Source organism: Streptomyces sp. NPDC006134 (genome assembly GCF_040628835.1).
Lineage (GTDB): Bacteria > Actinomycetota > Actinomycetes > Streptomycetales > Streptomycetaceae > Streptomyces.
The window spans coordinates 170,677-220,703 of the sequence record NZ_JBEXTV010000003.1 but is presented as its reverse complement, the minus strand read 5'-3'; the positions used below and the strand labels follow the sequence as shown (position 1 = coordinate 220,703).

Annotated in this window: 41 protein-coding genes and 1 pseudogene (1 of these 42 running past the window's edge); 23 read left to right on the top strand and 19 right to left on the bottom strand. The window is 72.3% G+C overall.

Annotated elements, in window-relative coordinates; genetic code table 11:
- Positions 1-57: 57 nt before the first annotated feature.
- The 3 genes from ABZ340_RS03575 to ABZ340_RS03565 form a co-directional block, all read right to left on the bottom strand.
- Complete coding sequence (locus tag ABZ340_RS03575; protein WP_358780072.1) at positions 58-1,302, bottom strand: DUF5667 domain-containing protein; 1,245 nt, start codon at positions 1,300-1,302, stop codon at positions 58-60.
- A 251-nt stretch (positions 1,303-1,553) separates the two neighbouring features.
- The gene (locus ABZ340_RS03570) at positions 1,554-2,333 is read right to left on the bottom strand and encodes an ECF subfamily RNA polymerase sigma factor, BldN family (protein ID WP_358780071.1); all 780 of its coding nucleotides are present in this window, start codon (positions 2,331-2,333) and stop codon (positions 1,554-1,556) included.
- Between the two features lie 332 nt (positions 2,334-2,665).
- Positions 2,666-3,592, bottom strand: coding sequence for an HAD-IB family hydrolase (locus ABZ340_RS03565; protein WP_358780070.1), 927 nt, complete (start codon positions 3,590-3,592; stop codon positions 2,666-2,668).
- A 174-nt stretch (positions 3,593-3,766) separates the two neighbouring features.
- On the opposite strand from ABZ340_RS03565, the gene ABZ340_RS03560 reads away from it, so the two are divergent.
- The 8 genes from ABZ340_RS03560 to ABZ340_RS03525 all read left to right on the top strand — a co-directional run bounded on the left by ABZ340_RS03560 (position 3,767) and on the right by ABZ340_RS03525 (position 15,690).
- The gene (locus ABZ340_RS03560) at positions 3,767-4,072 is read left to right on the top strand and encodes a glutaredoxin family protein (RefSeq protein WP_358780069.1); all 306 of its coding nucleotides are present in this window, start codon (positions 3,767-3,769) and stop codon (positions 4,070-4,072) included.
- 274 nt (positions 4,073-4,346) lie between these two features.
- On the top strand, positions 4,347-5,108 hold the full coding sequence (locus ABZ340_RS03555; RefSeq protein ID WP_358780068.1) for a redox-sensing transcriptional repressor Rex: 762 nt from the start codon (positions 4,347-4,349) through the stop codon (positions 5,106-5,108).
- On the top strand, positions 5,105-6,823 hold the full coding sequence (locus ABZ340_RS03550; protein ID WP_358780067.1) for a glutamyl-tRNA reductase: 1,719 nt from the start codon (positions 5,105-5,107) through the stop codon (positions 6,821-6,823). The genes ABZ340_RS03555 and ABZ340_RS03550 overlap by 4 nt, the downstream gene beginning before the upstream one ends.
- Positions 6,820-7,815: a hydroxymethylbilane synthase gene (gene hemC, locus ABZ340_RS03545; RefSeq protein ID WP_358780066.1), complete on the top strand. Its 996-nt coding sequence runs from the start codon at positions 6,820-6,822 to the stop codon at positions 7,813-7,815. The genes ABZ340_RS03550 and hemC overlap by 4 nt, the downstream gene beginning before the upstream one ends.
- Positions 7,812-9,536: a uroporphyrinogen-III synthase gene (locus tag ABZ340_RS03540; protein WP_358780065.1), complete on the top strand. Its 1,725-nt coding sequence runs from the start codon at positions 7,812-7,814 to the stop codon at positions 9,534-9,536. The genes hemC and ABZ340_RS03540 overlap by 4 nt, the downstream gene beginning before the upstream one ends.
- 168 nt (positions 9,537-9,704) lie before the next feature.
- Positions 9,705-13,295, top strand: a complete 3,591-nt coding sequence (locus ABZ340_RS03535; RefSeq protein ID WP_358780064.1) for a DEAD/DEAH box helicase family protein — start codon at positions 9,705-9,707, stop codon at positions 13,293-13,295.
- A complete protein-coding gene (locus tag ABZ340_RS03530; protein WP_358780063.1) occupies positions 13,292-14,149 on the top strand; it encodes a restriction endonuclease subunit S in 858 nt (285 codons plus the stop codon). The genes ABZ340_RS03535 and ABZ340_RS03530 overlap by 4 nt, the downstream gene beginning before the upstream one ends.
- The gene (locus tag ABZ340_RS03525) at positions 14,146-15,690 is read left to right on the top strand and encodes a class I SAM-dependent DNA methyltransferase (protein ID WP_358780062.1); all 1,545 of its coding nucleotides are present in this window, start codon (positions 14,146-14,148) and stop codon (positions 15,688-15,690) included. The genes ABZ340_RS03530 and ABZ340_RS03525 overlap by 4 nt, the downstream gene beginning before the upstream one ends.
- A gap of 58 nt (positions 15,691-15,748) precedes the next feature.
- On the opposite strand, the gene ABZ340_RS03520 is transcribed toward ABZ340_RS03525, so the two are convergent.
- Both ABZ340_RS03520 and ABZ340_RS03515 read right to left on the bottom strand, forming a co-directional pair.
- Positions 15,749-15,952: a DUF397 domain-containing protein gene (locus ABZ340_RS03520; protein WP_358780061.1), complete on the bottom strand. Its 204-nt coding sequence runs from the start codon at positions 15,950-15,952 to the stop codon at positions 15,749-15,751.
- Positions 15,949-16,782 (bottom strand): annotated as a pseudogene (locus tag ABZ340_RS03515) (helix-turn-helix transcriptional regulator). Before ABZ340_RS03515 ends, ABZ340_RS03520 begins: the two are co-directional and overlap by 4 nt.
- 144 nt (positions 16,783-16,926) lie before the next feature.
- Between ABZ340_RS03515 and ABZ340_RS03510 the strand changes: the two are divergent.
- Together ABZ340_RS03510 and ABZ340_RS03505 are read left to right on the top strand one after the other, a co-directional pair.
- Positions 16,927-17,373 carry an ATP-binding protein gene (locus tag ABZ340_RS03510; RefSeq protein WP_358780060.1) on the top strand — a complete coding sequence of 149 codons (447 nt, stop codon included), beginning with the start codon at positions 16,927-16,929 and terminating at the stop codon, positions 17,371-17,373.
- Positions 17,374-17,665: 292 nt separating this feature from the next.
- The gene (locus ABZ340_RS03505; protein ID WP_358780059.1) at positions 17,666-18,652 is read left to right on the top strand and encodes a helix-turn-helix domain-containing protein; all 987 of its coding nucleotides are present in this window, start codon (positions 17,666-17,668) and stop codon (positions 18,650-18,652) included.
- Positions 18,653-18,677: 25 nt separating this feature from the next.
- On the opposite strand, the gene ABZ340_RS03500 is transcribed toward ABZ340_RS03505, so the two are convergent.
- Complete coding sequence (locus tag ABZ340_RS03500) at positions 18,678-20,075, bottom strand: FAD-binding oxidoreductase (protein WP_358780058.1); 1,398 nt, start codon at positions 20,073-20,075, stop codon at positions 18,678-18,680.
- A gap of 218 nt (positions 20,076-20,293) precedes the next feature.
- Here ABZ340_RS03500 and hemB point away from each other — a divergent pair, with 218 nt between their 5' ends.
- Positions 20,294-21,289: a porphobilinogen synthase gene (gene hemB / locus ABZ340_RS03495; protein ID WP_358780057.1), complete on the top strand. Its 996-nt coding sequence runs from the start codon at positions 20,294-20,296 to the stop codon at positions 21,287-21,289.
- Between the two features lie 36 nt (positions 21,290-21,325).
- Here hemB and ABZ340_RS03490 read toward each other — a convergent pair whose 3' ends face one another.
- Positions 21,326-22,174 carry a DUF4232 domain-containing protein gene (locus ABZ340_RS03490; protein ID WP_358780056.1) on the bottom strand — a complete coding sequence of 283 codons (849 nt, stop codon included), beginning with the start codon at positions 22,172-22,174 and terminating at the stop codon, positions 21,326-21,328.
- 187 nt (positions 22,175-22,361) lie between these two features.
- On the opposite strand from ABZ340_RS03490, the gene ABZ340_RS03485 reads away from it, so the two are divergent.
- The 4 genes from ABZ340_RS03485 (at position 22,362) to ABZ340_RS03470 (ending at position 27,596) form a co-directional block, all read left to right on the top strand.
- Positions 22,362-24,128, top strand: a complete 1,767-nt coding sequence (locus ABZ340_RS03485) for a helix-turn-helix domain-containing protein (RefSeq protein WP_358780055.1) — start codon at positions 22,362-22,364, stop codon at positions 24,126-24,128.
- A 171-nt stretch (positions 24,129-24,299) separates the two neighbouring features.
- Positions 24,300-25,571, top strand: coding sequence for a PLP-dependent aminotransferase family protein (locus ABZ340_RS03480; protein ID WP_358780054.1), 1,272 nt, complete (start codon positions 24,300-24,302; stop codon positions 25,569-25,571).
- An 85-nt stretch (positions 25,572-25,656) separates the two neighbouring features.
- Entirely contained in the window at positions 25,657-26,496 is an 840-nt protein-coding gene (locus ABZ340_RS03475; RefSeq protein ID WP_358780053.1) for an arylamine N-acetyltransferase, read from the top strand.
- Positions 26,497-26,648: 152 nt separating this feature from the next.
- Positions 26,649-27,596, top strand: coding sequence for a hypothetical protein (locus ABZ340_RS03470; RefSeq protein ID WP_358780052.1), 948 nt, complete (start codon positions 26,649-26,651; stop codon positions 27,594-27,596).
- 112 nt (positions 27,597-27,708) lie between these two features.
- Here ABZ340_RS03470 and argS read toward each other — a convergent pair whose 3' ends face one another.
- Positions 27,709-29,472, bottom strand: a complete 1,764-nt coding sequence (gene argS / locus ABZ340_RS03465; RefSeq protein ID WP_358780051.1) for an arginine--tRNA ligase — start codon at positions 29,470-29,472, stop codon at positions 27,709-27,711.
- A 185-nt stretch (positions 29,473-29,657) separates the two neighbouring features.
- Here argS and lysS point away from each other — a divergent pair, with 185 nt between their 5' ends.
- Positions 29,658-31,397 carry a lysine--tRNA ligase gene (gene lysS / locus ABZ340_RS03460; RefSeq protein WP_358780050.1) on the top strand — a complete coding sequence of 580 codons (1,740 nt, stop codon included), beginning with the start codon at positions 29,658-29,660 and terminating at the stop codon, positions 31,395-31,397.
- A gap of 67 nt (positions 31,398-31,464) precedes the next feature.
- Here lysS and ABZ340_RS03455 read toward each other — a convergent pair whose 3' ends face one another.
- The 3 genes from ABZ340_RS03455 to ABZ340_RS03445 all read right to left on the bottom strand — a co-directional run bounded on the left by ABZ340_RS03455 (position 31,465) and on the right by ABZ340_RS03445 (position 34,951).
- Complete coding sequence (locus tag ABZ340_RS03455; RefSeq protein WP_358780049.1) at positions 31,465-32,877, bottom strand: DUF2637 domain-containing protein; 1,413 nt, start codon at positions 32,875-32,877, stop codon at positions 31,465-31,467.
- 157 nt (positions 32,878-33,034) lie between these two features.
- Complete coding sequence (locus tag ABZ340_RS03450) at positions 33,035-33,937, bottom strand: DUF3558 family protein (RefSeq protein ID WP_358780048.1); 903 nt, start codon at positions 33,935-33,937, stop codon at positions 33,035-33,037.
- 117 nt (positions 33,938-34,054) lie between these two features.
- On the bottom strand, positions 34,055-34,951 hold the full coding sequence (locus tag ABZ340_RS03445) for a DUF3558 domain-containing protein (protein ID WP_358780047.1): 897 nt from the start codon (positions 34,949-34,951) through the stop codon (positions 34,055-34,057).
- Positions 34,952-35,169: 218 nt separating this feature from the next.
- On the opposite strand from ABZ340_RS03445, the gene ABZ340_RS03440 reads away from it, so the two are divergent.
- A complete protein-coding gene (locus ABZ340_RS03440) occupies positions 35,170-36,363 on the top strand; it encodes an RtcB family protein (RefSeq protein ID WP_358780046.1) in 1,194 nt (397 codons plus the stop codon).
- On the opposite strand, the gene ABZ340_RS03435 is transcribed toward ABZ340_RS03440, so the two are convergent.
- Both ABZ340_RS03435 and ABZ340_RS03430 read right to left on the bottom strand, forming a co-directional pair.
- Positions 36,360-37,625, bottom strand: a complete 1,266-nt coding sequence (locus ABZ340_RS03435; protein ID WP_358780045.1) for a GNAT family N-acetyltransferase — start codon at positions 37,623-37,625, stop codon at positions 36,360-36,362. The genes ABZ340_RS03440 and ABZ340_RS03435 overlap by 4 nt on opposite strands.
- A 38-nt stretch (positions 37,626-37,663) precedes the next feature.
- A complete protein-coding gene (locus tag ABZ340_RS03430) occupies positions 37,664-38,440 on the bottom strand; it encodes an SDR family NAD(P)-dependent oxidoreductase (RefSeq protein WP_358780044.1) in 777 nt (258 codons plus the stop codon).
- A gap of 140 nt (positions 38,441-38,580) precedes the next feature.
- On the opposite strand from ABZ340_RS03430, the gene ABZ340_RS03425 reads away from it, so the two are divergent.
- A complete protein-coding gene (locus tag ABZ340_RS03425; RefSeq protein WP_358780043.1) occupies positions 38,581-39,009 on the top strand; it encodes a nuclear transport factor 2 family protein in 429 nt (142 codons plus the stop codon).
- A gap of 17 nt (positions 39,010-39,026) precedes the next feature.
- Here the strand turns inward: ABZ340_RS03425 and ABZ340_RS03420 are convergent, their stop codons facing one another.
- Positions 39,027-39,362, bottom strand: a complete 336-nt coding sequence (locus ABZ340_RS03420) for a YnfA family protein (RefSeq protein ID WP_358780042.1) — start codon at positions 39,360-39,362, stop codon at positions 39,027-39,029.
- Between the two features lie 231 nt (positions 39,363-39,593).
- On the opposite strand from ABZ340_RS03420, the gene ABZ340_RS03415 reads away from it, so the two are divergent.
- From ABZ340_RS03415 to ABZ340_RS03395, 5 genes are all read left to right on the top strand, one after another.
- Positions 39,594-40,088, top strand: coding sequence for a MarR family winged helix-turn-helix transcriptional regulator (locus ABZ340_RS03415; protein WP_358780041.1), 495 nt, complete (start codon positions 39,594-39,596; stop codon positions 40,086-40,088).
- A 112-nt stretch (positions 40,089-40,200) separates the two neighbouring features.
- Positions 40,201-41,307, top strand: coding sequence for an LLM class flavin-dependent oxidoreductase (locus ABZ340_RS03410; RefSeq protein WP_358780040.1), 1,107 nt, complete (start codon positions 40,201-40,203; stop codon positions 41,305-41,307).
- Positions 41,307-41,936 (top strand): CE1759 family FMN reductase, encoded by a 630-nt coding sequence (locus ABZ340_RS03405; RefSeq protein WP_358780039.1) that lies wholly within the window; start codon positions 41,307-41,309, stop codon positions 41,934-41,936. The genes ABZ340_RS03410 and ABZ340_RS03405 overlap by 1 nt, the downstream gene beginning before the upstream one ends.
- A 93-nt stretch (positions 41,937-42,029) precedes the next feature.
- Positions 42,030-42,860, top strand: coding sequence for a response regulator transcription factor (locus ABZ340_RS03400; protein ID WP_358780038.1), 831 nt, complete (start codon positions 42,030-42,032; stop codon positions 42,858-42,860).
- On the top strand, positions 42,861-44,297 hold the full coding sequence (locus tag ABZ340_RS03395) for a HAMP domain-containing sensor histidine kinase (protein WP_358780037.1): 1,437 nt from the start codon (positions 42,861-42,863) through the stop codon (positions 44,295-44,297). It abuts the gene before it with no gap.
- A 74-nt stretch (positions 44,298-44,371) separates the two neighbouring features.
- Here ABZ340_RS03395 and ABZ340_RS03390 read toward each other — a convergent pair whose 3' ends face one another.
- The 5 genes from ABZ340_RS03390 to ABZ340_RS03370 all read right to left on the bottom strand — a co-directional run.
- On the bottom strand, positions 44,372-46,024 hold the full coding sequence (locus tag ABZ340_RS03390) for a bifunctional aspartate transaminase/aspartate 4-decarboxylase (RefSeq protein ID WP_358780036.1): 1,653 nt from the start codon (positions 46,022-46,024) through the stop codon (positions 44,372-44,374).
- 26 nt (positions 46,025-46,050) lie between these two features.
- The gene (gene aspT / locus ABZ340_RS03385) at positions 46,051-47,730 is read right to left on the bottom strand and encodes an aspartate-alanine antiporter (protein ID WP_358780035.1); all 1,680 of its coding nucleotides are present in this window, start codon (positions 47,728-47,730) and stop codon (positions 46,051-46,053) included.
- 339 nt (positions 47,731-48,069) lie between these two features.
- Positions 48,070-48,588, bottom strand: coding sequence for a DUF4396 domain-containing protein (locus ABZ340_RS03380; protein WP_358780034.1), 519 nt, complete (start codon positions 48,586-48,588; stop codon positions 48,070-48,072).
- Between the two features lie 236 nt (positions 48,589-48,824).
- On the bottom strand, positions 48,825-49,478 hold the full coding sequence (locus tag ABZ340_RS03375) for a DUF305 domain-containing protein (RefSeq protein ID WP_358780033.1): 654 nt from the start codon (positions 49,476-49,478) through the stop codon (positions 48,825-48,827).
- A gap of 150 nt (positions 49,479-49,628) precedes the next feature.
- Positions 49,629-50,027 carry the 3' portion of a DUF6153 family protein gene (locus ABZ340_RS03370; RefSeq protein WP_358780032.1) on the bottom strand. It continues 3 nt past the right edge of the window, so only the last 399 of its 402 coding nucleotides appear in the window; its start codon lies beyond the right edge, outside the window; the stop codon is at positions 49,629-49,631.

Below are 50,027 nucleotides of genomic sequence, written 5' to 3'. Positions count from 1 at the left end.
GACGGGGGCGCCCCCTGGAGAGAGGGGCGCCCCCGTCGGCGTACCGGCGACCGGGTGTCAGTCGGCGTCCTCGCCTTCGATGCCCAGGCCGGGCAGGAGGCCCGGCAGGAGCGGCGGGAGGGTGACGTCCGGCTCGGGGGCCGGGTCCTTGTCGCCGCCGGTGGAAGGCGTCGCGCTGGCGCTGGCCTTCGGCGGCGGGTCGAGCAGGCCGCCCGTGCCGCCGCCGAGCAGGCCGTCGCCGCGGCTGTCGCCGCCGGAACCCGTCGACGTGCCGGGGCTGCCGGTGTCGCCTCGGCCGCTCTCCCGGTGGCTGTCGCCGCCGGTGCTGGGCGTCGCCGTACGGCCGCTGCCGGGCGTGCCGGTGGTCGCCGACCGAGAGGTGCCCTGCCGGTCGCCCTCGGTGTCGTCCTGGGCGGGCGGCTGGGGGAGGAGGGGCCGCAGCGGGGCGACGTCCTGCTCTATGGCGTCGAACACCGACGAGACCTGATCGCTGACGTCCCCGAGCTGGACGGGCAGCTTCTCGCGCAGCGCTCCCCAGACCTCGCCGTGGGAGCGGGAGAAGGCGGAGAGGGCCTGGATGGGGGCGAGGGAGTCGGGGTCGCGCTCGTAGACCGCGCTGAGCAGGCGGTGGCCCTCGGCGGCGTCGTGCTGCATGCCGGACAGGGTGCGGCGGATCTCGCCGAGGGACTCGTGGTCGAGGTGGCCGCCGCGGTCGCGGTCCAGGAGGCGGCGTGCCTCGTTCAGCCGGGTCGAGGCCTGGTCGAGGTAGGCCCGGCCGCGTTCGTCGTCCCCGTCGGCGAGGCCGCGTTTGAAGTCTTCGATGCCTCGCTTGAGGCCGTAGAGCGTGTCACCGGGCAGGGCGTCCGAGCTGGCGGCGGCGACTCCGCCGAAGGCTCCCGCGGCCACACCGACGCTGAGCCCGCCGGCGGTGAGGCCCTTGGCCAGCCGCGAGCGCGGGCGGAACCGCTTCAGCGGGGTCGCCCGGTGTGCACCGCGGGCCCGTGGGGACCGCTGCTCGGGCACCGTAGGGTCCGTCGCCTCGCCGCCCTCTTGCAGCATGGCCTCGAAGGCGGCCACCAGCTGAGCGCGCTGGACGACCTTGACCTCGGGATCCAGCTCGGGTTTGGGCAGCGCGCCGAGACCGGAGGCCAGGGCCAACAGATGTCCCTGGTCGGTCTGCTCCGCGGACTCGGCCGGTGCCGGTCCTCCGGACTGCTCGGCCGCCGCGCCCCGATCGGACTGCTCCTCCAGAGCCTGGGCGAAGGCGTTCGCCCGCCGGTGCGCCGATACGTTCGCGATCACTGGCGGCACCTCCTCTCGTCATGACGGTCGACTCCCCAGGGGGTCCTGAGGGTTGCACACCCTGACCGCATCCACACGATCGTGTGACCGGAGCAGGTCAGGGGGTGACCACAGGGAGCCTGTATCCCGCACAACGAGCGGCTTGGCACTTGGGTTACGGACGGCGCGTGAGCGGGCCGCGAAGCCAAGAGAGGTTCACCCGGGGTGAGTTGGAAACCGCGGAGGGCGATGAGGTCTCCGCGGGTGCGTGATCAGCGCGCGTCCTCGGGCAGGAGTCGGGCGAGGGTGCGCACGGCGCGGTACTGGAGGGTCTTGATGGCGCCTTCGTTCTTGCCCATCACGCGGGCGGTCTCGGCGACGGAGAGGCCCTGGAGGAAGCGGAGCGTCACGCACTCCTGCTGCTGGGGGTTGAGCCGCCGTACGGCGTCGAGCAGGGCGGCGTTGGAGAGGGATTCGAGGACGGAGTCCTCGGGGGAGCGCTCGACCTCGTTGGCGTCGAGCATCTCGCCGGTGGTGACCTCCAGCCGGAAGCGGCTGGACTTGAAGTGGTCGGCGACGAGGTTGCGGGCGATGGTCACCAGCCAGGCGCCGAAGTCGCGGCCCTGCCAGGTGAAGGTCCCGATGCGGCGCAGGGCCCGCAGGAAGGTCTCGCTCGTCAGGTCCTCGGCGGTCGCCTTGCCGCCGACCCGGTAGTAGATGTAGCGGTAGACGGTGTCGCTGTACTGGTCGTAGAGCCGCCCGAAGGCGTCGGCCTCGCCGGCCTGGGCACGTTCGACGAGGTCCATCATCCGGGCGCTGTCGCTGTCCGCGGCGGGACGGCGGGCGGTCGTGGCCCCGGACGGGCGTCCTCGTCTGCCGACCGCGGCGCTGCCGTCGGCCAGTGCGTAGCACGGGCCCACGGGGGCGGCGGCGGCGAAGGCGGGGACGGCGTACGCGGTGGGGACGAGTTCGCGCAACAGGTCTTGGACCGTTTTGACCGTTGCGCGGAGCGTAGCCAGGCCCGAGGCGTCAACCCCGACGTGTGGGTACACGGGACTCCCAGAGGCAGAGCTTCCATCACGTGCAGTGCGGGACCTTTCACCCGTCGTAGCGACGGAGGGGTACCGGTTTGCGTCTGAGGAGAATAACGCTTCGTGCAGGCACTGCTACACCCAGTTGCTCAAATCATCGATTACGTCGCTTCCGTAACCGATTGACACATGATCAAGTGCCGCAGAGTGATCGGGTGTTGACCGGAAAGGTTCATATTCCGGGTGGGTACGGCGCGTGTTGTGGTCGGGTGGCGAGTGCAGGGAGTGGGACGGGTGTTGCGGGGGTACGTCAGAGAGATTGGCGTGATGCCCGTCACGTCGCCGGGGGCCGGCTAGCGGCGGCGGCGGTGCAGGGCGATCGCCGCCGCCGTGCCGCCGGCCACCGCGCCGACGCCCGCCGCGGCCGGGATGCCGACCTTGGCCGCCTTGCGGCCCGTGCGGTAGTCCCGCAGGCGCCAGTCCAGTGCGCGGGCGTGCTTGCGCAGCTTGGCGTCGGGATTGATCGCATACGGGTGGCCGACCAGCGACAGCATGGGGATGTCGTTGTGGGAGTCGGAGTACGCGGCGCAGCGGGACAGGTCCAGGCCCTCCGCCGCCGCCAGGGCGCGGACCGCCTCGGCCTTCGCCGGGCCGTGCAGCGGCTCGCCGACCAGCTTGCCCGTGTAGACGCCGTCGATCGACTCGGCGACCGTGCCGAGCGCGCCGGTCAGGCCCAGGCGGCGGGCGATGACCTGGGCGATCTCCACCGGGGCCGCCGTGACCAGCCACACCTTCTGGCCGGCGTCCAGGTGGGCCTGGGCCAGGGCGCGGGTGCCGGGCCAGATCCGCTCGGCCATGTACTCGTCGTAGATCTCCTCGCCGATCGACTTCAGCTCCGAGACCCGGTGGCCCTTGACGATGGAGAGCGCCGAGTCGCGCGCGTCCTGCATGTGCTCGGGGTCCTCGACGCCGGCCAGCCGGAACCACGCCTGCTGCCAGGCGAACCGCGCCAGCTCCCGCGTGTCGAAGAACTTGCGCTTGTACAGGCCCCGGCCGAAGTGGAACAGGGCGGCGCCCTGCATGACGGTGTTGTCCAGGTCGAAGAAGGCGGCGGCCCGGTCGTCGCCGTGGACCGGGAACTCCGGCTCCCGGCCCGGGGCGGAGGCGGCGGACTCGTCCTGGGTGGACTTGCGGGCTGCCTCCGCCGAGGCCTCGCCTGCCAACACGCTCCGCGCCGTGGCGGAGCGCCTACGGGGGGTGAGCCATCCGAGAGCGGCCATATCCGTGAGCATAGCCAGTTTGTTCGGGCGTACCGGAGTCGTGAGGTTGGGAGGCTGTGAACTCTCCACGACGGGGTCGTTAAACAGCGCGTCCGGCGAGGGGGCCGGGGGGCCGGGGAGGCGGACGGCCCGGGTGCCGCGGCGGGGCGTCCGCGGGCCGCCGGCCGCGCGAGAATGGCCGGCATGAGCCCGCTCTTCCGCCGCAGGACCCCGCAGGTCCCTGAGACCCCTGAGAACCATCTCGTCACCCTCGTCCGCAAACCCGGCTGCCACCTGTGTGATGACGCACAGCTCGTCGTCGAGAAGGTCTGTGCCGATCTCGGCGTCCCCTGGGAGCAGAAGGACATCACCCAGGACCGCGAACTCCACGACCGGTACTGGGAGCAGATCCCCGTCGTCCTGGTCGACGGACGGCAGCACACCTTCTGGCGTGTGAACGAAGAACGCCTCCGCAAGGCACTGACCGAGCAGTCCAAGTAGTCCGGATGGTCGCTTAGGATCGATGGCGACGTGGTCTCGGGGGCGTTGATCGTGAGGAGTGTGTGCGGCTTTGCCCCCAATGAGAGAGGAACGCAGGTGCGAGTGCGCCGGTTCCCGTTCCCCGCGCCGGGGGTGCGTGACCCCGATCACGTTGGCCGGGCAAATCGGACACCGTCTTTGTGCACGCGTTCACAAAGACATAGCCTGCATTCGACGGGGCGGTCATGTAGGGACGTATGACCGCCTACAGCCCCGCTCTACCCGCAGGAGCACCGTGGCAACTGGCCGAACACACCGACCGGCGACCCGTAGCCGAGGGATTCCCGAGGCCACCGTCGCCAGGCTTCCGCTGTACCTCCGGGCCCTCACCGCGCTGTCGGAGCGCTCGGTGCCCACGGTCTCCTCCGAGGAGCTGGCGGCCGCGGCGGGAGTCAACTCCGCGAAGCTGCGCAAGGACTTCTCCTACCTCGGCTCCTACGGGACCCGGGGCGTCGGCTACGACGTCGAGTATCTCGTGTACCAGATCTCCCGTGAGCTGGGGCTCACCCAGGACTGGCCGGTGGTGATCGTCGGTATCGGAAACCTCGGCGCCGCGCTCGCCAACTACGGCGGTTTCGCCTCCCGGGGCTTCCGGGTGGCCGCACTCATCGACGCCGATCCCGCGATGGCCGGCAAGCCCGTCGCCGGGATCCCGGTGCAGCACACCGACGACCTGGAGCGGATCATCCAGGACAACGGCGTCTCGATCGGCGTGATCGCGACCCCCGCCGGTGCCGCCCAGCAGGTCTGCGACCGGCTCGTGGCCGCCGGTGTCACCTCCATCCTGAACTTCGCGCCGACCGTGCTGAACGTCCCCGAGGGCGTCGACGTGCGCAAGGTCGACCTCTCCATCGAGCTGCAGATCCTCGCCTTCCACGAGCAGCGCAAGGCCGGTGAGGAGGCCGCCGCCGAAGCGGGCGCCGCGGCCGCCGCCGCCCGCAAGGAGGCCGCCGAACAGGGACCCGACGGGGACGTGCCCGCCGTGATGCCGGCATGAGCCTCCTCGTCGTCGGGCTGAGCCACCGCAGCGCCCCCGTCAGCGTCCTGGAGCGGGCCTCGCTGAGCGCGGACGCCCAGGTCAAGCTGGTGCAGGACACGGTCGCCGCCGAACCGGCCGCCGAGGCCGCGGTGCTGGCCACCTGCAACCGCATCGAGCTCTACGCCGACGTGGACAAGTTCCACGCCGGTGTCGCCGAGCTGTCCACGCTGCTCGCCCAGCACAGCGGGGTCGGGCTGGAGGAGCTCACCCCTTATCTGTACGTGCACTACGAGGACCGGGCCGTCCACCACCTGTTCTCGGTGGCGTGCGGGCTGGACTCGATGGTCGTGGGCGAGGGCCAGATCCTCGGCCAGATCAAGGACTCCCTGGCCCGGGCGCAGGAGCTGCACACCGCCGGACGGCTGCTGAACGACCTGTTCCAGCAGGCGCTGCGGGTCGGCAAGCGCGCCCACTCCGAGACCGGCATCGACCGCGCCGGGCAGTCCCTGGTCACCTTCGGCCTGGAGCAGCTCGCCGCGGGCGGCGACGTCCAGGAGTGGGCCCGGGGCAAGAAGGCGCTGGTCATCGGCGCCGGGTCGATGTCCTCGCTGGCCGCGGCCACGCTGGCGCGGGCCGGGGTCGCCGAGGTCGTCGTCGCCAACCGCACCTTCGAGCGGGCCGAGCGGCTCGCCCGGATCCTGACCGAGGGCGACGACACGGACGTGTCGGCCCGTGCGGTGCCGATGGACGCCGTACCGGCCGAGCTGACCCGTGCCGACGTGGCCGTCTCCTGCACCGGCGCGACGGGGCTCGTCCTGACGGCCGACGCGGTCGCGGCGGCGGTCCAGGGCCGTACGGGACAGCCCGTCGCGGTCGGGGCGGACCCCCGTACGCGGGCCGGGGAGGTGCGGCAGGCGGCGCCCGCGGGTGCCGCCGGCGACGAGGGCTGCCCGCTCGACCTGTCCGCCGTGCAGCCCGGCTTCTCCGTCATGGGGGAGGCCGCGGTGGCCGGCATGGACGCGGCGACGCTGGAGCAGCACGCCGCCTGGGTCGCGGGCGGGACGGCCGTGGACCGGCCGCGCGAGACCGGCCGCAGCGGTCCCGAGACGGACGCCGAGCTGATCGGCGCGCTCGCCGCGACCGCGGCCAGCGCCGGGCGCGTCCCCGAGGCGCGCCGGCCCGAGCCGGTCGCCGTCGCCCCGCGCCCGCAGCCGGTGCTGTTCCTGCTCGACCTCGCCATGCCGCGCGACATCGACGCCGCCGTGCACCGGCTGGCCGGGGCGCGGCTGGTGGACATCGAGACGCTCGCCGAGGCCTCGGCCGACGCCCCGATGGCGGCCGACGTCGACCAGGTCAGGCGTATCGTTTCGGACGAGGTCGCCGCCTTCGGGGCGGCGCAGCGGGCCGCGCGCATCACCCCCACCGTCGTCGCCCTGCGCAGCATGGCCGCCGACGTGGTGGCCAGTGAGATGGCCCGGCTGGAGGGGCGGCTGCCCGGCCTGGACGACAAGCACCGCGCCGAGATCACGCAGACCGTCAAGCGCGTCGTGGACAAGCTGCTGCACGCGCCGACGGTACGGGTCAAGCAGCTCGCGGCCGAGCCCGGCGGCGCCGGGTACGCCGACGCGCTGCGCACCCTGTTCGACCTCGACCCCGAGACGGTGGCCGCCGTCTCCCGGGCCGACGGCGGCCAGAACACCGAGAACAACGGCAAGAACCGAGGGCCGGCATGACTGAGAAGGCACTGAGGCTGGGAACCAGGCGCAGCAAGCTCGCCATGGCCCAGTCCGGGCAGGTGGCGGACGCCGTGAGCCAGGTGACCGGGCGGCCCGTCGAGCTCGTCGAGATCACCACGTACGGCGACACGTCGCGCGAGCACCTCGCGCAGATCGGCGGCACGGGCGTGTTCGTGACCGCGCTGCGCGACGCGCTGCTGAGGGGCGAGGTGGACTTCGCGGTTCATTCGCTCAAGGACCTGCCGACCGCGCAGCCCGAGGAACTGGTCCTGGCCGCCGTACCGGTGCGCGAGGACCCGCGGGACGTGCTCGTCGCGCGGGACGCGCTGAAGTTCACCGACCTGCCGCGCGGGGCGCGCGTCGGCACGGGTTCGCCGCGCCGGATGGCGCAGCTGAACGCGTACGCGCGGGCCCACGGGATGGACATCGAGACGGTCCCGATCCGGGGCAACGTCGACACGCGGATCGGATACGTCCGCAGCGGTGAGCTGGACGCCGTCGTGCTCGCCGCCGCCGGGATGAACCGGATCGGCCGCATCGAGGAGGCGACCGACTTCCTGTCGGCCGACACGGTGCTGCCCGCCCCCGGCCAGGGGGCCCTGGCGATCGAGTGCGCCGCGGACAACGCGGGCCTCGCCGCCGCGCTCGCCGAGCTCGACGACCCGTTCACGCGGGCCGCCGTGACGGCCGAGCGGTCACTGCTCGCCGCCCTGGAGGCCGGTTGCAGCGCCCCTGTCGGCGCGCTGGCCGACCTTCCCCCACGCTCGGCTCCGCTCGAGCGGGGGGATTCCCACGCCGACGGGCAGATTGTCAAGGAAATGCGCCTGCGGGGCGTCGTCGGCACGACCGACGGCACCACGCTGGTGCAGCTGTCCACCACCGGTCCCGTGCCCGAGACGCACGACCAGGCGCTGGCGCTCGGCCGCGGACTCGCCGCCGAGATGCTCGCCCAGGGTGCGGCCGGTCTGATGGGGGAGCGAGCACATTGAGCCCCACCACCCTTCCCGCCGGTCCGGAACACGGGCACGTCACCTTCCTGGGTGCCGGACCCGGAGATCCGGGACTGCTGACCCTGCGCGCTGTGGAGGCGCTGGCGAACGCGGACGTCCTCGTCGCCGAGCACGAGGTGCTCGACGTCGTCCGCAAGCACGCCAGGCAGGGCGTCGCCGAAGTGCACACGGACGCGGATCCTTCGGATCCGGCCGGTTCCCCCTCCGGACCGCTTCCGGGCACAGGCACGCCCCAGCTGACGGTAGTTGACGGCACGTCAGCCACCGCCGGCGTTCCCGCTGTGCGGGATGCCGCACATCTTGTCATGGAGGCCGCGCGGGGCGGCAGGCGGGTCGTGCGTGCGGTGTCCGGGGACCCCGGGCTCGACGCGGACGCCGCCGAGGAGATGCTGGCCTGCGCCGCGGCCGGGGTGCCCTTCGAGGTCGTCCCGGGCATCGCCACGGCCGTCGGCGTGCCGGCGTACGCCGGTGTGCCGCTGCGGGACGCCCACGGCGCCGACGTGCGGTTCGTGGACGCCCGGACCGCCTCGGACCGCTGCTGGACCGAGGTGGGCGCCTCCGACGGCACGGTCGTGGTCTCCACGACGCTCGACTCGGTCGCCGCGGCCGCCGGCGAGCTGGTCGCGGCCGGCCGCAAGCCGGACACCCCGCTGACCGTCACCGTCGCCGGTACGACGACCCGGCAGCGCACCTGGACCGCCACCCTCGGCACCATCGCGCAGACGCTGAAGCAGGCCAAGGTGCTGCCGTCGCCGGACGGCGGCCGGCCGGTGATAGCCGTGGTCGGCGAGCGCAGCGCTCCCGCCCGGCGCGAGCAGCTGTCGTGGTTCGAGTCCAAGCCGCTGTTCGGCTGGAAGGTGCTCGTGCCGCGTACGAAGGAGCAGGCGGCCTCGCTCTCCGACCAGCTGCGGTCCTACGGGGCCGTGCCGCACGAGGTGCCGACCATCGCCGTCGAGCCGCCGCGCACCCCGCAGCAGATGGAGCGCGCGGTCAAGGGCCTGGTCACCGGCCGGTACGAGTGGATCGCCTTCACCTCGGTCAACGCGGTCAAGGCCGTGCGGGAGAAGTTCGAGGAGTACGGGCTCGACGCCCGCGCCTTCGCCGGGATCAAGGTCGCCGCGGTCGGCGAGCAGACCGCCAAGGCGCTGATCGCCTTCGGCGTGAAGCCGGACCTGGTGCCGAGCGGGGAGCAGTCGGCCGCCGGGCTGCTGGAGGACTGGCCGCCGTACGACCCGGTCTTCGACCCGATCGACCGGGTGTTCCTGCCGCGCGCCGACATCGCGACGGAGACGCTCGTCGCGGGCCTGATCGAGCTGGGCTGGGAGGTCGACGACGTCACCGCCTACCGGACCGTGCGCGCCTCGCCGCCGCCCGCCGAGACGCGGGAGGCGATCAAGGGCGGTGGCTTCGACGCCGTGCTGTTCACGTCGTCGTCCACCGTGCGGAACCTGGTCGGCATCGCGGGCAAGCCGCACAACGTGACGGTCATCGCCTGCATCGGCCCGGCCACCGCCAAGACGGCGGAGGAGCACGGCCTGCGGGTCGACGTCATGTCGCCCGAGCCGTCCGTGCACAAGCTGGCGGAGGCGCTGGCCGACTTCGGCGCGCGGCGGCGGCTGGCGGCGATCGAGGCCGGCGACCCGGTGACGCGGCCGAGCGAGCGGCGGCCGGGGGCGCGGCGGAGGCGGTCGACGACCTGAGCGGACGAGCGGGACGGACAGCGCGTGGTGGTCCGTCCCGCTGGAGCAAGGCGGTACACGAGGGCCGTCGAGCACTGCATCTCCCAAATATCTTGTTACGCCGAGTTGTTCATGACATCCTGCAAGGCTTTGCACACGTCATGACGGCTTGGAGTCAGGGGGATTCACATGGTGACGGCAGTGGTCGGCAGCCCGTCGGGCGGGGACGACGAGCAGGTCAAGCGGCTGGCCGCGGGCTCGTCCAACTTCGGTCACCTGCTGGGGCATGAGCCTCTTCTGGTGACCCTTGGCTGCTCCGCGGAGTCGTACGTCCACACCGATCCGCACGCGGCCATGGTGAAGACCCGGCTGTTCGGCGAGGTCATGGCCCGGCACCTGCTGACCATGGTCAACCTCACCGTGTCGAGCAACAGGCAGGTCGACCGGATCAACGCACTCACCAGTGCGGGAGTCCTCGTTCCGCAGGTACGCGCCTGGTTCGAGGCGATCCGCATGACGGGCAACCGTGCGGTGCACGAGTACTACGCCAACGTCCGTGCCGCCCTCCAGGCGGTGGAGGCGTGCTTCCGGCTCGGCGACTGGCTGCACCGCTCCCTCACCCCGTCCGACACCACCCACCGGGTCTTCCTGGCGCCCGCGCCGCCCTCCGCGGCGCCCGCGCCCACCACCGTCGCGGACCAGCAGGAGCTGGAGCAGCTGCGGGCCGAGCTCGACGCCTACCGTCGGCGGCTGGAGGAGGCCCGGCTTCGTTACGACGGCAAGCTGAGCCGCCTGGAGCGTGAACAGGCCGCCCGCGCGCAGGCTGAGGCGGAACTGGCCCGCGCGGAGGCCGAGCGCGCCGCCCTGCACGATGTGATCGCCGAGCTCAGCGACAAGATCACCGAGCTGACGGCTCCGGCTTTGGAGGCCCGTACGGCGGTCCAGCCGCTGAAGGGTGCCTCGCAGCGCGACGAGTTCATCGCGCGGGCGCAGAAGGCGGCCCGTCCGTCCATGAGCGAGGCGCAGGTCCGCGACGAACTCGACCGCATCCTGGAGAAGGCCGGCTGGGCGGTCCAGGACGACAAGGACAAGAACCTCTTCGCAGGCAAGGGTGTGGCCGTCCGGGAGGTCTCCACGGCCGTGGGCCGTGCCGACTACCTCCTCTACGTCGACCAGCGCCTGGTCGGCGTCATAGAGGCCAAGCGGGAGGGTGCCGACCTGGAGGCCGCCATGCAGCAGGCAGCCCGTTACGCCACCGGCCTCACGCGCAGCCAGCAGCTCAGCGCGTGGCGGGCCAGCCTGCCCTTCCGGTACGTCGCCGACGGCAACACGGTCCGTTTCCACAACGCGCTCGACCCGTCCCCGCGCACGCGCGAGGTCTTCGCCGTGCACCAGCCGGAGACCATCGCCCGCTGGATCGACGAGGCCGAGGCCGATCCGGCCGCGCCGACCCTGCGGGCCCGGATGCGCCGCCTGCCGCAGACCTTCCTCGACCCCGGGCCGCTGCGCCCGGCCCAGGTCACGGCGATCACCGGTCTGGAGCGCTCCCTGGCCAAGGACGACCCGCGCGCCCTGATCCAGATGGCGACCGGCGCCGGCAAGACGTACACGGTGGTCAGCGAGAGCTACCGGCTGCTCAAGCACGCGGGCGCCAAGCGCATCCTGTTCCTCGTCGACCGCAACAACCTCGGCAGCCAGGCCGCCACCGAGTTCGAGAACTTCGACACCCCGGACGACGGCCGCAAATTCACCGAGCTGTACGTCGTGCAGCGCCTGGCCGGTGACACGGTGCTGGGCTCCGCGCACGTGGTGGTGTCCACCGTGCAGCGGCTGTGGCTGGCGCTGACGGGCCGCGCGGTGCCGAGCGCCGACAGCGAGGACGCTGCCCTCGACCGCTACGACCTGGTCGACGAGCCGGTCCAGGTCGGCTACAACCCGGACCTGCCGCCGGAGACCTTCGACCTCATCGTCGTCGACGAGTGTCACCGCTCCATCTACGGCAAGTGGCGCGCGGTCCTGGAGTACTTCGACGCCCACCTGGTGGGCCTGACCGCCACCCCGGTCAAGCAGACCTTCGGCTTCTTCTTCCAGAACCTCGTCAGCGAGTACCCGTACGAGCAGGCCGTCGCCGACAGCGTCAACGTCGACTTCGACGTCTTCCGCATCCGTACGGAGCTGGGGGAGAACGGCGGGACGATCCCGGCGGAGACGGTCGTCCCGATGCGGGAGCGCAAGACCCGCCGGGAGCGCTACCAGGAGCTGGAGGAGGACCTGGAGTGGAAGGCGTCCCAGCTGGGCCGGCAGGTCATCAGCAAGGGACAGCTCAAGCTCGTCATGGAGACCTTCCGCAAGCACCTGTTCACGGACATCTTCCCGCCCGTCGGGGAGGGCGAGGCGCAGCGGTCGCGCACGCACGTGCCCAAGACACTGATCTTCGCCGTCGACGACAACCACGCCGACGAGATCGTCCAGACGGTGCGGCAGGTCTTCGGCGAGGGCGACGACTTCTGTACCAAGATCACGCATGCGGCGAAGCGGCCCGCCGAGCTGATCAAGGCGTTCCGCAACAGTCCTGAGCTGCGGATCGCCGTCACGGTGGACATGATCGCCACGGGCACGGACATCCCCCCGCTGGAGTGTGTGTTCTTCCTGCGCGACGTGAAGAGCTGGGCGTACTTCGAGCAGATGAAGGGGCGGGGCTCGCGGACGGTGGACCCGGCCGAGTTCCAGGCGGTGACACCGGATGCCGAAGTCAAGGAGCGGTTCGTGATCGTCGACGCGGTCGGCGTCACGGACTCGCCCCGCGTGGACGCGCGCCCGCTCAACCGCGCCTCCGAGCGGAAGGTGCCGCTGGAGCGGCTGATGGCGAAGACGGCCGGCCTGGCGATGACGGAGGACGAGATCGCCACGCTGGCGGGCCGCCTGGCGCGCCTCGACCGCCAGCTCACCCCCGAGGAGCGGGAGGAGATCGACGAACTCGCCGGGCAGCCGCTCCGGGAGATCGTCGGCGGCCTGGTCCGGTCCGTCGACCCCGACCAGCAGGAGAAGGCCCGGCGCATCGGCGGTGAGAAGCAGGTCCGGCAGGAGATGCTGGAGGCCCTGAAGCCGATCGCCGCCAACCGCGAGCTGCGGGACCGCCTGATGTCCATGCGCCGCGCCCACGACATCGTCATCGACGAGGTGAGCGTGGACGAGGTGAAGGAGGCGCGCGGCATCACGGCGGACGAGCTGGCGATGCGCAGGGTGACCTCCTGGAAGGAGTACATCAAGGAGCACCAGGACGAGATCGCCGCGCTCAGCCTCGCATTCGGCGAGCGGCGGGATCCGAAGGAGGTCTACCGGCGCCTGAAGGACCTGGCCCGCAAGATCGAGCGTCCTCCCTTCCAGTGGACCCCGGCACGGCTGTACGACGCGTACGTGCAGCTGGGCAAGGCGGCCAAGCACCCGCGGGGGGTGGCGGGCGTGGTCGACCTGATCGGCCTGCTGCGCTTCGAGCTGGGCCTGGACGAGGAGGTACGTCCGTACCGGACCCTGGTGGAGGAGCGGTACGCGGCGTGGCGGGCCCGGCAGGAGCAGGCGGGAGCCGTTTTCACCGAGGACCAGGTGTGGTGGCTGGACCGGATCGTGGACGTCATAGCGACGGACGCGGCGATCGAGCCCGAGCATTTGAAGGACGTACCCTTCATTGAGCGCGGGGGCGTGGACGGGTTCCTGAGGGAGTTCGGGGCCGATCGGGGGGCTGAGATTTTGGATGAGCTGGGACGGGAGTTGGGTGCGTGAGCGAGGGCGATATTCCTTCGGAGCTGCCGAAGGGGTGGGTCCGGGTTCGGCTGGATGAGGTTGCCGAGGTGCGACTTGGCCGGCAACGGTCGCCTAAGAATCACTCCGGTACGCAGATGCGCCCGTACCTGCGCGCTGCGAACGTGGACTGGAATGGGCTCAAACTGGACGACGTGAAGGAGATGAACTTCACGGATGAAGAAGTTGCCGTCTACGGCCTGAAGAAGGGCGACATTGTACTGAGCGAGGCGTCAGGTAGCGCCTCCGAGGTTGGTAAGCCTGCCATCTGGAACAACGAGATTGCTGATTGCTGCTTCCAGAACACGCTAATTCGCGTCCGAAGCTACGGGATTGATCCGTACTTCCTTTTGTATTTCCTGCGAGGGGAAGCCAAACGTGGGGCTTTTGTAGAGCATTCGCGGGGCGTTGGTATTCACCACATTGGTGTGGCGCGTTTGGCGGCATGGGAAGTCCCTGTGCCCCCATTGGGGGAGCAGCGTCGCATTGTCTCAGCTACTGAGAACCAGATTGCGGTCGTTGAGCGGGCAGAAGCAGCGATCCATTCTGCTCTGAGTCGCGCGGCTGCACTTCGCCGCTCACTCTTCTCTGTGGCTTTCAGTGGACAGCTCGTATCGCAGGACCCTGACGATGAGCCGGTCGAGGAACTACTGAAGCGCAGTAAAGTGGCGATTGAGGCAGCCGCCAAAGAAAAGAGCACTCGGCGTCGGAGCGCTCGGTCTTCATCCGCTCAGAGCAAGGCGACCTATGGCGGCGAGGAAAATAGCGTTCGGCAGCAAATTGAGGCCAGCCCCACCGCCACTCAGCCCACCCTTGACCTGGAGATGCCCTCGTGACCACGACCGAGGCCCGTCGGCTTGTCGACAAGCTCTGGAGCTACTGCCACGTCCTTCGTGACGACGGCGTCTCCACGATCGACTACGTCGAGCAGCTGACGCTTCTCGTGTTCCTGAAGATGGCGCACGAGGCGCAGTCCCGTCCCCCGATGTTCCGCGAGCAGATCATGCCCGAGGGGTCCGTCTGGGAGGGGCGCGGCTGGCCCGAGTTGCTGAACAACGACGGTGCCGCGCTCGAAGCCGCGTACACGGGACTGCTCGAAGATCTGGGTGCCCAGCGCGCCGGTACCACCTTCCACCTGATCTTCAACGGGGCCAGGAACCGTATCCACGACCCCGCCAAGCTCAAGCGCCTCGTCAAGGACCTGATCGACAAGGAGAGCTGGTCGGGGCAGAAGACCGACATCAAGGGTGACGCCTACGAGGAGCTGCTGTCCCGAGGCGCGGAGGACATCAAGTCGGGTGCGGGGCAGTACTTCACCCCGCGTCCGCTGATCCAGGCGATCATCGACTGCGTCCGTCCGACCCCGGACGACACGATCACCGACCCCGCCTGCGGAACTGGTGGCTTCCTGCTCGCTGCCGCGGAGTACATCCTCCAGGAGTACGGCAGCCAGCTCACCCCCGAGCAGCGCAAGCACCTCAGCAGTGGCGGCATCTGGGGTACCGAGCTGGTGCGGAACACCGCCCGTCTCGCCGCGATGAATCTTTTCCTGCACGGCATCGGCCAGCCCACCGGACCTGCCCTCGTCCGTACCAAGGACGCCCTCGCAGCCCCGCCGGACAAGCGCGCGAGCCTGGTCCTGGCGAACCCGCCCTTCGGCAAGAAGTCGTCGATCACTGTGTACGGTGACGACGGTTCGGCTGCCAAGGAGGCCATCGCCTACGAGCGCCGGGACTTCTGGGTCACCACGACCAACAAGCAGCTCAACTTCGTCCAGCACATCGCCTCGCTACTGGAGATCCACGGCCGGGCAGCGGTCGTTGTCCCCGACAACGTCCTCTTCGAGGGCGGCGCGGGCGAGACCATCCGCCGGCGCCTGCTCAAGGAGTACGACGTCCACACGCTGCTGCGCCTGCCCACCGGCATCTTCTACGCGGGCGGCGTCAAGGCCAACGTCCTGTTCTTCGAGCGCAAGCCGGCCCGCCCCAATCAGCCCTGGACCGAGAAGCTGTGGGTCTACGACTTCCGGACGGCCCAGCACTTCACCCTCAAGCAGAACCCCCTCACCCGGGCCCACCTTGAGGACTTCGTGCAGTGCTACCAGGCCGACGACCGCTCCAAGCGGGTGGAGACCGAGCGCTTCAAGGCGTTCACGTACGAGGAACTGGTTGCCCGCGACAAGGCCAACCTCGACATCACCTGGCTTCGCGACCCGAGCCTCGACGACGCGGACAACCTGCCCGCGCCCGAGGTGCTGGCCGCCGAGATCGTCGAGGATCTCCAGGCGGCTCTGGAGGAGTTCGCCGCGATCGCGGAGACGTTGCAGCAGTCCCGTGGCGAGGGCGCGGCAGCGGAGGTAGCTCCGGCCGCCGAGTGACGGCGTATGTGCGGCCCGCACCCGTGGACGTGGGTGCGGGCCGCGTGGGGTCGGTCCGTCAGTGGGCGGCGTACGGCAGGAAGGTGGCCCAGGTGGTGGGGGCGAGGGCGAGGCGGGGGCCGGTGGTGTTCTTGGAGTCGCGGACGAGGATGTGGCCGGGGACGGTTGCCACCTCAACGCAGTCGGGGCCCTCGTCCGTGCTGTAGCTGCTCTTTATCCACTCCAGCTCGGAGTTGTCTTCACCAGAGGGCTTGAGGGTCATGTCTCTCCAAGCGCTTTCTCGATGAGGGCCGTCGACTCTCGGGGGCTGAGAGCCTGTGCCCGGATGATTCCATAGCGCATGTCGAGGAGCTGCACTTCTCTCGGGTCGGCGATCACGCGGCTGATGTGCTGCACCTCTACATGCCCCACGGTGGTGCCGTCCTTGAGCTTGAGCAGCCTGAACGAACCGGCGAGCCCTGGATTTTCCTCATGGCCCAGCGGAAGCACTTGGAGGTCGACGCTGCGGAACTTGGCCACCTCCAGAAGCCGTTGGAGCTGCCCACGCATGACCATCTTGCCTCCGATGGGCCGACGCAGCGTCGACTCTCACTGGACGAAACTGAAGACAGGTCGTGCTGCCGTGTCGTTGACGATCCCCTGGCGTGCCACGCGGGCTGCCAACCGCTGTTCCAGCTCGTCGGCGGTGAAGGGCGGACGACGGGCGCTGAACACCGCCCGCGCGTACTCCTCCGTCTGCAACAGCCCGTGCACGACGGAGTTGTTGTAGGCGCACAGCTCGACTGCTTCCGCCTCCAGTTTCTTCAGGTCCCGCACCTTCTTCGGATACCGGACCTCCGTCACGTCCGTCTTCATCGCGGCGATGCGGCCGCCCGCCCCCAGCACCTCGTCCGCGCTGTCCAGGTACTCTGGCCGGGGAATCCGCCGCCCCCGCTCCACCGAGGAGACCAGTTCCTCCCCGTAGCCGATGGCCGCGCCGAACTCGGCCTGGGTGAGGCCGGCCGCCTCGCGCCACAGCTTCAGCTGCCGGGCGACGGTGCGCATCACGGCCCCGGCCTCTTCGTCGTCCAGTCCCGCTTCCCACCCGCTCATGTCCGCGCCCTCCCGTCACGCGCCCTTCCCCGGACCAACTCCGGCCGTCCCCGCCCGGTCGCCCCGGGCAGCCCGGACGGAACCGGACACACACCGGACAGCCGCCGGTCGCACGGGCCGCCCTGCTTCACAGCGTACGCACGCATGAACACGCTGAGTGACGTGAATCAGGAAATCGCCATGCCGCGGACTCCCTTGCGCCGGTTCTCCGTGCCGCTCTCCGCCACCCGCCGGGGTGCCCGTCTCGCCCGGCTGCTCGCCGTCGAACGACTGAGTGCCTGGGGGCTGCCGTTGGACCCGGCCCGGCTGATCGTGGCCGAACTCGCCGCGAACGCCGCCGTGCACGGCAAGATCCCCGGGCGCAGCTTCCGCCTCGCCCTGACGGTCACCGCGTGCGGGGCGCTGCGTGTCGAGGTGACCGACGCCAAGGGGGAGAGCGTGCCCAGGCGCCGGGACGCCTCACCGGATCCCGCCGAGTCGGGCTACGGTCTGCTGCTGGTCGAGGAGTTGGCGGACCGCTGGGGCGTGCGGACCGGACCGGTGCCGTGCAAGACCGTGTGGGCCGAGATCGACCTCCGCGTCCGCCGGTGACCCGCCGCCGACGAGCCCGCACCGGCGGCCGGGAACACGGGACCCGGTGGGGCGCGGGCCGGGGCTGCGGGCGGTAAAAGACCAAAGAACCCGGGGAAATAACCCTCCCAACCAACCAAACCACGTGTACGTCACCCGGGCGGGTGAAACCGGTCGGTGCGGCTGGCGCGTCGGCGGCCCGGACGTGCAGTCTCGCCGCAGGCATCACCACGACCCCACACATGCATCGGCCCCCGCCGGGACTGGCATCCCAGTGCGAGGGCCTGACCATCGAGGAAGAAGGCCCTTCCCCATGGCTGAGCAGAAGCCTAACGCCGCTGCGCGCCCGGATCAGGGTGTTCGGCGGACCGCCACCCACTCCGGTGTCACCCACGTACGGGCGTACCAACCCGACCGGTACACGATCATCGGCAACCACCTCGCCCAGCACCGCGAGCTGTCGCTGACCGCCATCGGACTGGCCACCCACATCCTGTCGCTGCCGGACAGAGCCCCGGTCGACATCCGCAGCCTCGCCGAGCGCTTCCCCGAGGGACGGGACCGCATCGCCTTCGCCCTGCGGGAGCTGGAGGCGCACGGCTACCTGGAGCGGGTGCGGGAGCGTACGGAAGCGGGCCGCCTGTACACGCGGACCTACGCCCATCACGTCCCCGCCGCCGAGACCGCCGAGACCGCCGCCCGTACCGCCGATGGTCCGGTGGTCGGTCCGGTGGTCGGTCCGCAGGTCCGGGGAACGGCCCGGGAAGGCGTCCAGGACCCCGTCCTCCCGGACACGCCCGCGACCGGCGGGGAAACAGAACCGCCCGTGCCGCCCACACCTCCCGCACCGCCTGTCCCGCCGGAGGTGGGCGACTGCGAGCGCGCGCCCCGCGACCGGCACCACGACAGGGCCGTCGCCCTGCTCGCGGGTCTGCGCCGCATCGACGACCGCCTCACCCTCTCCCGGCGGCAGGTGGACCGGCTCGCACCCGCCGTCGCCGCCTGGTTCGCCGGGGGTGCCACGACCGCCGTCGTCCACCGCGTCCTGACCACCGGCCTCCCCGAGGACATGCGGCACCCGGCCGGTGTGCTCGCCCATCGCCTCGGCGAACTGCTGCCCCCGCCCCTGCCCGCGAGTCCACCGGCCGCGTCCGCCGACGCCGGAACCACCCGCCACCGCCCTCACCCCCTCCAGACGTGCGACGGCTGCGAGCGGGCCTTCCGCGCCCCGGAACCCGGCCGCTGCCGGGACTGCCGGGACCAGCCACCGGCGGCGGACGAGCCGCTTCGGGCGGCTTGAACGGCCACGGCCGCCCGGGGCCGAGCTACGCCGGGGTGACCGTGTGGCCGAAGCGGAGCAGGTTCGCCGGGTCGTGGGCGGACTTGGTGCGGCGCAGGCGGTCGTAGACGTCCGGGGTCCAGGCGCGGGCGCGGTCGGTCTCGTCGCCGGGGGTGCCGTGGATGTTGACCAGGGTGCGGCCGGTGCCGTACGGGGCCATCGCCGTGTGGAGGGCCGTGACGGCCTCCTCGACGGCCCGGGCGGCCGGCGGGGCGGGCAGGACGCCGACCGCGTCCAGGAAGTACCCCGCGTCGCGGGCGCAGACGGCGTCCGGGACGGCGGGCGGGCGGGACAGCGCGCCGCCCAGGTGGCGGATCTCCACCATCAGCAGCGGATAGTCGCCGCCGGCCGCGGGGCCCGCCTCGTCCAGGCAGGCGCGGACGGCGTCCGGCGGCAGGTCGCGCAGCAGGAGGCAGGTCTCGCGGGCGGGCAGCGGGTCCCGCGGCTCGATGTGGATGCGGTCCAGGGCGGCGTGGTCCATCTCCTCCACCGTGTCGAGCGTGACCGGTACCGCCTGGCGGAGCGGCGCGATCAGGGCCTCGCCCTCGGCCGGGTCGCCGGGCCAGGCGAGGGCGACGCGGGCCCGGAAGCCGCCGCGCAGGGGCTCGGGGATCTGCGGGATGGGCGGCAGCCGCAGCAGGGAGAACGCGCTGCACATCTCGTCGGGCACGGTGCGGGTCCACCGCGCCCAGGTGGTCAGCAGGGCCTCGGCGTGCTCGCCGGGGCAGTAGAGGCCGCCGCCCAGGAGGCGGGGCACCGGCAGCAGCTCGCAGACGAGGGACGTGACGACGCCGACGTTGCCCTTGCCGCCGCGCAGCGCCCAGAACAGGTCGGGTTCGCGGTCGGCGTCCGTCTCGTGCAGCGTGCCGTCGGGGGTGACCACCTGGAAGGAGCGGACGAGGTCGGCGGCGTAGCCGTAGGCCCGGCCCAGGACCGGCAGGCCGCCGCCCACCGTGTAGCCGACGGCGCCGACGTCCGTGGAGGTGCCGCTGAGGCCGGCGAGCCCGTGCGGGGCGCCCGCCGCCATCACGTGGCTCCACTTGGCGCCCGCGGCGACCGTCGCGGTGCGCCGGACCGGGTCGACGTCGACGGCGGTCATGCGGGCCGTGCTGATGAGCAGGCCTCCCGCCACGGGGAAGTTGGCGCCGTGGCCGGTGGCCTGGACGGCGACCGGGGTGCCGGTGGCCGCCGCCCAGCGCACCGCGGCGACGACGTCGTCGGCGCTCGTCGCGCCCACGACGACGTCGGGGGTGCGCAGGGCCGCGAGGTTGAAGCCGGTGACCTCCTCGGCGTAGCCGTCGTCGCCGGGGCGCAGCACCGGGCCGCGGATCCGGGAGAGGGCGAAGAGGTCGGGCGGGTCGGGGGTGCGGGGGGTGGTGGTCATCGCGTCCTCCGTGGCGCGGGTGCGGGCGGGTACGGAGGGACGGCGGCGGTTTCCGGTCAGGCGTCGGTGTGTGGCGTGCGGCGTGCGGCCGTCGCCGTCGGGTCCTTGTGCGGTGCGGTGCGGGGTGGTGCCTGGGGGTTTCCGGGCCCTTTCTCCAGCATGGCCCTCCGACGAGGCGTCGGCAAAGGCGGTGCCGGGGCGGGCGTAGCGTAGGTGGCATGACGACGTACGGATCCTTCCCCGGCACCCGGCCCCGGCGTCTGCGGACCACTGCGGCCATGCGCCGTATGGTCGCCGAGACCCGGCTGCACCCCGCCGACCTCATCCTTCCCGCCTTCGTCCGCGAGGGTGTGAGCGAACCGGTGCCGATCGGGGCGATGCCGGGCGTCGTGCAGCACACCCGGGACACCCTGAAGAAGGCCGCCGCGGAGGCGGTGGAGGCGGGGATCTCCGGGATCATGCTGTTCGGCGTGCCCGAGGAGGAGAAGAAGGACGCCCTCGGGACGGCCGGCACCGACCCGGACGGGATCCTCCAGGTGGCCCTGCGGGACGTGCGGGCCGAGGTCGGGGACGAGCTGCTCGTCATGTCCGACCTGTGCCTGGACGAGTTCACCGACCACGGGCACTGCGGGGTCCTCGACGAACAGGGGCGCGTGGACAACGACGCGACCCTGGAGCGGTACGCCGAGATGGCGCAGGTGCAGGCCGACGCGGGCGCCCACGTGGTCGGGCCGAGCGGGATGATGGACGGTCAGATCGGCGTCGTCCGCGACGCGCTGGACCAGATCGGGCGGGAGGACGTGGCGATCCTCGCCTACACCGCCAAGTACGCGTCCGCCTTCTACGGGCCCTTCCGGGAGGCCGTCGGGTCGTCCCTGAAGGGGGACCGGAAGACCTACCAGCAGGACGCGGCGAACGTCCGGGAGTCGCTGCGGGAGCTGGCGCTGGACCTGGAGGAGGGCGCCGACATGGTGATGGTCAAGCCGGCCGGGCCCTACCTCGACATCCTGGCGCGGGTCGCGGACGCCGTGGACGTGCCGGTCGCCGCGTACCAGATCTCCGGTGAGTACGCGATGGTCGAGGCCGCCGCCGAGAAGGGCTGGATCGACCGGGACCGGGCGATCCTGGAGACGCTGACCGGCATCAAGCGGGCCGGTGCGCGCACCATCCTCACGTACTGGGCGACCGAGGTGGCGCAGCGGCTGGGGCGGTAGCCCCAGCGCTTCGGTGGAACGGCGCCCGGTCCGGCCTCAGTAGGCCAGGGCGTCGTCCATGCTCGACTGCCAGTACGTCACCGCCAGGGAGCTGTCGTAGTAGACGCCCGCGGCCGGCAGGGACGGCGTCGCCGCCGCGCCGCCGTCGCTGTTGGGGGTGGCGCCCTGGAAACCGACGGTCAGGCGGTGGCCGGTGCTGCCGCCGTCGCCGCTGCCGTCGGCGGCCGACAGCAGGACGCCCGCGTAGCCGGACTCGCCGGGCGCGAGGGTCGTCACCGCCTGCGGCCGGGAGCCCGCGATCGCCTGGGGCACCCACTGCATCTCGTCGAAGCGGAGCACCGGGTAGTAGGTCAGGTCGCACGTCTTCGAGCCGGTGTTCTTCACCGTGATCAGCATGTGGTTGACCGGGCGGGAGACCTGCTGGGCGGTGACGGCGGTGTTGGAGCCGTTGCACAGGACGCGGTTCTCGGGGGCGTGGGGGTCGGAGGCGCCGTTCCGGTCCGCGGACGGGGCCTTTCCGGTGCCGGAGGACGAGCCGGCGGTGCCCGTGCCGGTGCTGGTGCCGGTGCTGGTGCCGGTGCCCGCGTTCGTGGATCCGCCGGTGGTCTTGCCGGTGGTCTTGTCGGCGGACGAACCGCCCGCGGTGCGCGCGTCCTGCTGCGCCGAGCCACCGGACGAGGTGCCGGTGCCCGCGCTCGTGGACCCGTCGGCGGCCGGTGCCGACGCCGTGGCCGACGCGGGCTTGGAGGCGCCCTCGTCCTTGACGCCCGTGCCGTCGTTGCAGGCGGTCAGCGCGAGGGCGGCGAGGGACACGCCGGCCGCGGCGAGGAGGCGGGCACGGTGGCCGGAGACGCGGGCGGTGCGGGCGGTGCGGAACGTACGCATGGCTGGTTTCCCTTTCGGAGGGGTGACGGGAGCGGCCCGCTCGACCGGATGGCGGGAGCGGCGTGCTTGGATGACCAGAGCTTGTCCGGCAACCTGTCCCAGGCGCCATGATTGACGGGGGATCAGGGACGCTGGAACGCCGACAAGGGTTTGACCAGCGGAAATGCTCATTCCCTGGAACGCGGGAATGGGACAGGGGGAGGGAAGGACCGTGACCGGAGACACCGCTGCCGCGGAGTTCGCCGCGCTGCTGAGGGAGCTGAAGGAGCGCTCCGGGCTGAGCTACGGGGTGCTCGCCAAGCGGCTGCACGTGAGCACGTCCACACTGCACCGCTACTGCAACGGGGACGCCGTCCCCACGGACTACGCGCCCGTGGAGCGGCTGGCCCGCCTGTGCAAGGCGTCTCCCGGGGAGCTGATGGACCTGCACCGGCGGTGGGTGCTGGCGGACGCGACGCGGGGGCGGAAGGGGGCCGGGGCGGCCGGTTCTTCCGGTGCCTCCGGTTCTTCTGACTCTTCCGGTGTCTCCGGTGTCTCCGGTGCTTCTGGTGCTTCTGGTGCCTCTGGTGCCTCTGGTTCTTCCGGTTCTTCCGGCTCTCCCGGCTCTCCCGGCTCTTCCGGCTCTCCCGGTTCTTCCGGTGCCTCTGGTTCCGGCGGGTCGTCTGTGGAGGCTCGGCAGTCCGAAGGCTCCTCGCCCGAAGACACCTCGTCCGAGGGTGTCTCACCCGAGGAAGCCTCGCGGCCGGAGGAGGCCCGGCTTTCGGAAGAGCCCCGGCCTTCGGAAGAGCCCCGGTTTTCGGGAGCACCCCGGCTTTCGGGAGCACCCCGGTTTTCGGGAGCACCCCGGCTTCCGGGAGCACCCCGGCTTCCGGAAGAGCCTCGGTTTTCGGAAGAGCCCCAGCCGCCGGTGGAGTTGCAGCGGCCGCACTCTCCGGAGCAGCCGGAACAGTCCGCGCCGCCGCGCGTTCGTCGCCGTATCCGTGGCACGCTCGTCGCCGGGATCGCCGTGGCCGCCGTCGCCGGTGCCGTCACCCTGGCCGTGAGCCTGTCCTCCGGCGGGGCGGACGAGGACCGGCGCAGCCCCGCCGCCGCCGTGTCCGTCGAGGCGGAGGGGGTGGGCGGCGCCCGGGTGACCGCGTCGCCGTCCCGTTCGGCGTCGCCGTCCGCCTCCCCCTCGCGCAAGGAGAAGGACGCCAAGGGCGGCGAGGGCGCCGAGAACGCCAAGAACGGCAAGGACGGCGACGCGGTGGCCGGGGCCGGCCCGTCCGCCTCCGCGAGCGGCGACCGGGGTGGCGCCGCCGGTGCCGGTGAGGGCTCGGCCGCCACCGGCACCAAGGCCGGTGTTCCGCTGACCGTGTCGGTGCAGCCGTACACCTGGGAGAGCCCCTGCGACCAGCGCTACCTGGTGAACCGGCCGCCGGCGCAGGTGTCCCCGCCGCCGGTGGAGCAGGGCGCGCCGGGCTGGGTGGCCAAGATGGGGGCGGTGTCGTCGGGGAAGCAGTTCCTGACGCTCACCGTCCAGGGCACCGGCGAGGAGACGGTGGTCGTGAAGGATCTGAAGGTGCGCACGGTCGGCAAGCGGGCGCCGCTCGCCTGGAACGACTACGTCATGGGGTATCCCGGCGCCGGCTGTGGAGGAGGCGTCACGACGCGGTCCTTCGCCGTGGCCCTGGACGCCGTCCGCCCCGCCGTCGTCCCCCAGGGGGGAGGCGAGGACTTCCCGTTCAAGGTCTCCGAGTCCGACCCGGAGGTGTACTACGTCCTGGCCGACGCCTCCGCCTACGACGTGAGCTGGTACCTGGAGCTGGAGTGGTCCAGCGGCTCCCGGAGCGGGACGCTGGAGATCGGCGACGACGGGCGGCCGTTCCGCACCAGCGGCAACAACGGGCGGCCGGCGTACGAGTTCCCGCTCGGCGGCGAGGCGTGGGTGAAGGAGGGGACGACGGTCGGGTGAGCCGGGGTCGGCCGGGGTGCTCCCTGGTCCTGGCGTCCGGCCCGGTCTCCGATCCGGTCTCCGGCCCGACCTCCGGCCCGGCGTCCGGATTCTGGAAAGCTGCTTGTAGGGGGCAGGTATATCCCTAGGGTGCGGTCAGGAGCCGAGCCGCCGCCCAGAAGGAGCCGTGCCGTGACCGTCAGCGAGCCCGTGACCCGACCCGTCCCCGTCCCGCCGCTCGCCGCGCGGGCCCGCGCGATCGGGGGTTCGCCCGTACGGGACATCCTGGCCGTCACCGCCCGCCCCGAGGTGATCAACTTCGCGGGTGGGCTGCCGGCGCCGGAACTGTTCGACGCGGAGGGTATCGCCGCCGCGTACCGGGCGGTCCTCACCGAGGAGCCCGCGCGGGCGCTGCAGTACTCCACCACCGAGGGCGAGCCGGCGCTGCGGGCCGCGCTCGCCGCCCGTATCACCGCCCGGGGTCTGCCCACCGGCCCCGACGACCTGCTCGTCACCACCGGCTCCCAGCAGGCGCTGTCCCTGCTCGCCGCCGCGCTGCTCGAACCCGGCGACACGGTCCTGGTCGAGGAGCCGTGCTACCTGGCGGCGCTCCAGGTCTTCGGTTTCGCGGGCGCCCGGGTGGTGCCCGTGCCCGGCGACGGGGAGGGCCTCGACCCGGCGGCGCTGGAGGAGCTGGTGCGGCGCGAACGCCCCAAGCTGCTCTACACCGTGCCCACCTTCCAGAACCCCACCGGCCGCACCCTGCCCGCCGGCCGCCGCGCCGCCGTCGCCGAGGTCGCCGCCCGGTGCGGGCTGTGGATCGTCGAGGACGACCCGTACGGCGAACTGCGCTTCGAGGGGGAGCCGGTGCCGTGGATCGCCTCCCGCGACGCCGCCCGCGACCGGACCGTGCTGCTCGGCTCCTTCTCCAAGGTGATGGCCCCGGGGATGCGGCTCGGCTGGCTGCGCGCGCCCGCCGCGCTGCGCCGCGCCTGCGTGGTGGCCAAGCAGGCCGCCGACCTGCACACCCCCACCGTCAACCAGCTCGCCGCCGCCCGCTACCTGGCCGACCGGGACCTGGACGCCCATGTCGCGCGGGTCGCGGGCGTGTACCGCGTCCACCGGGACGCCATGCTCGCGGGGCTGGCGGAGTCCCTTCCCGAGGGTTCCGTCTGGAACCGGCCCGAGGGCGGCATGTTCCTGTGGGTCCGCCTCCCGGAGCGGTACGACACCACCGCGCTGCTCCCGGCGGTGGTCCGGCACCACGTGGCGTACGTGCCCGGGGCTCCCTTCCACGCCGGTGAGCCGGACCGCTCGACGCTGCGGCTGTGCTTCGTGACGCAGACGCCGCAGGAGATCGCGGAGGGGCTGCGGAGGCTGGGGGCGGGGCTGCGGGAAGGGCTGCGGGAGGCCGGCCGGGGGTCCGGGCCGTCGGCCCGGGAAGAGAAGGACCGGCAGGTCTAGGACCGGGGGCGTAGGGCCGGCGGCGGGGAGCGGTTCCGGCTGCGGGCCGCGGACGGGGCGGGGCGGGCTTCCGTACGGTGAGGGCATGCCTGAGACCGTGCAGACCACGCCGTTCGACCTCGACACCTACCTCAAGCGGATCGGCTGGGAGGGAGAGCGGCACGCCGGCCCGGAGACGCTGCGGGAGGTGCACCTCGCCCACATCCGGTCCATCCCGTTCGAGAACCTCGACGCCGTCGGCGGCAAGGCGCCCTCCCTCGGCCTCGCCGACCTGACGTCCAAGCTGCTCCACGGCCGGCGCGGCGGCTACTGCTACGAGCACAACACGCTGTTCGCCGCCGCGCTGGAGGCGCTGGGCTTCGGCGTCACCCGCCTGGCCGCGCGGGTCGTCGTGGGCGCCGACCGGATGGAGAGCCGCCCGCGCACCCACATGGCGCTGCTGACCGAGGTCCCGGGCGAGGCGCGGCCGTACCTCGCCGACGTCGGCTTCGGCGCGCCCGGCTCGCTGCTGGAACCGGTGCCGCTGACCGCCGGCACCGAGTTCCACGGCGCCGGGCGCCGCCACCGCCTGGTGCACGCGCCGCGCCGGGGCCCGCTGGAGACGTGGGTGCTGGAGGCGTACCGGGCGGCCGAGGACGACTGGCAGGCGCAGTACGCGTTCACCCTGGAGCCCTTCGAGCACGCCGACTTCGAGGTCGCCAACTGGTTCATCGCCACCAGCCCGCGCTCCCCCTTCAGCCGCCGCCCCTATGCCCAGCGCACCGCCGCGGACCGGCATCTCCTCCTCGACGGCCGCCTCCTGACGGAGATCCGCGCCGACGGGACCGTGACCGAGCGGGAGCTGACGCGGGAGGCGGAGATCCGGCGGGTGCTGGACGAGGACTTCGGCATCACGGTGCCGGAGGGGGTGACGCTGCTGACGTGACCGCGCGGACGGCCGGCCGGGAGGGAAGGATGTGAAATCTGTGCCCTCCTGCGTTTCGCGGGACGATCTCCGGGACATGCCTCTGTCGATTACTCATACATATGTTCGAGCTCTTTCAAAAAAGCTCGACTTCACAGAGGGGGGAGACATCCGTGCGCACCCGCACAGGATGGAGACGCGCCCTGCTCGGCGCGCTGGCGAGCCTGACCGCGACGGCCGGTCTGACGGCGGCCCTCGCCGCGCCCGCCGAGGCGGCCGGCGGCACACCGGTGGCCGTGACGAAGTACAGCCACACCAGCGGGGCCGGTGACTACATCGGCCAGGGCGGCAGCACCGCTCTCACACCCGCGACGGCGACCATCACGGCCGGCGGCGACGCCGCGTACGTCCGCTTCCGGGTCCGGACCGACGACACCTGGTGGGACGTCGACCTCGCCGCCCCGGCGGGGGAGAAGCTCCGCCCCGGCGTCTACCGGAACGCCGAGCGGGCGGCCTTCCGCACCGGCCGCTCCCCGGGCCTGGACGTGACCGGCGACGGGCGGGGCTGCAACGAGGTCTACGGCCAGTTCTCGGTGAACCAGATCGAGACGGACGCCTCCGGCGCGATCACCGTGCTGGATGCCGCCTACACCCAGCGCTGCGAGAGCGCCGACGCGCCCGCCCTCAAGGGTGTGGTCAAGTTCCACGCGTTCCCGCTGGGCTACTCCTACACCAGCGACGCCGGCGACTACATCGGCCAGGGGCTCACCCAGAACCACACCGGCGCCACCAGCACCTTCTCGCTGAGCCGGTACGGCGACGGCGTCCAGTACGGCGTCTCCGGCAAGCGGGAGTACTGGACGGCCCTGCTCACCCCGCCCACCGGCGAGCAGTTCGAGGCCGGCCGCACGTACAAGGCGGAGCGCAGCCACGGAGCGGGCGTCGCCGGGCTCGACGTCTTCGGCAACGGGCGCGGCTGCAACCAGGTCACCGGCGAACTGACCGTCACCCGGCTGGCCCGCGGCGACGACGGCGCGATCGAGGCGTTCGCGGCGACGTTCACCCAGCACTGCGAGGGCGGCGAGCCCGCGCTGCGCGGCACGGTCCACTACTACGCCTGACCGTTCAGGCTGCTGCGCCCGGCCGTCCCGGCGGCCGGGCGCACACGCACGACGCCCCCGGTGGCCGAGGTGGCCGCCGGGGGCGTCGTCGCAGGTCCGCTCCGCGGTGGGGTCACAGACGCTCGGGCGTGCGGATGCCCAGCAGCGCCATGCCCTGGTGCAGGGTGCGGGCCGTGGTGTCGCACAGGAACAGGCGGTTCTCCACCCGCTCGGACGTCTCGGCCTTCAGCACCGGGCACTTGTCGTAGAAGGACGTGTACAGGGACGCCAGCTGGTACAGGTACGCGGCCAGCTTGTGCGGGGCGTACTCCGCCGCGGCCTCCGCGACCGTCTCCGCGAAGGCGTCGATGTGCAGGCCCAGGGCGCGCTCGGCCTCGTGCAGGGCCAGCTCCGGGTGGGCCTGCGGGCGGGCCTCGCCGGCCTTGCGCAGGATGGACTGGATCCGGGCGTAGGCGTACTGGAGGTAGACGGAGGTGTCGCCGTTGAGGGAGACCATCTGGTCCAGGTCGAACTTGTAGTCGCGGTTCGCCGACGTCGACAGGTCCGCGTACTTCACCGCGCCGATGCCCACCTGGGTGCCCCGCTCGGCGATCTCCTCCTCGGACAGGTCCTGCGCCTTCTCCCGGACCACCGCGGAGGCGCGCTCGACCGCCTCGTCCAGCAGGTCCACCAGCTTCACCGTCTCGCCCTCACGGGTCTTGAACGGCTTGCCGTCCTTGCCGAGGACGGTGCCGAAGGCGAGCTGGTGCGCCTTGACGTCGTCGTTCAGCCAGCCGGCCCGGCGGGCGGTCTCGAAGACCATCTTGAAGTGCAGCGACTGGCGGGCGTCGACGACGTACAGGAGCGTGTCGGCCTTGAGGTGGAAGACGCGGTCGCGGATCGCGGACAGGTCGGTGGCCGCGTAGCCGTAGCCGCCGTCGGACTTCTGCACGATCAGCGGGACCGGCTTGCCGTCCGGGCCCTTGACGTCGTCGAAGAAGACGCACAGGGCGCCCTCGGAGCGGACCGCGACGCCCGACTCCTCCAGGAGACGGCAGGTCTCGGCCAGCATGTCGTTGTAACCGGACTCGCCGACGATGTCCTCGTCGCGGATCTCCATGTCCAGCTTCTCGAAGACGGAGAAGAAGTAGATCTTCGACTCGTCGACGAACTTCTGCCACATGGCGAGCGTGTGCGGATCGCCGGCCTGGAGGTCGACCACCCGGCGGCGGGCGCGCGTCTTGAACTCCTCGTCGGAGTCGAACAGCTTGCGCGCGGCCTTGTAGAGGCGGTCCAGGTTGGACATCGCCTCCTCGCCGCTGACCCGGGTGTCCTTGTGGTCCAGCTCGTGCGGGTGCTCGTCCAGGTACTGGATGAGCATGCCGAACTGGGTGCCCCAGTCGCCGATGTGGTGGCGGCGGACCACGTTCTCGCCGGTGAACTCCAGGAGCTGGACCACCGAGTCGCCGATCACCGCGGAGCGCAGGTGGCCGACGTGCATCTCCTTGGCCACGTTGGGCTGGGCGTAGTCGATCACCGTGGTGCCGGGGTGCTCCGCGCGCGGCACGCCGAGGCGGCCCTCGGGGTCGGCGGCGCGGGCCGCGAGGTTCTCGGTGATCGCCCGGTCGGTGACCGTGATGTTGAGGAAGCCGGGGCCGGAGACCTCGACGTCCTGGATCACGTCGCCGGTGACCACGCGGGAGACGACCTGGCCGGCCAGCTCGCGCGGGTTGGCCTTGGCCTTCTTCGCCAGGGCGAGGATGCCGTTGGCCTGGTAGTCGGCCCGGTCGCTTCGTCGCAGCAGCGGGTCCGCGCCGGCGGCCTCGGGCAGGGAGGCGGCGAGGGCGGAGGCGAGGTGCTGCTGGACGGAGTCGCTGAGGGACGTGACCGGGGCCATAGGTAAGGGTGCCGTTCTCCTCGTGGGATGGATAGACACGGCCAGTATCCCATGGGGGAAAAGCCGGGGGGCAAAGCCGTTTTCCCGGTCGCGGGGGCGTCTGGGAGGATGGGGAGGTCAGGGCTTCAGAGGGCCAGGACTTCCGCCCTCCCCGAGTTCCGAGAACCAACGAGAATCAAGAGGACGTGCCGATCGTGGCTCAGAGCACCGAGACCACCGACTGGGTCTCCCGTTACGCGGATGAGGTCATCGCCGAGTCGGAGCGCCGGGCCCCGGGCAAACCGGTCGTCGTCGCGTCCGGGCTCTCCCCCTCTGGGCCCATCCACCTGGGGAACCTGCGCGAGGTCATGACCCCGCACCTGGTCGCCGACGAGATCCGGCGCCGCGGGTACCGGGTGCGCCACCTGATCTCCTGGGACGACTACGACCGGTACCGCAAGGTCCCGGCGGGCGTCGCCGGCGTCGACGAGAGCTGGGCCGAGCACATCGGCAAGCCGCTCACCTCCGTCCCGGCGCCGAAGGGCTCGCCCCACCCGAACTGGGCCGAGCACTTCAAGGCCGCGATGATCGACTCGCTGGCCGAGCTGGGCGTCGAGTTCGACGGGATCAGCCAGACCGAGCAGTACACCTCGGGCGTGTACCGGGAGCAGATCCTGCACGCCATGCGGCACCGCGGCGACATCGACGCCGTGCTCGCCCAGTACCGGACCAAGAAGGCCCCGGAGAAGAAGTCGCAGAAGCCCCTCGACGAGGCCGAGCTGGAGGCCGCCGAGGGCTCGGGCGCCGCGTCCGAGGACGACGGCTCCTCCGGCTCCGCCGGGTACTTCCCGTACAAGCCGTACTGCGGCAACTGCGAGAAGGACTTCACCACCGTCACCGCCTACGACGACGACTCCACCGAGATGACGTACGCCTGCACCGCGTGCGGCTTCTCCGAGACGGTCCGCCTGAGCGAGTTCAACCGCGGCAAGCTGGTCTGGAAGGTCGACTGGCCGATGCGCTGGGCCTACGAGGGCGTGATCTTCGAGCCGAGCGGCGTGGACCACTCCTCGCCGGGGTCGTCGTTCCAGGTCGGCGGGCAGATCGTCGGGATCTTCGGCGGCAGGCAGCCGATCGGCCCGATGTACGCCTTCGTCGGCATCAGCGGCATGGCGAAGATGTCGTCCTCGCGCGGCGGCGTGCCCACCCCGGCCGACGCGCTGAAGATCATGGAGCCGCAGCTCCTGCGCTGGCTGTACGCCCGCCGCAAGCCCAACCAGTCCTTCAAGGTCGCCTTCGACCAGGAGATCCAGCGGCTCTACGACGAGTGGGACCGCCTGGAGGCCAAGGTCGCCGACGGCACCGCCCTGCCCGCCGACGCCGCCGCGCACACGCGTGCCGTGCGCACGGCCGCCGGTGAGCTGCCGCGCACGCCGCGTCCGCTGCCGTACCGGACCCTGGCCTCCGTCGCCGACATCACCGCCGGCCACGAGGACCAGGCGCTGCGCATCCTCAGCGAGCTGGACCCGTCCCGTCCGCTGGGCTCGCTGGACGAGGCCCGGCCGCGGTACGACAAGGCCGAGGCGTGGATCAACACCCACGTCCCCGCCGACCAGCGGACCATCGTCCGCGAGGAGCCCGACACCGAGCTGCTGAAGTCGCTCGACGACCAGGGCCGGGAGTCGGTCCGGCTGCTGCTGGACGGCCTCGCCGGCCACTGGTCGCTGGACGGGCTGACCCACCTCGTCTACGGCGTGCCCAAGGTCCAGGCCGGGTTCTCCGCCGACGCCACGCCCAAGGAGCTGCCGCCGGAGATCAAGACCGCCCAGCGGTCCTTCTTCGCGCTGCTGTACCACCTGCTCGTCGGCCGTGACACGGGCCCGCGCCTGCCCACGCTGCTGCTGGCCGTGGGGCAGGACCGCGTGCGCCGGCTGCTCGGGGAGTAACCGGGAGCGACGGCGAAGGGGGCGCCCGGTGTCCGCCGGGCGCCCCCTTCGCCGTACCCGCCGCCGGTCAGGCGATGTGGTTCTCCTCCAGCTCCGCGTTGAAGCGGGCGGAGAACCGGTCCACCAGGCGCTTGGTGTCGGCGTCGGTCAGGGCGATGCCGAACGTCGCCTCGATGGTGTCGCCGAACTCGCGCGGGGTCGGGAAGCTGCCGTTGATCGACTGCTTGAAGACCTGGTAGTACGCCTCGTCGTCCGGCGCGACGGCCTCGGGGGCCTGGGGCCCGGGGGCCTCGGTTCCGGGAGCCGGGGTGCCGGGGGTCCGGGTCTCGGGGGCCCGGGGGCCGGGGATCCGGACCCCGGGGGTCTGGGGCCCGGAGGGCTGGGCGCCGCCGCCCTCGCCCGGTTCGCGGGTGCGGTTCGGGCCGGCGGGGAGGGGGAAGGTGCCGGTCTCCTCCGGAGCGGGCTCCTGGAGCGGGGGCTCCTCCTCGTACTGGTCCCGGTACTCCTCGGCGTGCTTCTGCTCCTCGTACCACTGGGCGTACTGCTCGGCCGGGTCGTACGTCGGGTCGTAGCCGCCCTGGTACGCGACCTGGCGCGGGGTGTTGAACCACGGGCTCTGGTCGGGCTCGGGCTCGGTCTCGGGGGGCGCGGTCCTCGGAGCGGGGCCGGGGGCGGACTGCGGGCCCCGTCCGCCGCCGCGGCCGTCCTCCAGCTCGGGGCGCCGCCCGGCGGGCACGGCCGTCCCGGCGGGGGCCGGGTCCTGCTGCGGGGGCGGCGGGATCAGCGCCGGCTCGATGCCCGCGGCGGCCAGACCGGCGGGGGCGGTGTCGGAGAGCGGGACGCCGTAGCGGGCCAGGCGCAGCGGCATCAGGGACTCCACCGGGGCCTTCCGGCGCCAGGCGCGGCCGAAGCGGGAGTGCAGGCGGGCCTGGTAGACGAGGCGTTCCTGCTCCAGCTTGATGACCTGGTCGTAGGAGCGCAGCTCCCACAGCTTCATCCGGCGCCACAGCAGGAAGGTGGGCACCGGGGAGAGCAGCCAGCGGGTGAGGCGGACGCCCTCCATGTGCTTGTCGGCGGTGATGTCGGCGATCCGGCCGACCGCGTGCCGGGCCGCCTCGACCGCGACCACGAACAGCACCGGGATCACCGCGTGCATGCCCACGCCCAGGGGGTCCGGCCAGGCCGCCGCGCCGTTGAAGGCGATCGTCGCCGCCGTCAGCACCCAGGCCGTCTGGCGCAGCAGCGGGAAGGGGATGCGGATCCAGGTCAGCAGCAGGTCCAGGGCGAGCAGGACGCAGATGCCCGCGTCGATGCCGATGGGGAAGACGTAACTGAAGTCCCCGAAGCCCTTCTTGAGGGCCAGCTCCCGGACGGCCGCGTACGAACCGGCGAAGCCGATGCCGGCGATGATGACGGCACCGGTGACCACCACGCCGATGAGAATCCGGTGCATCCGTGTCAGCTGCAGTGGCGCGGCCACCCGTACCCCTCCCGTTGCGTGTTCTTGCGCGCAACAGAGTGGCACATGTGTTCAAGGGGACGGGTGGCCGGGAGACCGTGGTGGCCGGCCTCGGGGGCTTTATCCGGCTTCTTCCGGCGCTTCTCCGGCGCTTTCCCCGGCGCCGGGTGACGGGCCGTCAGTGCTTCTTCGCGGACGACTTGGACGGGGAGGCGTCCTCCGACGGCGAGGTGTCGTCCTTGTCGTCCGCGGCGCCCTGCGAGGCCGGGGCGCCCGTGGACGGCGAGCTGCTCGCCGTAGCGCCTCCGGCGCCGTTGGCGGCCTGCACCGCGGCCACCACCTCCTTGGCCGCCTTCCGCGCGTCCTTCATCAGGTCGTCGGCGTCCGGGGTCTCGTCGCCCGCCAGGCCCGCGCCGTTGTAGTCGAGGGTGACGACGACGTTCTCGACGCGTGCGACGACCGTCTGCTGCTTGAAGGTGCCGTCCTTCTTCTTCAGGTCGTAGCGCACGGCCGTCGCCTCGTCGCCCGTCCCGGCGGCCGGCTCCGCCTTCACCTTCTGCGCGCCCTCGGTCGCCTGCGCGTCCTGGACCTGCTTGCGGTAGTACGCGCGCGCCAGGTCGTCGCCCGCGCCACGCGTGACGTCCGACTCGAACCGCAGCAACGACACGTTCAGCCAGCGGAACTGCGAGCCCTTCACCCCGTTGTCCTCAAGGCTGCTCCAGGAGCAGTTGCCCCGGGTCCCGACGTCGCCCGACGCGCCCTCCTTGCCGGACTTGCCGGCCTCGGGCACCAGGTCGCCCAGGGTGTCCTTCGACAGTACCTTGCACGGCTCCGGCAGCTTCGCGTACGCCGCCGGCCGCACGGTCGGAGAGGGGCTCGCGGACGCCGACGCCGACGCGGTGGCCTTCGCCGCCTTGCCGCCGTCGTCACCGGAGTCCGAGCCGGAGGAGCAGCCGGCGGCGACCAGCATCACGGGGACTGCGGCCGCGCAGACAAGGACGCGGGGGAGGCGCTTCGCTCGCTGGTCTCGCTGGGCACGCTGGTCTCGCTGGGCTCGTCGCTGCATGGTTCCTTCACTCATGACGCTCGTGGTTCCTGCGGTCCGGACGGGTTCGAGGGGTCACGGTACGCGGTGGGACGGCCGGGCGGACGCGCTCGGGGAGCTTTCCGCGGGTGCCCGGGAGGGGCCGAAGGAGCGTCAACCGCTCAGCGCGTCCGCCAGCCGGGAGGCCAGTTTCCGCGCCCTGTCCTGCATTTCCCCGCTGTCCGGGACGGTGCCGACCGTCGTCGGCTGCTCCGTGTACTCGATGGTCACGATGACGTTGGACGTGCGGAACGCCACAGTCACCGTGCGCTGTTCGGCCGTCGAGCCGGAGCTCGGCTCGTCGTCGAGGAACGCCTCGTCGCCCAGGCCGTCCAGGAGACGGGGCTGGAGGTCGGCGGTCGCGCCACCGGAGGACGGGGTCGCCGAGGCGTCCCCGGAGGCCGGGGCGGAGGAGGCGGCGGACGAACCGGGCGAGGCGGGGGCGGACGAGCCGGACGAGGCGGATGCGCTCGCGGCGGCGGACGGGGTTCCGCCGGAGCCGGACGCCGGCGCCGATCCGGACGCCGATCCCGATTCCGACGCCGGCGCCGATCCGGACGGTTCGGGAAGGTCGGCCGCGTCCTCCTTCCGCGCGAAGAGCCGCTCGGCCTCGCTGTCGTCGCTGACCGCGGAGTCGTACGACACCACCCGCTCGAAGTCGACGAGCAGATGGTCCACGGCCGACGCCGACTCCACCTTCCAGCGGCAGCCGACCCTGCGGTCGGTGTCGAACGTGAGCGTCGCCTCGCCCGCGTACGCCTTCTCGCGCTGCTCCTCGTCCGCGATCTCCTTGATGCCGGGCAGGAGCGAGTCCAGCGTGCCCCGGCCGACCGCGCCGCAGGGTTCGGGGAGCGTGCGGTACTTGCCGGGCTCGGCGGCGGCCGTCGTCCGGCCGGTGCCGCCCGGGTTGGCGTCGTCGGTCGTGCCGCCGTCGCCCGAGCCGCCCGTGCAGCCGGCCAGCACCGCCGCGAGGAGGGCGGCGACGCCGGGTACGTACGCCTTCCGCTGCACGGTAGGGCTCCTCTCGACAGTGGCCCGGCCCGGTGGCCGTGGGGTCGGTCCTTCAGTGTCCCTGCTGGTTATTCGCTTGCCGCACGGGGGCGCCCCCTGGAGACAATGTGTATCGCACGCGCTGCCGTGGACGCCGGTCCGTTGTCCTTTTTCGTCGACCCTGGCGCCGGTTTTGCGCTTCGAGACTTCTGTTGGTTTTCCGGGGGAATGAGGGCGAAATGTCGTACGTGGAAATGCCGGGCGCGAAGGTGCCGATCCGCATGTGGGCCGATCCCGCCTCGGTCGAGGACGTGGCGCTGCGGCAGCTGCGGAACGTCGCGACCCTGCCGTGGATCAAGGGGCTCGCCGTGATGCCCGACGTGCACTACGGCAAGGGCGCGACGGTCGGCTCCGTCATCGCCATGCAGGGCGCGGTCTGCCCGGCGGCGGTCGGCGTCGACATCGGGTGCGGGATGTCCGCGGTGAAGACGTCCCTGACGGCGAACGACCTGCCGGGGGACCTGTCGCGGCTGCGGACGCGGATCGAGCAGGCGATCCCGGTGGGGCGGGGGATGCACGACGACCCCGTCGACCCGAGGCGGCTGCACGGGCTGGCGACGTCCGGGTGGGACGGCTTCTGGGGGCGGTTCGGCTCGGTGGCCGAGGCGGTCCGGTTCCGTGAGGAGCGGGCGGCCCGGCAGATGGGGACGCTCGGATCGGGCAACCACTTCGTCGAGGTGTGCCTGGACACCGACGGCGCCGTCTGGCTGATGCTGCACTCCGGCTCCCGCAACATCGGCAAGGAACTCGCCGAGCACCACATCGGCGTGGCGCAGAAACTCCCGCACAACCAGGGCCTGGTCGACCGCGACCTCGCCGTGTTCGTCGCGGACACCCCGCAGATGGCGGCGTACCGCAACGACCTGTTCTGGGCGCAGGAGTACGCCAAGTACAACCGCACCCTCATGATGGCGCTCCTGAAGGACGTGGTCCGCAAGGAGTTCAAGAAGGCCAGGCCGGTCTTCGAGCAGGAGATCTCCTGCCACCACAACTACGTGGCGGAGGAGCGGTACGACGGCATGGACCTGCTCGTCACCCGCAAGGGCGCGATCCGCGCGGGCTCGGGCGACTACGGGATCATCCCGGGCTCCATGGGCACGGGCTCGTACATCGTGAAGGGGCTCGGGAACGAGAAGTCCTTCAACTCGGCCTCGCACGGCGCCGGCCGGCGCATGAGCCGCAACGCCGCCAAGCGGCGCTTCACGACCCAGGACCTGGAGGAGCAGACCCGGGGCGTGGAGTGCCGCAAGGACTCCGGCGTCGTCGACGAGATCCCGGGTGCCTACAAGCCGATCGAGCAGGTCATCGACCAGCAGCGGGACCTCGTCGAGGTGGTCGCGAAGCTCAAGCAGGTCGTCTGCGTGAAGGGCTAGCCGAGCCGCTTCTCCAGCAGGGTCACCGCGTACGGGCTGCCCGTGCCGTCCGCCTTGGCGGGCTGTTCACCGACGACCGTGTAGCCCGCCTTCTCGTAGTAGGCGCGCAGGCGGGGGTTGGTGGACAGGCAGTCGAGGCGGGCGTAGGGGCGGGCGGCGGCCCGGACGCGGGACTCGGCGTGGGCGAGGAGGGCGCGGCCGGTGCCGGACGGGGCGGTGTGGGGGACCGTCATCAGGCGGTGGATGTAGCCCGCGTCCGCCGGGCGGGGGCCCCAGGCCGCCGGGTCGGTCCACCAGAGTTCGCAGGCGCCGGTGAGGTGGCCGTCGGCGTACGCCAGCCAGACCTCGCCCTCGGCGACGCGGGCGCGGAAGTGGGCCTCGTCCTTCTCGCCGGGCTTCCACTGGTCGATGCCGCGGGCCAGTTGCCACAGGGCCGCCGTGTCGCGCAGCCGGACCAGGGCGGGGGCGTCCGCGTCGGTCGCCCTGCGGTAGGTGAGGGGCGGCCGGGTGGTGGGGGCGTCGTCGAGGAGGTGGGTGCGGAGGGTTGCCGCGAGTTCCGTCGCGTTCATCGCGAGCGCCTGTTCCACATAGCCTTCGATCGAGCCGTAGCGGGACTTCAGGGCCGCGAGGAACAGGCGCATCACCGAGGCGGGGGCGCGGCCGAAGGCCGGCCAGGCGGGGGTGCGGCCGTCGTGGCGGGCGGACCACTCCGCGAGGAGGGCGGGGGCGGCCAGTTCGGTGAGGCTGAAGTCCTCGACGATCGTGGGCTCGTCGACGCCGAGCAGGCCGAGGACCAGCGCCGCCAGTTCGCCGGTGCGGTCCTTGCCCGAGGCGCAGTGGAAGACCAGGGGCGTGCGGGAGCGCGCCGACTCGGTGACCAGTTCCAGGGCGCGGCGGATCTCCTCGGTGCCGTCCTCGGCGACCTCCATGAAGCGTTCGGCGAGGTAGGGGCCGGGGTCGGTGTCGGGGCTCAACGCGGCCTGGTCGTACGGGCGGTGTTCGACGCTGAGGTTGTGGTAGGCGAAGGACGGATGCTCCGGGACGCGGCCCCGGGCGTCGATCTCCCAGGGATGGCGCAGGTCGATCACCGTGCCGACGCCGAGGGCGAGGAACCGGTCCCAGTCCGCGGTGCCGGGGGCCAGCTTGCCGAGGGAGTCGGAGCGGTACAGGCGGCCGGGCCGCACGCGCCGGCCGTCTGCCGCCGGATAGCCGCCCAGGTCGCGGAAGTTGTGCAGACCGGCGAAAGGTATGTGTCTGTCCACGCCCGCGAGCCTACGGGGCGGTCCGGCCGCCCACCGGGCTACTCGCCCCGCTTCTCCCGGTGCAGCTTGGTGTTGGATGCCTGGGCGCGCGGGCGGACCACCAGCAGGTCGATGTTGACGTGGCTGGGGCGGGTCACCGCCCAGGTGATGGTGTCGGCGACGTCGTCGGCGGTCAGCGGGTCGGGCACGCCCTCGTAGACCTTCGCCGCGCGCTCGGCGTCCCCGTCGAACCGGGTCAGCGCGAACTCCTCCGTCTTGACCAGGCCGGGCGCGACCTCGATCACCCGGACCGGGCGGCCGACGATCTCCAGGCGCAGGGTCTCGGCGAGGACGTGGGCGCCGTGCTTGGCGGCGACATAGCCCGCGCCGCCCTCGTAGGTGCCGTGCCCGGCGGTGGAGGAGACGACGACCACCGTGCCGTCGCCGCTCGCCTCCAGCTTGGGCAGCAGGGCCTGGGTGAGGTTGAGGGTGCCGATGACGTTGGTCTCGTACATCCGCCGCCAGTCGGCGGGGTCGCCGCTCTCCACCGGGTCCAGGCCGAGGGCGCCGCCCGCGTTGTTGACGAGGACGCCGACGGTCGTGAAGGCGGTGGCGAACTCGTCGACCGCCGGGCGGTCGGTGACGTCCAGCTGGTAGGCGGTGGCGGAGTGGCCGGCCGCGTTGATCTCCTCGGCCAGTGCCTCGATGCGGTCCTTGCGGCGGGCGGTCAGCACGACGCGGTACCCGGCCGCGGCGAGCTGCCGGGCGGTGGCGGCACCGATTCCGCTGCTCGCACCGGTGACGACGGCGATGCGGGACGCGGCGGGCGGGGTCATACGGCTGCTCCTCGGGCGGTGGGGGCGGTGGCGGCGGTGCGGGGCGACGGCAGGCGGTACGGGGCGGTTCCGCTCGCCAGGATAGGCGGGTGCCCCGGTGGGAGAATGAGATGGGTGATCCTCCCGATCGGAGGTGGACCATGGGAGAGGCGCGCGAGCTGATGGACCGGCTGACCGCGGCGGTCACCGGGAGCCCGGATCTGGAAGCCCTCGCCGAGCTGTACGCGCAGGACGTGGTCGCCGTCACCCCCCACGGGGAGTTGCGGGGGAGAGAGGCCGTCGTCGCGTGGTGGCGCGAGCTGACGGAGGCGGTGCCGGACGCGTCGTACGAGCCGGTGAACTCGTACGAGGCCGGTGACACGGCCATCGACGAGGGGTTCTACACCGGGCGGAACACCGGGCCGGTGCGGCTGCCGTCCGGTGAGTCGCTGCCCCCGACGAACCGGGAGTTCAAGATCCGCGGTGTCGATCTCGCCACCGTCAGGGACGGGCGGATCGCCGGCTACCGGGTCTACTTCGACCAGATGTCCTTCCTCGGCCAGCTCGGGCTGCTGCCGGAGGAGTGCTGAGCACGCGCCGCGTGGTGTCACCCGCCGCGCGGCGCCCACATGATCACCGCCATGCCGGCGAGGCAGATCAGCGCGCCGGCGATGTCCCAGCGGTCGGGCCGGTAGCCGTCGGCGAGGACGCCCCACAGGATCGATCCGGCGACGAAGACCCCGCCGTACGCGGCGAGGAGGCGGCCGAAGTGGGCGTCGGGCTGGAAGGTGGCGACGAAGCCGTACGCGCCGAGGGCGAGCACCCCGCCGGTCACCCACAGCCAGCCGCGGTGTTCCCGCACGCCCTGCCAGACCAGCCAGGCGCCGCCGATCTCGAACAGCGCGGCGACGGCGAACAGGGCGGCGGAGCGGAGGACGAGCATGCGGGCAGCTTCGCATGCCGGCTGTCGCTCGCCGTCTGCCGCCTGCTGCTCGCTGCTTGCCGCTCGTCGTCTGCCCTCTGCCGCCGGTTGTCCGGCGCCCGTCGGCGGGGCGGTGGGTGGGGGCGGTGCCCGGTCGTGTCACCTGTTGGAGGGCGCCTGGCGCCTGCTCCACGGGGGATACATGGGAGGGCGCCGGCCGCCGTGCGGTGCGGGCCGGGAAGGGTGAGCGGGATGAGCGGTGCGAGTGAGGGGAACGGCACGGCACGGGAGCGGCTGCTGGACGAGCTGTCCGCCGTCTCCCGCCGGTATCTGGCCTCCTACGCCCTGTTCACGCAGGCCGCCGCCGACCGCCTGGGCCTGCACCCGACCGATCTGCAGTGCCTGAGCCTGCTCGTGCTGGAGGACGGGGGGCCGGTGACGGCCGGCCGGATCGCCGAGCTGACCGGGCTGACGACCGGTTCGGCGACACGGCTGGTGGACCGGCTGGAGAGGGCGGGGTACGTCGTCCGGGAGCGGGACGCGGCCGACCGGCGGCGGGTGCTGGTGGCGACGGTTCCGGAGAAGATCGCCGAGTTCCGGCGGACGTGGGAGCGGTTGGGCGACGGCTGGGTGGGACTCTTCGACGATCTGGACGAGTCGCAGCTCACGCTGCTCGTCGCCCACCTGCGGCGGACGGCGGAGTTCAGTACGGCCCAGGTGGCGCGGTTGCGGGCCGAGGGCGTCTAGCCGTCGGCGGCCGGAGCGGGTTTCCGCCCTACCGGGGGTTACGGAATACAACCGACGGGGGCATCGTTCGACGGTTATAGTTGAACGGTCAACAACTGGAGGTTGAGCGACCATGCAGTTCGGGATCTTCACCGTCGGCGACGTCACGCCGGACCCGACGACGGGCCGTACGCCGACCGAGCGCGAGCGGATCAAGGCCATGGTCGCCATCGCGCTGAAGGCCGAGGAGGCCGGTCTCGACGTCTTCGCCACCGGCGAGCACCACAACCCGCCGTTCGTCCCGTCCTCGCCGACCACGATGCTCGGCTACATCGCCGCGCAGACCGAGCGGCTGATCCTGTCCACGTCCACCACGCTGATCACCACCAACGACCCGGTGAAGATCGCCGAGGACTACGCGATGCTCCAGCACCTGGCCGACGGCCGGGTGGACCTGATGATGGGGCGCGGCAACACCGGCCCGGTCTACCCCTGGTTCGGCAAGGACATCCGCGAGGGCATCAACCTCGCCGTCGAGAACTACGCCCTGCTGCACCGGCTGTGGCGCGAGGACGTGGTGAACTGGGAGGGCAAGTTCCGCACCCCGCTGCAGGGCTTCACCTCCACCCCGCGCCCGCTGGACGGCGTGGCGCCCTTCGTGTGGCACGGCTCCATCCGCTCCCCGGAGATCGCCGAGCAGGCCGCGTACTACGGTGACGGCTTCTTCCACAACAACATCTTCTGGCCCGCCGAGCACACCAAGCGCATGGTCGAGCTGTACCGCGCCCGCTACGCCCACTACGGGCACGGCACCCCCGAGCAGGCGATCGTCGGGCTCGGCGGGCAGGTGTTCATGCGGAAGAACTCCCAGGACGCGGTGCGCGAGTTCCGCCCCTACTTCGACGTGGCCCCCGTCTACGGGCACGGGCCGTCGCTGGAGGAGTTCACCGCGCAGACGCCGCTGACCGTCGGCTCCCCGCAGCAGGTGATCGAGAAGACCCTGTCCTTCCGCGAGTACGCCGGCGACTACCAGCGCCAGCTCTTCCTCATCGATCACGCCGGGCTGCCCCTGAAGACCGTGCTGGAGCAGATCGACCTGCTCGGCGAGGAGGTCGTACCGGTGCTGCGCAAGGAGTTCGCGATCGGCCGCCCGGCGAATGTGCCGGACGCCCCGACCCACGCCTCGTTGCTGGCGGCGGCCAGGCCGCGGCCCGAGGGCACCGGGGAGGCGGCCGCGTGATGAGGCTCGTCGTCGTCTCGGCGGGGCTGGGCGTCCCGTCCTCCACGCGGCTGCTGGGCGACCGGCTGGCCGCCGCCGTCGCCGGCCGGGCCTCCGCGGAGGTCCGGGTGGTGGAGGTGCGCGACCTCGCCGTGGAGATCGCCCACAACTTCACCAGCGGATTCCCGGGACGGAACCTGTCCGCCGCGTTCGACGAGGTCGCGGCCGCCGATGGCCTGATCGTCGTCACCCCGGTCGTGCCGGAGGCGCGCCTCGACGTGGCCTCGGCCTCGTACAGCGGGCTGTTCAAGTCGTTCTTCGACACCCTCAGTGTGCACGACGAGGACGCGCTCGCCGGGAAGCCGGTGCTGATCGCCGCGACCGGCGGCACCGCCCGGCACTCGCTGGTGCTGGACCACGCGCTGCGCCCGCTCTTCGCCCACCTGAAGGCCGTCGTCGTCCCGACCGGCGTCTACGCCGCCTCCGAGGACTGGGGCGCCGGGGGACTGGACGGGCGGATCGAGCGGGCCGCGGGGGAACTGGCGGCGCTGATGCGGGGCACGGCGGCGGAGCACGCGGCCGGGCGGGCGCCGGAGGTGGTCCCGTTCGAGGAACGGCTCGCGGCGCTGCGGGCGGCCACCGACGGGTGAGGGCCGTCGGGTGAGAGAGCGGTAGGCAAGAAGGGCGGCCGGGGGAGTCCGGGCCGCGCGCCGCGCCGCCCGGTGCCTTGGCAGACTGGACGCGTGCCCCAGACTGCCCAGACCGTTCTGCTCGCCGAGGACGACCGCGCCATCCGCCACGCCCTGGAACGGGCCCTCACCCTGGAGGGTTACCAGGTCACGGCGGTCGCCGACGGCACCGAGGCGCTGGCGCAGGCCCGGCGCGGCCGCCCCGACGTGCTCGTGCTGGACGTGATGATGCCCGGCCTCGACGGCCTGGAGGTCTGCCGGGCCCTGCGCGCGGAGGGCGACCGCACGCCGATCCTGATGCTGACGGCGCTCGTGGAGACCGCCGACCGGATCGCCGGACTGGACGCGGGCGCCGACGACTACGTCGTCAAGCCGTTCGACGTCGAGGAGGTCTTCGCCCGGCTGCGCGCCCTGCTGCGCCGCGCCGGCCCGGCGGACGCGGGCGGCTACGGCCCGCCCGGCGACGTACCGGGAGCGCCGCACCCGCCGGCGGCACCGTCCCCGGGCGCGCCGCAGGCACCGGGCGCGACCCGGCAGGAGGCCGGGCAGGCGGCCGGGCAGGTCGGCGACCGGGCCGCCGCCGAGCGGCCCGTCGAGGCGGCCGGGCTGCGCATGGACCTGCGGGCCCGCCGTGCCTGGCGGGGCGGGCGGGAGCTGGAGCTGACCCGCACCGAGTTCGAGCTGCTGGCGCTGCTGGTGCGCAACGCGGGCATCGTGCTCGACCACTCCACCATCTACGACCGCATCTGGGGCTACGACTTCGGCCCCGGCTCGAAGAACCTGGCCGTGTACGTCGGCTACCTGCGCCGCAAGCTGGACGAGCCGGGCGCGCCGAGGCTGATCCACACGGTGCGCGGCGTGGGTTACGTCCTGCGGGAGGGCTGAGTGGGCGGTCCGGGCCGCGCCCGGCGGCCCCGGCTGCTGTCGCTGCGGACGACGTTCGCGGTGTCGTTCGCGACCGTCGCCGCCGCGGTCACGGTCCTCGTCGGCGTGCTGTCGTACAACGCCGCCGCCCGCCTGGTCCGCGTGGACCACGAGACCGTCTTCGGACAGGTCGTGCAGGACCTGCGGGGCGAGGTCCGGCAGATCCGGATGACCCCCGCCGACTTCTCCTCCACCGCGCCCGGCCACGACCTCGTGCGCCCCGCCCGTACGGACGTGCAGGTGCTCGGCCCGGACGGCACCGTCTCCGACCCCTCCAGCCCGCGGCTGCCCGTCACCGCCGCCGACCGCGCCACGGCACGCGCCGCGACGGCCGGGCGGATCGTCCAGCACAAGGACGTCCACGTCGGCGACGGCGTCTACCGCATCGCGACCGTCGCCCTCGGCGACGGGCGGGGCGCGGTGCAGGTGGCGCAGGAGTTCAGCGACACCGAGGAGCTGCTGCGGGCGCTCCAGCGGCGGACCCTGCTCCTGATGGCGGCGGTCGTCACCGCCGCCGGCCTGTTCGGCTGGTGGCTGGCCCGGCGCATCACCCGCCGCCTGGTGGCCCTGACCGCCGCCGCCGAGGACGTCGCCCGCACCCGCCGCCTCGGCATCCAGGTCCCGGTCACCGGCTACGACGAGGTGGGCCGCCTCGGCCGCGCCTTCGACCGCATGCTGGGCCGCCTCGCCCAGTCCGAGGAGGACCAGCGCCGCCTGGTCCAGGACGCCGGCCACGAACTGCGCACCCCGCTGACCTCCCTGCGCACCAACATCTCGCTGCTGCGCCGCATCGACGAACTCCCGCCCGAGGCCCGCGAGGAACTGGTCGCCGACCTCGGCCAGGAGGCCCGCGAACTGACCGACCTGGTCAACGAGCTGGTCGACCTGGCGGCCGGCCAGTCCGACACCGAGCCGGCGCGGCGCGTGGACCTCGCCGAGCTCGCCCGGGAGGTCGCGGTGCCGGTCCGCCGCCGTACCGGACGGAAGATCACGGTCCGGGCGAGCGGCGAGACGGCGGCCGTCGGCCGCCCCGGCATGCTGACCCGCGCGCTGTCCAACCTGGTGGAGAACGCGGCCAAGTTCGACCACGGCGGCACGGCGCCCATCGAGATCGCCGTCGCCGGGCCCGCCCGGCCCGGCCCGGTCCGCATCGAGGTCCTCGACCGCGGCCCCGGCATCGCCGACGCCGACTTGGACCGCGTCTTCGACCGCTTCTACCGCGCCGCCGACGCCCGCTCCCTGCCCGGCTCGGGCCTCGGCCTGTCCATCGTGCGGGAGGTGGCGCTCGCGCACGGGGGAGCGCCGTTCGCACACCGGCGGGACGGGGGCGGCTCGGTGATCGGGTTCACGGTGGGCGCGGGGATGCCGGAGGAGGACGAGGGCGAGGGTGAGGTGTGAGAGGCGCGTGCGTCCGTACGAGCCCTTCCGGTCGCCCGGTCGCCCGGTCGCCCGGTCGCCCGGTCGCGGGCCCGTCAGGGGCCGGACGCCCGCCACTCCGCCGCGTAGTCGTCGAAGATCCGGCGCAGATGGTGCCCGATCTTGAGGTAGTCCAGGTCGTCGAGGTTGGCGAGCGAGACCCGCACCGACCATTCCGGCCCGTCGAAGCCGCCGCCGTTGAGGAGGACCACACCGGTCTGCTCGGCGAGGCGGAACAGCGGGTCGACGGGCTCGTAGGTGGCGGCGAGGTAGACGGCGAACTCCTTGCCGTGGACGCGCTGGGCCTCCGCCAGCAGGTCCAGTTCGACGTAGTAGCCCGCCCGCAGCGGATCCTCGGCGATCTTCATGCGGGCCCCTTCGAGGAGCAGCCCGAGGCGCTGGCGGACGATGTCGCGGACCTTGTGCTTGTACGCCCGGCCCTCCTCCAGCAGGGCGAACAGCGAGAACAGCGCCATCATCGCCTGCTGCGGCAGGGACAGCCCGGCGGTGTGGTTCAGGGCCACCTGGCGGGAGTCGGCGACCAGCCGGTCGATGAACCGGATCCGCTCCGGCTCCAGCGACAGGGACCCGTACCTGCGGGCCAGGCGGTCCTTCTCCGGCTGCGGCAGGGCGGCGATCATCTCGTCCACGACGTTGTCGTCGTGCAGCCCGATCACGCCGAGCCGCCAGCCGGTGGCGCCGTAGTGCTTGGAGTACGAGTACACCAGCAGCGTGTTGCGCGGCAGCTCGGCGGCGAGCGAGCGGAAGCCCTCGACGAAGGTGCCGTAGACGTCGTCCGTGACGACGATCAGGCGCGGGTTGTCGGTGGCGACGATGTCCTTGATCTGCCGCACGGCGCGGTCGCCCAGGGCGAGGGAGGGCGGGTTGGACGGGTTGACCAGGCAGACCAGCTTGACGGACGGGTCCGCCAGCTTGGCGATCTCCTCGGGCGGGTAGCGCCACTCGCGCACGCCGGTCTCGGCCATCCGGCTGGCGTTGACGTGCACGACGTCGAACGCGTACCGGTCCAGCTCGGGGATCTCGATGTACGGCGTGAAGACCGGCACCATCAGCGCGATCCGGTCGCCCCTGGCCAGCAGGCCGTTCTGCATCAGGGAGTCGAAGACGTAGCACATGGCGGCCGTGCCGCCCTCGGTGGCGAACAGGCTGAGCCGGTCGCCCTCGACGGGGCGCCCGGCGAACAGCTCCTCGGCGAGGTAGACGCGGACGATCTCCTCGGTGTGCGGCAGGATGCGGTCCGGTACGGGGTAGTTGTCGGCGATCGCCGAGTCCGCGAGCTCGTGCACGAAGGCGTCCTCGTCGAACCCGAACCGGTCCAGGGCGTGGGCGACGCACCGCTGGAGCAGGTCCACGCCGGGCAGCGCGGGGTGACGGCGCACGAAGGTGTCGAAGCGGCCCTTGGCACCGTGCCGCTCCGGCATGCCGCCGAGGTTGTCGGCCGTCCACACCCGGCGCGACTCCTCCAGGGCGAAGTAGCCCAGCGCGTGGAACGCCTCGCGCGGCCCGGTGGCGACCCAGTTGGGGTTGCCGCGCCCGGCGTTGAGCATCTGCGCCGACGACTTGCCCTTCTGCCCCGGCCGGTGCTCCTGCGCATCGGTGGCGATCTCGATGAAGGTGTCCTTCAGCTCGAACGGGGACAGCTTCGCGAAGGACTGGATCTCCTCGCGGGAGAAGGTGCTCTTCGGCATGGCGGTGGCTCCTGTCCCTTCCCGCGTCAGCCGCCGAGGATGCCGACGAGGACCGGCCCGGTCAGCGGCAGCAGGAAGTTGGAGATCGTGTAGGTGATCGTGTAGCCGAGCAGCGGCACGGTGGACTGGGCGACCTGGCTGATCGCGGTGATCGCCGGGGTGGAGCACTGCTGGCCCGCGATCGCGCCGATCAGCAGCGGTTTCTCGATCTTCAGCAGTTTCAGGCCGACGACCAGCGAGAGCGTGGCGGGGATCAGCACCATCGCGATGCCCGCGAACGGCAGCAGGACGCCGTACTCCTTCAGCAGCGGCCACGCCTGCGGCCCCGACGTCAGGCCCGTACAGGCGATGAAGACCGCCAGGCCCATGTCCTTCAGGGTGGTCGCGGCCTGCGTGGGGAAGGCGCCGAAGGTCTGCCGCAGGGAGCGGAACCAGCCGAAGACCAGCCCGGAGATGAGGCAGCCCCCGCCGGTCCCGAGGGACAGCGGGACATCGCCGGCGTGGACGACGATCTGCCCGAGGAGCGATCCGGCGACGATGCCCAGACCGACGTAGACGAAGTCGGTGGCGTCGTTCCTGACCACCGCGCCGACCTTGCGCACCAGCCGGTCCAGCGCGGAGCGGGCGCCGACCAGGGTGAGCACGTCACCGCGGGCCAGGACCGTCTCGCCGGTGGCCGGCAGCCGCTGGTCGTTGCGGACGACCTCGGTGACGTACGCGCCGGACGACACCAGTTCCGGGTGGCGGGCGCGCAGCTGGTCGATGGTCAGCCCGGTGGTGGACTTCTCGGTGACGGCGACCTGCCGGGTGGCCAGCGGGGTGTCCACGCCGGGAATGCCGTTGGTCTCCGGGCCCAGGTGCCGGCCGGCGTCGATGACGGCGGAGCGGCGCCCGACCACCAGCACCAGGTCGGACAGCATCAGCTCCAGCCCGGGCTCCGGCGTCAGGAGCCGGCTGCCGCGCTTGACCGCCTCCACGGTGACCAGGCCCCCGGCGGCCCGCTGCACCTCGTCGACGGTCCGGCCGTCCCCGGTGGTCACCAGGTACGTCCGTCCCACGATGCCGGTCAGCCCCGGCACCTCGTCGGCCTCCAGGGCGCCGGTGCCGCCGCGCGTCCGCTCCCACAGCCGGCGCGACGCCTCCCGCAGGTCGATGCGGAGCAGCATCGGCATGATCTGGCTGCTGTACAGCACGATCGTGATGAGCCCGAACAGGTAGCAGACCGTGTACGCGGTGGCGACGTTCCCCTGCCACGCGCCGATCTGGTCCGCGGTCGGCCCGGTGAGCTTGCCGATCGACTCGGTGGCCGTGCCCACCACCGCCGACTCGGTCGCGGCACCGGCCAGGATGCCCGACGCGGTCCCGACGTCGAGGTCGAACACCTCCGCCAGCGCCAGCGCGATCCCGACCACGCAGACCAGCTCGATCAGGCACAGCACTCCGAACCGCAGCCCCTTGCGGTTGAGGTTGGCGAAGAACTGCGGTCCGGCCATGTAGCCCAGCGCGAAGATGAACAGCGCGAAGAACACCGTCTTCACGTCGTCGGCGACCTTGACCTTCGTCCAGGCGCCCAGCAGCAGCGCCACGATCAGCGTCCCGGCGATCCCGCCGAGCGCGATGGGGCCGGCGCGTACCTTGCCGACCAGGTAGCCGGCGGCCAGGCACAGGAAGAGAGCGAGCTCGGGGTGGTCGCGGATGACTCCCATGGGACCTCGGAACCTCGGCGGGGGACGGCCCGGACGGGCCGCTCGCCCGGGGCTTCGAGCTTGGCGCGGGGCGGGGGGCGTCACCAGTCGTGGGGGCCGTTCGGGGCAGGCCGGGGGCAGGTCGGGGGCGCGGTCGGACCACGGCCGGAAAGGGGCCGTCGAGTGTCCGCGAGGGCTCGCCGAGGGTCCGTTGAGGGTTCGGCGTACGGGGTCCGCCCGTTCAGCTCACGAGGTCGGCGCAGTGGGTTCCCCGACGCCGCGCTGTCACAGACCACAGGAGGCCCGGAGGGTGCGTTGGAGCACTCCTCCGGGCCCCGATCGCCCGCGTGGTGGTGCGGGTCAGTGGTAGGCGTGGACGACGGCGTGGCCCTTGCCGCGGCCGATCATCCACTTGTTGACCGGCGTGGTGATCACGAAGGCGACGGCGAAGCCGCCGAGCAGGGCGTACCAGAACAGTCCGTCCGACAGGTGCGCGTCCATCGCTCCCGGCGTCAGCGCGATGATCCCGTTGTCGACCAGTTCCATCACCGCGATGGAGACGGTGTCGGCGGCCAGTGCGACCTTGATCGCGGCCTTCGGGGACACCCCGGCGCGGACCACCGCGAAGAGGGTGAAGGAGTAGCCGAAGACGAACGCCAGGGCGATGGCCAGGGCCATGGTCGGTACGTTGCCCCACATCAGGGCGGTGCCGATGACCATGCCGAGGATCTCGCCGATGGCGCACCCGGTGAGGCAGTGCAGCGTCGCCTTCATCGCCGTCGCCCAGGTCGTGCCGTGCGCGTGGCCGTGGTGACTGTGGTGGCCCGCGTGGGCGCCGTGGTCGTGAGCGGTGTCCGGGTGGTGCGTGCTGTGGTCCATGACCTTCATCCCCATTCGACGTCCCGCGAGGGCCCTGGGCGGCCCCACAACCCGAACCATATACCCCCAGGGGGTATATGGCCATGGGGAATCCGCACCGGTTTCCGGCCGGCGGCCGAACATCCCGGGCCGGTCGGCGTCCGTACTGCGGATCAGGCCCGGGTACGCGGGCCGGGAGCGGGACGCGGTGGGTGCGGGGCGGGCGCCAGGGCCTGCCCCGCACCGACGGAATGCGGTCAGTTCTCGCCGAGCAGACGGTTCATCTGCTCGATCTCCGCGCTCTGCGAGGTGATGATCTCTGCGGCCATCTTCTTGGCCGGGGCGTAGGCGCCATCGGCCTGCTCGGTCTTCGCCATCCCGACCGCGCCTTCGTGATGCTTGACCATCATCTTCAGGAAGGCGGTGTCGAACGCCTCGCCCGAGGCGTTCTCGAGCGCGGTCATCTCCTCGGCCGTCATCATGCCGCCCATGCCGTGCGAGGAGTGGTCCATGGCGTCCTCGGCGGGCACCTCCTCGCCCCACGAGGCGAGCCAGCCGGAGAGCGTCTCGATCTCCGGGGCCTGGGCCTTCCTGATGTCCGCGGCGAGTTTCTTCACCTCGGCGGACCGCGCCCGCTCCGGCGCGAGATCGGCCATCTCGACGGCCTGGCGGTGGTGGGGGATCATCCCCTTCGCGAAGGCCACGTCGGCGGCGTTGTGCTGCCCCTGCGGCGCCGATGCCGATGCCGGGACCGACGCCGACGCGGACGGGGAAGCGGAGGCGTCGTGGCCGCTGTGTCCGGCCGGGCTGCCGCCGTCGCCGTCCCCGCCGCAGGCGGCCAGGACGAGGGCCGCCGCACCTGCGGCGACGACGACGGCTCCACGGCGGACGAGTGAACGCTTACGGATCATGGTGGTGCAACTCCTTGGCGCACGCCGTTCGCGGCGCGCGAGGGAAACGGATGTCAGGGCGCGCGAAAGCACGGCACCCGTCACCGGGATCACCGGAAACACAGAACATCACCGGAGATCACCGGGCACAGGGGTGCCGAGCGGGCCGCTCTAGATCCGCAGGAGCTGCAGCTCGGACAGGTCGGGCGGCGCCCGGCCGCCAAGAGGCGCCCCCGAGGCCGCCGCGGCGGGGGCAGGGGACGAGGGCGCGTCCGGCAGGGTGCCGGTCAGCGCGGGCGGCGTGTACGCCGAACCGATGCCGGCAGCCGCGCACGTCCCGTCGGCGTGGTCGAGATGACCCGGCCCGCCGTCCGGGTGCGCGCACCCCCCGCCCGCGTGCGGAACACCGTCCACCGCGGCCATCGCCATGTCGTGGCCGGCAGCCGTCTGTGCCGTCGGCACCACCCCGGGGGCGAGACCGTGCATGCCGAGCAGGCCGCCCAGCACCGCCGTCACCAGCAGCACGAGCAACCGCCCGCCCGGGCGGCTGTCTGCTCGGATGCTCCTGGT

Bases quoted from the DNA above. Each gene is read 5' to 3' on its own strand.
- ABZ340_RS03560 (WP_358780069.1), top strand. From the start codon at position 3,767: ATGGCCGGCATGAGCCCGCTCTTCCGCCGCAGGACCCCGCAGGTCCCT.
- hemB (WP_358780057.1), top strand. From the start codon at position 20,294: ATGACGACGTACGGATCCTTCCCCGGCACCCGGCCCCGGCGTCTGCGG.
- ABZ340_RS03520 (WP_358780061.1), bottom strand. From the start codon at position 15,952: ATGACCCTCAAGCCCTCTGGTGAAGACAACTCCGAGCTGGAGTGGATA.
- ABZ340_RS03565 (WP_358780070.1), bottom strand. From the start codon at position 3,592: ATGGCCGCTCTCGGATGGCTCACCCCCCGTAGGCGCTCCGCCACGGCG.
- ABZ340_RS03500 (WP_358780058.1), bottom strand. From the start codon at position 20,075: ATGACCACCACCCCCCGCACCCCCGACCCGCCCGACCTCTTCGCCCTC.
- ABZ340_RS03505 (WP_358780059.1), top strand. From the start codon at position 17,666: ATGGCTGAGCAGAAGCCTAACGCCGCTGCGCGCCCGGATCAGGGTGTT.
- ABZ340_RS03405 (WP_358780039.1), top strand. From the start codon at position 41,307: ATGAGGCTCGTCGTCGTCTCGGCGGGGCTGGGCGTCCCGTCCTCCACG.
- hemC (WP_358780066.1), top strand. From the start codon at position 6,820: ATGACTGAGAAGGCACTGAGGCTGGGAACCAGGCGCAGCAAGCTCGCC.
- ABZ340_RS03490 (WP_358780056.1), bottom strand. From the start codon at position 22,174: ATGCGTACGTTCCGCACCGCCCGCACCGCCCGCGTCTCCGGCCACCGT.
- ABZ340_RS03410 (WP_358780040.1), top strand. From the start codon at position 40,201: ATGCAGTTCGGGATCTTCACCGTCGGCGACGTCACGCCGGACCCGACG.
- ABZ340_RS03510 (WP_358780060.1), top strand. From the start codon at position 16,927: ATGAACACGCTGAGTGACGTGAATCAGGAAATCGCCATGCCGCGGACT.
- ABZ340_RS03390 (WP_358780036.1), bottom strand. From the start codon at position 46,024: ATGCCGAAGAGCACCTTCTCCCGCGAGGAGATCCAGTCCTTCGCGAAG.
- ABZ340_RS03415 (WP_358780041.1), top strand. From the start codon at position 39,594: ATGAGCGGTGCGAGTGAGGGGAACGGCACGGCACGGGAGCGGCTGCTG.
- ABZ340_RS03375 (WP_358780033.1), bottom strand. From the start codon at position 49,478: ATGATCCGTAAGCGTTCACTCGTCCGCCGTGGAGCCGTCGTCGTCGCC.
- ABZ340_RS03425 (WP_358780043.1), top strand. From the start codon at position 38,581: ATGGGAGAGGCGCGCGAGCTGATGGACCGGCTGACCGCGGCGGTCACC.
- ABZ340_RS03430 (WP_358780044.1), bottom strand. From the start codon at position 38,440: ATGACCCCGCCCGCCGCGTCCCGCATCGCCGTCGTCACCGGTGCGAGC.
- ABZ340_RS03450 (WP_358780048.1), bottom strand. From the start codon at position 33,937: ATGAGTGAAGGAACCATGCAGCGACGAGCCCAGCGAGACCAGCGTGCC.
- ABZ340_RS03550 (WP_358780067.1), top strand. From the start codon at position 5,105: ATGAGCCTCCTCGTCGTCGGGCTGAGCCACCGCAGCGCCCCCGTCAGC.
- ABZ340_RS03420 (WP_358780042.1), bottom strand. From the start codon at position 39,362: ATGCTCGTCCTCCGCTCCGCCGCCCTGTTCGCCGTCGCCGCGCTGTTC.
- ABZ340_RS03475 (WP_358780053.1), top strand. From the start codon at position 25,657: ATGCCTGAGACCGTGCAGACCACGCCGTTCGACCTCGACACCTACCTC.
- aspT (WP_358780035.1), bottom strand. From the start codon at position 47,730: ATGGGAGTCATCCGCGACCACCCCGAGCTCGCTCTCTTCCTGTGCCTG.
- argS (WP_358780051.1), bottom strand. From the start codon at position 29,472: ATGGCCCCGGTCACGTCCCTCAGCGACTCCGTCCAGCAGCACCTCGCC.
- ABZ340_RS03380 (WP_358780034.1), bottom strand. From the start codon at position 48,588: ATGGACCACAGCACGCACCACCCGGACACCGCTCACGACCACGGCGCC.
- ABZ340_RS03440 (WP_358780046.1), top strand. From the start codon at position 35,170: ATGTCGTACGTGGAAATGCCGGGCGCGAAGGTGCCGATCCGCATGTGG.
- ABZ340_RS03485 (WP_358780055.1), top strand. From the start codon at position 22,362: ATGGGACAGGGGGAGGGAAGGACCGTGACCGGAGACACCGCTGCCGCG.
- ABZ340_RS03535 (WP_358780064.1), top strand. From the start codon at position 9,705: ATGGTGACGGCAGTGGTCGGCAGCCCGTCGGGCGGGGACGACGAGCAG.